At 69.0% G+C, this 42430-nt stretch carries 44 protein-coding genes; 19 read left to right on the top strand and 25 right to left on the bottom strand.

Annotated elements, in window-relative coordinates; all coding sequences use genetic code 11:
• The 4 genes from A5692_RS28675 to A5692_RS25705 all read right to left on the bottom strand — a co-directional run.
• Positions 1-146 (bottom strand): class I SAM-dependent methyltransferase (locus tag A5692_RS28675; RefSeq protein ID WP_197514570.1); only part of this gene is annotated, 146 nt, incomplete at its 3' end.
• 84 nt (positions 147-230) lie between these two features.
• A complete protein-coding gene (locus A5692_RS25715; protein WP_156766283.1) occupies positions 231-1094 on the bottom strand; it encodes a 3-hydroxybutyryl-CoA dehydrogenase in 864 nt (287 codons plus the stop codon).
• Between the two features lie 282 nt (positions 1095-1376).
• On the bottom strand, positions 1377-2663 hold the full coding sequence (gene aceA, locus A5692_RS25710) for an isocitrate lyase (RefSeq protein ID WP_068061808.1): 1287 nt from the start codon (positions 2661-2663) through the stop codon (positions 1377-1379).
• A 268-nt stretch (positions 2664-2931) separates the two neighbouring features.
• A complete protein-coding gene (locus A5692_RS25705; RefSeq protein WP_068061822.1) occupies positions 2932-3726 on the bottom strand; it encodes an acyl-[acyl-carrier-protein] thioesterase in 795 nt (264 codons plus the stop codon).
• A 164-nt stretch (positions 3727-3890) separates the two neighbouring features.
• On the opposite strand from A5692_RS25705, the gene ramB reads away from it, so the two are divergent.
• Together ramB and A5692_RS25695 are read left to right on the top strand one after the other, a co-directional pair.
• Entirely contained in the window at positions 3891-5315 is a 1425-nt protein-coding gene (ramB, locus tag A5692_RS25700; RefSeq protein ID WP_068061806.1) for an acetate metabolism transcriptional regulator RamB, read from the top strand.
• Positions 5312-5872 (top strand): carboxymuconolactone decarboxylase family protein, encoded by a 561-nt coding sequence (locus A5692_RS25695; protein ID WP_068061803.1) that lies wholly within the window; start codon positions 5312-5314, stop codon positions 5870-5872. The genes ramB and A5692_RS25695 overlap by 4 nt, the downstream gene beginning before the upstream one ends.
• A 7-nt stretch (positions 5873-5879) precedes the next feature.
• Here A5692_RS25695 and A5692_RS25690 read toward each other — a convergent pair whose 3' ends face one another.
• Genes A5692_RS25690 through A5692_RS25665 form a run of 6 tightly spaced genes read right to left on the bottom strand, consistent with a single transcriptional unit; the run spans position 5880 to position 10450 of the window.
• Entirely contained in the window at positions 5880-6152 is a 273-nt protein-coding gene (locus tag A5692_RS25690; RefSeq protein WP_068061802.1) for a hypothetical protein, read from the bottom strand.
• A 6-nt stretch (positions 6153-6158) separates the two neighbouring features.
• Positions 6159-7553, bottom strand: coding sequence for a dihydrolipoyl dehydrogenase (gene lpdA / locus A5692_RS25685; RefSeq protein WP_068061800.1), 1395 nt, complete (start codon positions 7551-7553; stop codon positions 6159-6161).
• A 33-nt stretch (positions 7554-7586) separates the two neighbouring features.
• Positions 7587-8156, bottom strand: coding sequence for a hypothetical protein (locus tag A5692_RS25680; protein WP_068061797.1), 570 nt, complete (start codon positions 8154-8156; stop codon positions 7587-7589).
• Positions 8149-8427, bottom strand: coding sequence for a putative holin (locus A5692_RS25675; protein WP_156766282.1), 279 nt, complete (start codon positions 8425-8427; stop codon positions 8149-8151). The genes A5692_RS25680 and A5692_RS25675 overlap by 8 nt, the downstream gene beginning before the upstream one ends.
• Positions 8428-8437: 10 nt before the next feature.
• The gene (locus tag A5692_RS25670) at positions 8438-8926 is read right to left on the bottom strand and encodes a DUF779 domain-containing protein (protein ID WP_068061794.1); all 489 of its coding nucleotides are present in this window, start codon (positions 8924-8926) and stop codon (positions 8438-8440) included.
• Positions 8927-10450: an aldehyde dehydrogenase family protein gene (locus A5692_RS25665; protein WP_068061791.1), complete on the bottom strand. Its 1524-nt coding sequence runs from the start codon at positions 10448-10450 to the stop codon at positions 8927-8929.
• 67 nt (positions 10451-10517) lie between these two features.
• On the opposite strand from A5692_RS25665, the gene A5692_RS25660 reads away from it, so the two are divergent.
• Entirely contained in the window at positions 10518-12632 is a 2115-nt protein-coding gene (locus tag A5692_RS25660) for a prolyl oligopeptidase family protein (RefSeq protein ID WP_068061787.1), read from the top strand.
• On the opposite strand, the gene A5692_RS25655 is transcribed toward A5692_RS25660, so the two are convergent.
• Positions 12577-13098, bottom strand: a complete 522-nt coding sequence (locus tag A5692_RS25655) for a hemerythrin domain-containing protein (RefSeq protein WP_231984460.1) — start codon at positions 13096-13098, stop codon at positions 12577-12579. The two genes, A5692_RS25660 and A5692_RS25655, sit on opposite strands and share 56 nt — an antisense overlap.
• 121 nt (positions 13099-13219) lie before the next feature.
• Between A5692_RS25655 and A5692_RS25650 the strand changes: the two genes are divergently transcribed.
• The 3 genes from A5692_RS25650 to A5692_RS25640 are packed head-to-tail and all read left to right on the top strand — an operon-like array spanning position 13220 to position 14954.
• A complete protein-coding gene (locus A5692_RS25650) occupies positions 13220-13531 on the top strand; it encodes a hypothetical protein (protein ID WP_068061782.1) in 312 nt (103 codons plus the stop codon).
• Positions 13532-13538: 7 nt separating this feature from the next.
• A complete protein-coding gene (locus A5692_RS25645) occupies positions 13539-14456 on the top strand; it encodes a crotonase/enoyl-CoA hydratase family protein (protein WP_068061779.1) in 918 nt (305 codons plus the stop codon).
• 51 nt (positions 14457-14507) lie between these two features.
• The gene (locus A5692_RS25640) at positions 14508-14954 is read left to right on the top strand and encodes a DUF5078 domain-containing protein (RefSeq protein ID WP_068061777.1); all 447 of its coding nucleotides are present in this window, start codon (positions 14508-14510) and stop codon (positions 14952-14954) included.
• 91 nt (positions 14955-15045) lie between these two features.
• Here the strand turns inward: A5692_RS25640 and A5692_RS25635 are convergent, their stop codons facing one another.
• The 3 genes from A5692_RS25635 to A5692_RS25625 all read right to left on the bottom strand — a co-directional run bounded on the left by A5692_RS25635 (position 15046) and on the right by A5692_RS25625 (position 19278).
• Positions 15046-17976: an RND family transporter gene (locus tag A5692_RS25635; protein WP_068061773.1), complete on the bottom strand. Its 2931-nt coding sequence runs from the start codon at positions 17974-17976 to the stop codon at positions 15046-15048.
• Positions 17973-18521, bottom strand: coding sequence for an MmpS family transport accessory protein (locus A5692_RS25630; RefSeq protein ID WP_068061770.1), 549 nt, complete (start codon positions 18519-18521; stop codon positions 17973-17975). The genes A5692_RS25635 and A5692_RS25630 overlap by 4 nt, the downstream gene beginning before the upstream one ends.
• Positions 18522-18591: 70 nt before the next feature.
• The gene (locus A5692_RS25625; RefSeq protein WP_102419974.1) at positions 18592-19278 is read right to left on the bottom strand and encodes a TetR family transcriptional regulator; all 687 of its coding nucleotides are present in this window, start codon (positions 19276-19278) and stop codon (positions 18592-18594) included.
• An 84-nt stretch (positions 19279-19362) separates the two neighbouring features.
• Here A5692_RS25625 and A5692_RS25620 point away from each other — a divergent pair, with 84 nt between their 5' ends.
• Entirely contained in the window at positions 19363-21084 is a 1722-nt protein-coding gene (locus tag A5692_RS25620) for a cytochrome c biogenesis protein CcdA (RefSeq protein WP_068061767.1), read from the top strand.
• On the opposite strand, the gene A5692_RS25615 is transcribed toward A5692_RS25620, so the two are convergent.
• Together A5692_RS25615 and A5692_RS25610 are read right to left on the bottom strand one after the other, a co-directional pair.
• Entirely contained in the window at positions 21081-21941 is an 861-nt protein-coding gene (locus tag A5692_RS25615) for a hypothetical protein (protein WP_068061817.1), read from the bottom strand. The genes A5692_RS25620 and A5692_RS25615 overlap by 4 nt on opposite strands.
• Before the next feature lie 18 nt (positions 21942-21959).
• A complete protein-coding gene (locus tag A5692_RS25610; protein WP_068061765.1) occupies positions 21960-22484 on the bottom strand; it encodes a mycothiol transferase in 525 nt (174 codons plus the stop codon).
• A gap of 54 nt (positions 22485-22538) precedes the next feature.
• On the opposite strand from A5692_RS25610, the gene A5692_RS25605 reads away from it, so the two are divergent.
• From A5692_RS25605 to A5692_RS25590, 4 genes are read left to right on the top strand one after another with little or no spacing between them, the layout of a single operon-like run.
• Complete coding sequence (locus A5692_RS25605; RefSeq protein WP_068061763.1) at positions 22539-24269, top strand: amidohydrolase family protein; 1731 nt, start codon at positions 22539-22541, stop codon at positions 24267-24269.
• A gap of 38 nt (positions 24270-24307) precedes the next feature.
• A complete protein-coding gene (locus tag A5692_RS25600; protein WP_082963079.1) occupies positions 24308-24913 on the top strand; it encodes a PPE family protein in 606 nt (201 codons plus the stop codon).
• A 30-nt stretch (positions 24914-24943) separates the two neighbouring features.
• Positions 24944-25342: a hypothetical protein gene (locus tag A5692_RS25595; protein WP_068061760.1), complete on the top strand. Its 399-nt coding sequence runs from the start codon at positions 24944-24946 to the stop codon at positions 25340-25342.
• A 22-nt stretch (positions 25343-25364) separates the two neighbouring features.
• Positions 25365-25925, top strand: a complete 561-nt coding sequence (locus tag A5692_RS25590; protein ID WP_068061759.1) for a carboxymuconolactone decarboxylase family protein — start codon at positions 25365-25367, stop codon at positions 25923-25925.
• Here A5692_RS25590 and A5692_RS25585 read toward each other — a convergent pair.
• From A5692_RS25585 to A5692_RS25575, 3 genes are all read right to left on the bottom strand, one after another.
• Positions 25914-26738: an SDR family oxidoreductase gene (locus A5692_RS25585; RefSeq protein WP_068061757.1), complete on the bottom strand. Its 825-nt coding sequence runs from the start codon at positions 26736-26738 to the stop codon at positions 25914-25916. The two genes, A5692_RS25590 and A5692_RS25585, sit on opposite strands and share 12 nt — an antisense overlap.
• Before the next feature lie 134 nt (positions 26739-26872).
• The gene (groL, locus tag A5692_RS25580; protein ID WP_068061756.1) at positions 26873-28498 is read right to left on the bottom strand and encodes a chaperonin GroEL; all 1626 of its coding nucleotides are present in this window, start codon (positions 28496-28498) and stop codon (positions 26873-26875) included.
• 177 nt (positions 28499-28675) lie between these two features.
• Positions 28676-29242, bottom strand: coding sequence for a TetR/AcrR family transcriptional regulator (locus tag A5692_RS25575; RefSeq protein WP_068061753.1), 567 nt, complete (start codon positions 29240-29242; stop codon positions 28676-28678).
• Positions 29243-29344: 102 nt separating this feature from the next.
• On the opposite strand from A5692_RS25575, the gene A5692_RS25570 reads away from it, so the two are divergent.
• Positions 29345-30259 (top strand): SDR family NAD(P)-dependent oxidoreductase, encoded by a 915-nt coding sequence (locus A5692_RS25570; protein ID WP_068061814.1) that lies wholly within the window; start codon positions 29345-29347, stop codon positions 30257-30259.
• A 159-nt stretch (positions 30260-30418) separates the two neighbouring features.
• Here A5692_RS25570 and A5692_RS25565 read toward each other — a convergent pair whose 3' ends face one another.
• On the bottom strand, positions 30419-31114 hold the full coding sequence (locus A5692_RS25565; protein WP_068061750.1) for a M24 family metallopeptidase: 696 nt from the start codon (positions 31112-31114) through the stop codon (positions 30419-30421).
• Positions 31115-31144: 30 nt separating this feature from the next.
• Between A5692_RS25565 and A5692_RS25560 the strand changes: the two genes are divergently transcribed.
• Positions 31145-31639, top strand: coding sequence for a cupin domain-containing protein (locus A5692_RS25560; RefSeq protein WP_068061744.1), 495 nt, complete (start codon positions 31145-31147; stop codon positions 31637-31639).
• A gap of 155 nt (positions 31640-31794) precedes the next feature.
• On the opposite strand, the gene A5692_RS25555 is transcribed toward A5692_RS25560, so the two are convergent.
• Positions 31795-33237, bottom strand: a complete 1443-nt coding sequence (locus A5692_RS25555) for an NAD(P)/FAD-dependent oxidoreductase (protein WP_068061737.1) — start codon at positions 33235-33237, stop codon at positions 31795-31797.
• Complete coding sequence (locus A5692_RS25550) at positions 33238-33711, bottom strand: VOC family protein (protein ID WP_068061727.1); 474 nt, start codon at positions 33709-33711, stop codon at positions 33238-33240.
• 73 nt (positions 33712-33784) lie between these two features.
• On the opposite strand from A5692_RS25550, the gene glp reads away from it, so the two are divergent.
• The 4 genes from glp to A5692_RS25530 all read left to right on the top strand — a co-directional run bounded on the left by glp (position 33785) and on the right by A5692_RS25530 (position 38876).
• Positions 33785-34990, top strand: a complete 1206-nt coding sequence (gene glp / locus A5692_RS25545; RefSeq protein ID WP_068061722.1) for a gephyrin-like molybdotransferase Glp — start codon at positions 33785-33787, stop codon at positions 34988-34990.
• Positions 34991-35119: 129 nt separating this feature from the next.
• The gene (locus A5692_RS25540) at positions 35120-35842 is read left to right on the top strand and encodes a phosphatidylserine decarboxylase (RefSeq protein WP_068061719.1); all 723 of its coding nucleotides are present in this window, start codon (positions 35120-35122) and stop codon (positions 35840-35842) included.
• A complete protein-coding gene (gene pssA, locus A5692_RS25535) occupies positions 35839-36702 on the top strand; it encodes a CDP-diacylglycerol--serine O-phosphatidyltransferase (protein WP_068061716.1) in 864 nt (287 codons plus the stop codon). The genes A5692_RS25540 and pssA overlap by 4 nt, the downstream gene beginning before the upstream one ends.
• Entirely contained in the window at positions 36699-38876 is a 2178-nt protein-coding gene (locus tag A5692_RS25530; protein WP_068061713.1) for an AAA family ATPase, read from the top strand. Before pssA ends, A5692_RS25530 begins: the two co-directional genes overlap by 4 nt.
• Here the strand turns inward: A5692_RS25530 and A5692_RS25525 are convergent.
• Entirely contained in the window at positions 38850-39446 is a 597-nt protein-coding gene (locus tag A5692_RS25525) for a TetR/AcrR family transcriptional regulator (protein WP_068061709.1), read from the bottom strand. The two genes, A5692_RS25530 and A5692_RS25525, sit on opposite strands and share 27 nt — an antisense overlap.
• Positions 39447-39467: 21 nt before the next feature.
• Here A5692_RS25525 and A5692_RS25520 point away from each other — a divergent pair, with 21 nt between their 5' ends.
• Positions 39468-40253: a DUF2867 domain-containing protein gene (locus A5692_RS25520; RefSeq protein WP_068061706.1), complete on the top strand. Its 786-nt coding sequence runs from the start codon at positions 39468-39470 to the stop codon at positions 40251-40253.
• On the top strand, positions 40250-41191 hold the full coding sequence (locus A5692_RS25515; protein ID WP_068061704.1) for an SDR family NAD(P)-dependent oxidoreductase: 942 nt from the start codon (positions 40250-40252) through the stop codon (positions 41189-41191). Before A5692_RS25520 ends, A5692_RS25515 begins: the two co-directional genes overlap by 4 nt.
• Here the strand turns inward: A5692_RS25515 and A5692_RS25510 are convergent.
• Both A5692_RS25510 and A5692_RS25505 read right to left on the bottom strand, forming a co-directional pair.
• Entirely contained in the window at positions 41145-41957 is an 813-nt protein-coding gene (locus tag A5692_RS25510) for an enoyl-CoA hydratase/isomerase family protein (RefSeq protein WP_068061700.1), read from the bottom strand. The two genes, A5692_RS25515 and A5692_RS25510, sit on opposite strands and share 47 nt — an antisense overlap.
• Positions 41954-42430, bottom strand: a 477-nt coding sequence (locus A5692_RS25505) for an LLM class flavin-dependent oxidoreductase (protein ID WP_156766279.1), incomplete at its 5' end; no start/stop codon positions are given. The genes A5692_RS25505 and A5692_RS25510, both read right to left, overlap by 4 nt.

Genomic DNA, 42430 nt, shown 5'->3' with positions numbered 1-42430 from the left:
ATTTGGGCATCTTCGAGGCTCATATCTTCATGCGCGAAATATGCGCACGTGTAGGCCATCGTCGGGTCTAGAAACAACGCGAAGAATTCATCCGAGACGTCGTAGATCGACTGCGATTCCTCGTAAAATGGCTCCAACGTCGTCATGCCCGCTCCATCCTTTTGGCTCACTGTTGAACGCGAGAATGATAACGGACGGGCGGGGCGTTCGCCCGCAAGGGCCTGGGGCTGTCAGTAGGTGTAGAAGCCCTGGCCGGCTTTCTTGCCCAGCCGGCCCGCCTCCACCATGCGCAGCAACAGCGGCGGCGGGCCGTATTGCGGTTCCTTGAATTCCTCGAACATCTTGTCCGCGATCAGCTTCAGGGTGTCCAGGCCCACCAGGTCGGACAGCCGCAGCGGGCCCATCGGGTGCGACAGCCCGGCGACGACGGCCTTGTCGACGTCCTCGATGGTGGCGAAACCGGCCTCCACCATCCGAATCGCCGACAGCAGGTAGGGAACCAGCAGCGCGTTGACCACAAAGCCGGACCGGTCCGAGCAGCGCACCACCTGCTTGCCGAGGACGGCGCTCGCGAATTCCTCGGTGCGCGCGGCGGCGGCCTCGTCGGTGACCAGCGTGCTGACCAACTCGACCAGCGGCAGCACCGGCACGGGGTTGAAGAAGTGCAGGCCCAGCACCCGTTGCGGGTTCTTGGTGGCCGCGGCGATCTTCATGATCGGAATGCTGGAGGTGTTGGACGCCAGGACGGCGTGGGGGTCGCTGATGGCGCGGTCGAGTTCGGCGAAGATGTCCGCCTTGACGGCCTCGTCCTCGATGATCGCCTCGATGACCAGTTGGCGGTCGGCGAGGTCCTTCAGGTCGGTGGTGAAGGTGAGCTTGCTCAGCGCGCGATCGCGCTCGCGCTCGGTGACCTTGCCCGCGCTGACGCCGCGCTCCAGGGACTTCACGATGCGGTTGCGTCCGGCCGTGATCAGGGCGTCGGTGGTCTCGAACACCGTCACGTCGACACCGGCGCGCACCGAGACCTCGGCGATGCCGGATCCCATCTGGCCTGCCCCGACAACCCCTACCCGCTCAATCGCTGCGTCGCTCACTGTCATCTCTTTCGGCGTCGTATCGTCTTGCACCGCAATAGGCCCCGCCCAGGTTTGGCTGGGCGGGGCCTACGCTACTTCATCGCCGAACAGGCGCGGAATCGCGTCAACTGGGCCGCAGGAGACCGATCCCGCGCCTGCTCAGCACCCCTCAGTGACTCGGGGCCTCAGTGACTCAAGGCCTTTCGGTTTCACTTCGTCCTCGCGGGCCAGGCCCGCTCGTCCTCAGTGACTCAAGCCTCTCGGTTTCACTTCGTCCTCGCGGGCCAGGCCCGCTCGTCCTCAGTGAAACTGACCCTCTTCGGTGGAGCCGGTCAGCGCCGTGGTCGACGAGGTGGGGTCGACCGTGGTGGCGATGCGGTCGAAGTAACCCGCACCGACCTCGCGCTGGTGCTTCGTCGCGGTGTAGCCGCGCTCCTCGGCGTCGAACTCGCGCTCCTGCAGCTCGACGTAGGCGCTCATCTGGTTGCGGGCGTAGCCGTAGGCCAGATCGAACATCGAGTAGTTCAGCGCGTGGAAGCCGGCCAGCGTGATGAACTGGAACTTGAATCCCATTGCGCCGAGCTCTTTCTGGAACTTCGCGATGGTCGCGTCGTCCAGGTGCTTCTTCCAGTTGAACGACGGCGAGCAGTTGTAGGCCAGCATCTGGTCGGGGAACTCGGCCTTGACGCCCTCGGCGAACTTGGCCGCGAGCTCCAGGTCCGGGGTGCCGGTCTCCATCCAGATCAGGTCGGAGTACGGCGCGTAGGCCTTCGCCCGGGCGATGCAGGGCTCGAGCCCGTTCTTGACCCGGTAGAAGCCCTCCTTGGTCCGCTCACCGGTGATGAACGGCTGGTCGCGCTCGTCGACGTCGGACGTGATCAGTGTCGCCGCCTCCGCGTCGGTACGGGCGATCACGACCGTCGGCACGTCGGAGACGTCGGCGGCCAGACGCGCCGAGGTCAGGGTGCGGATGTGCTGCTGAGTCGGGATCAGGACCTTGCCACCGAGGTGGCCGCACTTCTTCTCCGAAGCGAGCTGGTCTTCCCAGTGCGACCCCGCGACGCCGGCGGCGATCATCGCCTTCTGGAGTTCGTACACATTGAGAGCGCCACCGAAGCCGGCCTCGCCGTCGGCGACAATCGGGGCCAGCCAGTTTTCGACCGAGGTGTCGCCCTCGACCTTGGCGATCTGGTCGGCGCGCAGCAGCGCGTTGTTGATCCGGCGAACGACCTGCGGCACCGAGTTGGCGGGGTACAGGCTCTGGTCGGGGTAGGTGTGGCCCGACAGGTTGGCGTCACCGGCGACCTGCCAGCCCGACAGGTAGATGGCCTTGAGGCCGGCGCGGACCTGCTGGACGGCCATGTTGCCGGTCAGCGCGCCCAGCGCGTTGACGAACTCGAGTTCGTGCAACTGGTTCCAGAGCACCTCGGCGCCGCGGCGGGCCAGGGTGTTCTCCTCGACCACGCTGCCCTGCAGGGCGACGACGTCCTCGGCGCTGTAGGTGCGGGTGACACCTTTCCAACGCGGGTTGGTGTCCCAGTCCTTCTGGATCTCTTCGGCGCTCTTGGGGGTGCCAACGGCAGACATTGCGCATGCTCCTTAACGATCTTCACTGCTGAGGTTGATGAACGCTTCACCGGCGGTAGCTAGCGGCTCAACTTCGCTGGTGTGCTAACTCGAAGATGGCACAGCCTGACCATGCATTTCCACCCATTTCATTTGCCAATTTCGGCAACGACTCGACGCCAATTAGCAAATCTTGCAAAGATGAACGGCAACTGAACCGTTTCAGAATCTACTGGCCGGTAACCAGAATCCGCAGGTCAGCCGGTGAATTAACGGGACGCTTGTCCGGTTAGAGGTTGAACAGCGCAGCGACGGCTTTGGTCTCTTCGCCGACCGCGTATGTGAGCGTTGTAACAGGCCGATCGACGAGCCCGGGACCGAACTGTTCGGTCGATCCGGCGGGATGGAGGTGCGAGATGATCTCCAGTTTGTCGCCGAGCGCCACGGGCGCCTCGTGCTCGATCGTGATGCGCAGCGGCCGCGCCATCAGGGCCAGGTGAGACGCCAGGTAGTCCTCGACGACGCTCCAGTACACCGAGTTGTTCATGTGGTCGAACAGGTCGATGTCGGTGACCCGCACGGGAAATTCGTGGATCTCCACCGCGTCGTCGCGGCTGCCGGGCTTGAGGTAGCCCTTCCACCGCAGCCGGTCGACCGACGTCGTCTTGTGCAGTCCCGCCAGGAAGTCGTCGGAGATGCGCGACGGCATCTGGGTCTCCCGGTTGATGTTGATCCAGAACGCCTCGGACTCGATCAGCCCGCCCTTGCGTCCGTCGACGCGGACCCGCATCTCACACCACCGGTTGGAGGTGCCCGAACACCACCGCCGGCACCGCAGCATGTCCTGGAACTCGATCGGGCGGAGCAGGTCGACCATGGTGCGCCGGACGATCCACAGCGGGTGCGTCTCCTCGAAACCCATCTCCCGCAGCTGGTCCTGGCCGATGTCCTGGATGTGCCGCGCGGCCGCATCCAGCCGCAGCCGGCCCGTGCGGTCGATGTCGGCCACCCGCAGCGGCCACTCGCGATCGAACACGTCGGGGTGACCGTCGGGCACCGGCATGAGTTCTTTGTCCAGGCTCACGGCTCCGCTCCCCATTTCCTCCTTGTGCGCGCCCCGCGCTCAGCGCCCCGGGGCCTCCGTTGCGAATCATGCCAACGACCTGGGCCAAAAACCAATCGCGACGCGATCGCGGCTAGTGCGAACTCTGCCAACTTCCGCTTAGCAGCGCCGGTACCCTGGGTGAGGTGTCCAAGACGTTCGTGGGCTCCCGGGTCCGCCAGCTGCGCAGCGAGCGCGGGTTCTCGCAGGCCGCCCTGGCGCAGATGCTGGAGATCTCGCCGAGCTACCTCAACCAGATCGAGCACGACGTCCGCCCCCTGACGGTGGCGGTGCTGCTGCGGATCACCGAGGTGTTCGGCGTGGACGCGACCTTCTTCGCGCCCCAGGACGACACCCGGCTGGTCGCCGAGCTGCGCGAGGTCACCATGGACCGCGACCTGGACATCGACGTCGACCCGACCGAGGTGGCCGAGATGGTCAGCGCGCACCCCACCCTGGCCCGGGCGGTGGTCAACCTGCACCGGCGCTACCGGATCACCACGGCGCAACTGGCCGCGGCCACCGAGGAGCGGTACTCCGACGGCAGCGGCACCGGTTCGATCACCATGCCGCACGAAGAGGTGCGCGACTACTTCTACCAACGCCAGAACTACCTGCACGAGCTGGACACGGCCGCCGAGGACCTGACGATCCAGATGCGGCTGCACCACGGCGACCTGGCCCGCGAGCTCAATCGCCGGCTGACCGAGGTGCACGGGGTGCACATCAACAGGCGCATCGATCTCGGCGACACGGTGCTGCACCGGTATGACCGCGCAACCAAGACGCTGGAGATCAGCAACCACCTGTCGCTGGGGCAGCAGGTCTTCAAGATGGCCGCCGAATTGGCCTACCTCGAATACGGCGACCTGATCGACGCGCTGGTCGAGGAGGGCAAATTCACCAGCGAGGAGTCGCACACGCTGGCCCGGCTCGGGCTGGCCAACTACTTCGCCGCGGCCGCGGTGCTGCCCTATCGCCAATTCCACGACGTGTCGGAGAATTTCCGCTACGACGTGGAGCGGTTGTCCTCGTTCTATTCGGTGAGCTACGAGACCATCGCGCACCGGCTTTCGACGATGCAACGGCCGTCGATGCGCGGGGTGCCGTTCTCGTTCGTCCGGGTGGACCGGGCCGGCAACATGTCAAAGCGCCAGTCCGCCACCGGTTTTCACTTCTCCTCCAGCGGCGGCACCTGCCCGCTGTGGAACGTGTACGAGACGTTCGCCAACCCGGGCAAGATCCTGGTCCAGATCGCCCAGATGCCCGACGGCCGCAACTACATGTGGGTGGCCCGCACGGTGGAGCGCCGCGCCGCCCGGTATGGTCAGCCGGGTAAAACCTTCGCGATCGGGCTGGGCTGCGAGCTTCGCCACGCGCACCGGCTGGTCTACTCGGAAGGACTCGACGTCTCGGGGGATTCAGGAACAGTGGCCACACCGATCGGCGCGGGCTGCCGGGTCTGCGAACGTGACAACTGCCCGCAGCGGGCGTTCCCGGCCCTGGGGCGCGCGCTGGATCTCGACGAGCACCGCAGCACCGTCTCCCCGTACCTGGTGAAGCAACCGTGACCGGGCCGCAAGAGGGCCGCATCCCGTCGGGACGGTTCCGCGAACTGGGCCCGGTCAACTGGGTGCTGGCGAAGCTGGCCGCGCGCACGGTCCGGGCACCCGAGATGCACCTGTTCACCACGCTGGGCCAGCACCGGTTGCTGTTCCTGGCGTGGAGCATCTACAGCGGCCGCGTCCTGCGCGGCCGGCTGCCGGCGGTCGACACCGAGCTGGTGATCCTGCGGGTCGCGCATGTGCGCGCCTGCGAATACGAGCTGCAGCATCATCGCCGGATGGCCGCCAAGCAGGGCCTGAACGCGGATCTGCAGGCCGCGATCTTCGCGTGGCCCGAGCGGCTGGACCGGGTCGAAGCGCGTCTGACCGTGCGGCAGCAGGCGCTGCTGGCGGCGACGGACGAGTTCATCAAGGACCGCACCGTCACCGACGCCACCTGGCAGCAGCTCGCCGAGCACCTCGACCGGCGTCAGCTGATCGAATTCTGTTTGCTGGCAAGCCAATACGACGGGCTGGCCGCCACGATGGCGGCGCTGGACATCCCGCTGGACAACCCGCGCTAGCCCGCGGTCAGAGGTAGACGTTGGCGAACACGGCCAGCGTCAGCAACAGCGGCGGCACGGACAGCGCGAACCCGAACCCCGACCAGGCATACTTGCGGCGCCGGCGCAGCAGCGACGCCCACGTCGTGGCGCAGACGGCCAGGGCAAGCGAGAGGAGCAGCACCGTGGGCGCCCACCTGCCTACCGCCGCGTTGTCGTCGGCGATCGAAAATGCGGCCAGCCACAGGACATAGCCCGCGGCCAGCCCGCCGACGGCCCCCACAACGACGTCGCTGCGCACGCGGCCTCAGAAGTTGATCATGTGGCCGACCAGGCCGTGGAAGCACTCCTGCATCGCCTCGGACAGGGTCGGGTGGGTGTGCACGTTGCGCGCCAGTTCCGTGGCGGTCAGGTCCCACTTCTGCGCCAGCGTCAGCTCGGGCAGCAGCTCGGACACGTCGGGGCCGATCAGGTGTCCGCCCAGCAGCTCGAGGTGCTTGGCGTCGGCGACCAGCTTGACGAAGCCGGTCGTGTCGCCCAGGCCGTGGGCCTTGCCGTTGGCGGTGAACGGGAATTTGGTCACCACGACGTCGTAGCCTTCGTCGCGGGCCTGCTGTTCGGTCAGCCCGAAGCTGGCCACTTGGGGCTGGCAGAACGTCGCCCGCGGCAGCATCCGGTAGTCGCCGAGCGCCAAAGTCTCTGCGCCGGCGATGGTTTCGGCCGCCACCACGCCCATGGCCTCGGCCACGTGGGCCAGCATCAGCTTTCCGGTGACGTCGCCGATGGCGTAGATGTGCGGGACGCTGGTGATCATGTAGTCGTTGATGCCGATGGCCTTGCGGTCGGTCAGCGCGACCCCGGTCTTCTCCAGGCCGTAACCCTCCACGTTGGGCGCGAAACCGATGGCCTGCAACACTTTCGCGGCCTTGATCTCCTCCGTGTTGCCGTCCTTGCTGACGGCGACGGTGACCTCGGTGCCGCTGTCATTTATGGACTCGACCTTGGTGCCGGTGAGGATCTTGATGCCCAGCTTCTTGAACTGCTTCTCGATCTCCTTGGAGACGTCGGCGTCCTCGTTGGGCAGCGCGCGCGGCAGAAACTCCACGATGGTCACGTCAACGCCGTAGTTCTTCATGACGTAGCCGAACTCCATGCCGATCGCGCCGGCGCCGGCGATGACGATCGACTCGGGCAGCTCGCGGGACAGGATCTGCTCTTCGTAGGTGACCACGTTGGCCGACAGCGACGTTCCGGGGACCAACCGGGTGCTGCTGCCGGTGGCGATGATGGCGTTGTCGAACGTCACCGTCTCGGTACCACCGTCGTTGAGGTCGACGGACACCGTGTTGGCGTCGGTGAACCGGCCGTAGCCGTGGATCTCGGTGATCTTGTTCTTCTTCATCAGGAAGTGCACGCCCGCCACCCGGCCCTCGGCCACCTTGCGGCTGCGATCGAAGGCGGCGCCGTAGTCGAACGTCGCGTCGCCGCCGATCCCGAAAGTCTTGGCCTCCTTGGTGAAGATATGCACCAGCTCGGCGTTACGCAGCAACGCCTTGGAGGGGATGCAGCCGACGTTGAGGCACACTCCGCCCCAGTACTTCGGCTCGATGATTCCAGTGTTCAGGCCGAGCTGTGCGGCGCGGATGGCTGCGACATATCCGCCGGGACCAGCCCCGAGGACGACGACGTCAAAATGGGTCACGGCCCCTACCCTAGTGGCCGCCCGGGTCGCGCGTTAATACGGAATGAGGCCGACGAGACAGTGACCCACCCGGGCGCAGTGGTAGTACCCGTCCAGCGGCGCCGCGGCGGCCAGGGACGCGAACGGCCCCGACATCACCGCCAGCGACAGCGCGGCGACCAGCGGCCTGCCCTCGACCATCGCCAGCAACACGCCGGCGACCGCGCAGGCCACCACGTAGACCAGGATGACGAACAGCGCCGGGGTCACGTCGGCCGAGTGGTACCACCAATAGAACAGGCCGAACCCGACCACGGCCGCCACGGACCACACACCGAGGACGACCAACAGCAGCTTCCACCACTTGAGGTAGAGGTAGCGCCCGGGAACGGTGACCGGTTGCACCGGCGTGACAGCGGAGTCGGCGCCGGAATCCTCCTCGTCGGCGGCCGGCGCGGGCGTCTCGGGCTCGCCCTTCGCCTCGGAGGGCTCCTCACCGCCGTCTTCGTTCGAGTCCGAGAAGTCCGGCACCCACGACTGCGTCCCCGTGTCCTCGTCGGAATCGGAGAAGTCCGGCACCCACGATTGGGTGCCGGGGCTCGACGGGGTTTCGTCGTCAGCCACGAGCGGTCACCTGCAGGGCGACGAGCACACCGAACCAGCCGGGCGCCAGGGCCAGGACGAACGCGCCCAGCATCGTCACCCAGCGGCGTCCGGAGAACAGGATCGTCACCAGCCCCCCCGCGCTGGGAATCCCGACCACCGATGCCAGGGCGAAGGCCGGGCGGACGCCCGGATGGGCGGCCACGGCGAATCCCACCCCGGCCAGCAACCCGACCGCGGCGCCGATCAGCATGGCCGCGGCCAGTGACCGCGGACGCGGGAGGGGGATCACGATTTCGACATTACTGGGGTCGCCGGGCCGGAGGGCGTGTTCGGAATGCCACGTCCGCCACCACCTCGCCGCGCGCGGAAGGGCGTACGCCGCGTTCGTAATCGGTGCCGGTGATGACCGGCGCCCGCCGCAGCTCGGCCTGTTCGTCGTCGTTGAAGACGCGGCCGCGGGACAGGAACCGCACCCCCTCGGGCGCCTCCAGGCTGAACCCGCCGCCCCGGCCGGGAACAACGTCGATGATCAGCTGCGTGTGCTTCCAGGTCTCGTACTGCGGACCCGAGATCCAGACCGGCACCCCGTCTCCGACGTCGAGCACGCCCAGCAGCACGTCGCGATCACCGACCAGGAAGTCCTCGCGCGGGAAGCACATCGGCGACGAGCCGTCGCAGCAGCCGCCGGACTGATGGAACATCACGGGACCGTGGCGGTCCTCCAGGCGCACCAGCACTTCGGCGGCGCCGGCGGTGATCACGACTCCCGGCGGGGGCCCGGTCTCCATCTAGAAGAATCCCTGCGCCTTCTGGGAGTAAGACACCATCAGGTTCTTGGTCTGCTGGTAGTGGTCGAGCATCATCTTGTGGTTCTCCCGGCCGATGCCGGACTGCTTGTAGCCGCCGAACGCGGCGTGCGCGGGATAGGCGTGATAGCAGTTCACCCACACCCGGCCGGCCTGGATGTCACGCCCGGCCCGGTAGGCGGTGTTGCCGTCGCGGCTCCACACCCCCGCGCCCAGCCCGTAGAGGGTGTCGTTGGCGATCGAGATGGCGTCGTCGTAGTCGGCGAACGACGTCACCGCGACCACCGGGCCAAAGATCTCCTCCTGGAAGATCCGCATCTTGTTGTTGCCGGCGAAGATGGTCGGCTGCATGTAGTAGCCGCCGGACAGATCGCCGCCCAGCTCGGCGCGCTCCCCGCCGCAAAGGACCTTCGCGCCTTCGTTCTTGCCGATCTCGATGTAGGACAACACCTTTTCCAGCTGATCGTTGGATGCTTGCGAGCCCAGCATGGTCTCGGTGTCCAGCGGATCACCTTGGCGCACCGCCTTGGTCCGGATCGCGGCCAGCTCGAGGAACTCGTCGTAGATGTCGGACTGGATCAGGCTGCGCGACGGGCACGTGCACACCTCGCCCTGGTTGAGGGCGAACATGGTGAAGCCCTCGAGCGCCTTGTCCTGGAAGTCGTCCGCCTTGGCCATCACGTCGGAGAAGAAGACGTTGGGGCTCTTGCCCCCGAGTTCGAGGGTGACCGGGATCAGGTTCTGCGACGCGTACTGCATGATCAGTCGCCCGGTGGTGGTCTCCCCGGTGAACGCGATCTTGGCGATCCGGTTGCTCGACGCCAGCGGCTTGCCCGCCTCGGCGCCGAACCCGTTGACGACGTTGACGACGCCGGGGGGCAACAGGTCGCCGATCAGCGACATCAGGTAGAGCACCGAGACCGGCGTCTGCTCGGCGGGTTTGAGCACCACCGCGTTGCCCGCCGCCAGCGCGGGCGCCAGCTTCCAGGTGGCCATCAGGATGGGGAAGTTCCACGGGATGATCTGCCCGACCACGCCGAGCGGCTCGTGGAAGTGGTAGGCGACGGTGTTCTCGTCGATCTGGGACAGCGAACCCTCCTGCGCGCGGATGGCCCCGGCGAAGTAGCGGAAGTGGTCGACCGCCAGCGTGATGTCGGCGCCGAGCGCCTCGCGGATCGGTTTGCCGTTGTCCCACACCTCGGCCACCGCCAGCGCGGCCTTGTGCTCCTCGATCCGGTCGGCGATCTTGTTCAGGATTGCCGCCCGCTCGGCCGGTGGGGTCTTGCCCCAGGCCGGCGCCGCCCCGTGGGCGGCGTCGAGCGCCTTGTCGACATCGGCCTCGTCGGAGCGGGCCACCTCGCAGAACGGCTGGCCGGTGACCGGCGTCGGGTTCTCGAAGTAGCGGCCCTGCGCGGGCGGGACCCACTCGCCCCCGATGAAGTTGTCATAGCGGGATTCGTACGACATCAACGCCCCAGCAGAACCTGGACGTGCGAAAACAGTCATCTGCTCTCACCCCTCGTTCGCCTGTGTAATACACCTCACACTACCGCCGGAGGCCACAATGGCTTCCATGACGTCACAAGCCGCCGCTCCCCCCGACGACACCCAAGACCCCTACCTGTGGCTCGAGGACGTCACCGGCGACGAGGCGCTGGATTGGGTGCGTGCGCGTAACGAACCGACGTTGGCGACGTTTCGCGACGCGGACTTCGAGCGGATGCGCGCCGAGGCGCTAGAGGTCCTGGATACCGACGCCCGTATCCCGTACGTGGTCCGCCGCGGCGAGTACCTGTACAACTTCTGGCGCGACGCCGTCAACCCGCGCGGGTTGTGGCGGCGTACCACGCTGGGCAGCTATCGCAGCGATTCCCCCGAGTGGGACGTGCTGATCGACATAGACGAGCTCGGTCGAACTGACAACGAGAATTGGGTGTGGGCTGGCGCAGGCGTCATCGAACCGGAGTTCACCCGCGCGCTGGTCGCGCTGTCCAGGGGCGGCTCGGACGCTTCGATCGTGCGCGAATTCGACATGGAGAACCGTGAATTCGTCGCCGATGGATTCCAATTGCCGGAGGCCAAGTCGCAGCTCGCCTGGGCGGACGCCGACACCGTCCTGGTGGGCACGGATTTTGGCGACGACTCGCTCACCGACTCGGGTTACCCGCGGGTGATCAAGCGGTGGCGCCGGGGCACCCCGCTTGCCGACGCGGAAACCGTGTTCGAGGGCGCCCGCACCGACGTGCGGGTGTCCGCCTCGGTGGATCGCACTCCCGGTTTCGGGCGCACCCTGCTGGGGCGGGCCCTCGACTTCTGGAACGAAGAGGTCTACGAACTGCGGGGGCCGGAGCTGATCCGCATCGACGCGCCCACCGACGCCAGCTTGTCGATACACCGGCAATGGCTCTTGATCGAGCTGCGCACGGAATGGTTCTACGGCACACAGAACTACCCCGCGGGCGCCCTGCTGGCGGCCGACTACGACGAATTCCTTTCGGGCACCGCAGAATTGAGCGTGGTGTTCGAGCCCGACGAGCACACCGCGCTGAATCACTACGCGTGGACGCGGGACCGCCTGCTGTTGGTCACCCTCGCCGACGTGGCCAGCCGGGTGGAGATCGTCACGCCACCCACGCGTGACGACCCGTCCCCCGCAAGCGGGAGGTGCCCCCAGCGCCCGGCTTCGCCGCGCTTGCGATCGTCACGGGGCACCTGGCGGCGCGAGCCGGTCCCCGGCATCCCGGAGGCCACCCACACCGTCGTCGTCGGCGCCGACGACACCGGTGACGAGTTCTTCCTCGACTCGAGCGGCTTCGTCACCCCCTCGCGGCTGCTGCGCGGCGCCGGCGAGGGGCCGCTGGAACAGATCAAGTCCGCGCCGGCCTTCTTCGACGCCGGAAACATCGAGGTGGCACAGCATTTCGTGGCGTCCGACGACGGCACGCAGATCCCGTACTTCGTGGTGCGGCCCGCCGGCGCCGAAGGCCCCGGGCCGACCATGCTGTACGGCTACGGCGGGTTCGAATCCGCCAACACCCCGGCCTACAGCGGCGTGCTCGGCCGGCTGTGGCTGGCCCGCGGCGGCACCTACGTGCTGGCCAACATCCGCGGCGGCGGGGAGTACGGGCCCGGCTGGCACACCCAAGCGATGCGCGAGGGCAGGCACAAGGTGGCCGAGGACTTCTCCTCCGTGGCAACCGATCTGGTGAACCGTGGCATCGCGACCGTCGACCAGCTCGGTGCGCAGGGCGGCAGCAACGGCGGCCTGCTGATGGGCATCATGCTGACCCAGTACCCGGAGCGGTTCGGCGCGCTGGTCTGCAGCGTGCCGCTGCTGGACATGAAGCGTTACCACCTGCTGCTCGCGGGCGCCTCGTGGATGGCCGAATACGGCGACCCGGACAATCCGGAGGACTGGGCATTCATCTCCGAATACTCGCCCTACCAGAACATTACGGCTACGCGCCACTACCCGCCGGTGCTGATGACCACGTCCACCCGCGACGACCGGGTGCATCCGGGCCACGCCCGCAAGATGACGGCGGCGCTACAGGCCGCGGGACATCCGGTCTATTACTACGAGAACATCGAGGGCGGACACGCCGGCGCGGCCGACAACCAGCAGGTCGCCTTCAAGGCCGCGCTGACCTATTCGTTCCTGTGGCGGATGCTCGCTCCCTCGGACTGAGTTCCGCGGTCGCCCCCGAGCGGACGGCATCAATGGCATCCCAGTCTTCGGGGTCGAGGTTGGCCAGCGCTGCCGGGAAGACGCCATCCTGCTCGGCCAGAATGTGGTCGCGAAGCACCCGGAGCGCTTCGAGCAGCCGCGCGGGCCAGGTCGGGTCGGTTGGCGCGCCGTGCGCGCACTCGGCAAGGACCGCTTCGATGTGGCGATGCTCCGCCGTGAGAGCGGCCACGTGGTCCGGGAATTGCGCGGCCAGCGCCACGAACAAGCCCTGTTCCTCGACGCGGGTGTGCGGGGCGAGCACGCGCGTCATGCGGCGGCCCACCGCGGCCAGTCCCGCCACATCCCCGGCGGCTTGCGCGCGGCGCGCGCACCCGATCAGATTCACCAGTTCGTCGTGTTCCCGGGTCAATTCGGCGATGGCCGCGACGGCCTGGCAGCCGCAATACTCACACATGTCGCTTCCCACCCGCTTCCTACGCTTGCCTCCCGATGTCCAGGATCCCGTCGGCGACGAGGAGGGGCCAGGGCCGGCGGCCCACCAGTGAGAGGACCAACGTCCCTACTTGGCGCCCCATAAGATCGTCAACGTGTCAGCGACCCAACGCATCGAGCTCACCCTGCTGGCGACCGGATTGATCTTCATCCTGGTTTCCGCGGCGCAGGCACGCTACCGCTTCATCGGTCACCGCCGCGCGGGCCGGCGGTTCTACTGGGCGACCGCGATCATCGGCACCGTCTGTTTCGCGATCGGCACCGGCAGGATCTGGCCCAATGCCGTCTGCGTGGCGCTGATCTTCTCCGGCCTGATCGTCCTGTCGGCCTACCTGACGACGCCGTATCTCAAGATAGGCGGCCGGATCTATGCGTCATTACCGGAGAACCGTCAGCCCGACCCATAAGGACGCCATGACCGCACCCGACTTCGAGACGCTGCTGTACACGACGGCCGGCCCGGTCGCCACCATCACGCTGAACCGTCCCGAGCAGCTCAACACCATCGTGCCGCCGATGCCGGACGAGATCGAGGCCGCCGTCGGCCGGGCGGAGCGTGACCCGGCCGTCAAGGTCATCGTGCTGCGTGGCGCCGGCCGGGCCTTCTCCGGCGGTTACGACTTCGGCGGCGGCTTTGCGCACTGGGGCGATTCGATGATGACCGACGGCCGGTGGGATCCCGGCAAGGACTTCGCGATGGTCACCGCCCGCGAGACCGGCCCCACGCAGAAGTTCATGGCCATCTGGCGGGCGTCCAAGCCCGTCATCGCCCAGGTGCACGGCTGGTGCGTCGGCGGGGCGAGCGACTACGCGCTGTGCGCGGACCTGGTGATCGCCAGCGACGATGCGGTGATCGGCACCCCGTACAGCAGGATGTGGGGCGCATACCTGAGCGGGATGTGGCTCTACCGGCTCAGCTTCGCCAAGGCCAAATGGCATTCGCTGACCGGGCGCCCGCTGACCGGCGCCCAGGCCGCCGAGATCGAGCTGATCAACGAGGCGGTGCCGTTCGAGCGGCTCGAGGCCAGGGTCGCCGAGATCGCCGCCGACCTGGCCCGGATCCCGCTGTCCCAACTGCAGGCGCAGAAGCTGATCGTCAACCAGGCCTACGAGAACATGGGATTGGCGTCCACCCAGACGCTTGGCGGCATCCTCGACGGCCTGATGCGCAACACCCCCGACGCCCTCGACTTCATCAAGACCGCCGAAACCCAGGGCGTGCGGGCGGCGGTGGAGCGCCGCGACGGCCCATTCGGCGACTACAGCCAGGCCCCGCCGGAGCTGCGGCCCGACCCGACGCACGTCATCGTGCCTGATCGCGACCAATGCTGAGCTGAGCTAGGGACTGTCCGCGGTCGCCCAAAAAGTGTTACCGTAACAACTATGTCTCGGCTGAACACTGGCTTGCGCGCAGGCGCCGCCTTCCTCGCCCTCGGCATCGCTGCCGCCGTCTTCCCGAAGACCGCCATGGCCGACTCCACGGAAGACTTTCCGATCCCGCGCCGGATGATCAACACCACCTGCGACGCAGAGCAGATCATGGCGGCCACCCGCGACACCAGTCCGGTGTACTACCAGCGGTACATGATCGACTTCAACAACCACCCGAACGTCCAGCAGGCGACGATCGACAAGGTGCACTGGTTCTACTCCTTGTCGCCGGAGGACCGCCGCACCTACTCCGAGAACTTCTACAACAACGACCCGCTGTGGTACGCCTGGCCCAACCACATGAAGCTCTTCTTCAACAACAAGGGCGTCGTCGCCAAGGCCACCGACGTGTGCAGCCAGTACCCGCCCGGCGACATGTCGGTGTGGAACTGGGCCTAAGGCCTCCAAAAAATCCGCGCGCCCCCGAGGGGGACGCGCGGATTTTTTCGCGGTGTCACCGCGACGTGTTCCCACCACGTCCTGAGGCCGATCAGCGCGGCTGTACCAATCCGCCCGCCGGGCGCTCCTCGACGTTCTTGAGGAGCAAATCGCGCACAGCGGGACGCGGTCCGTACGGTCGCAGCATTGTGCTGGCCGGCCGTGGACGCACGTGCTGGGGCCACCAGAACCAGCGCCCGAGCAAGGTGGCCAGCGACGGCGTCATGAACGACCGCACGATCAGGGTGTCGAACAACAAACCCAGCGCGATCGTCGTACCCACCTGGGCCATCACCATCAGCGGGCTGAACGCGAACGTGGCCATGGTGGCGGCGAACACCAGACCGGCGGAGGTCACCACCGAGCCCGAACCGGCCATCGCGCGGATCGTCCCCGTTTTGAGCCCGGCGTGGATTTCCTCCTTGAACCGCGATATCAACAGCAGGTTGTAGTCCGAGCCGACCGCCAGCAGCAGGATGATCGCCATCGCCAGCACCATCCAGTGCAACTTCATGCCCAGGATGTACTGCCATAGGAGCACGGAGAGTCCGAACGAGGCGCCTAGTGACAGCAACACCGTACCGACGATCACAAAGGCCGCCACGACGCTTCGGGTGATCACCAGCATGATGATGAAAATCAGTGTGGCTGCGGCAATTCCGGCGATCAACAAGTCGATGTTAGAGCCGTCGTGCATGTCCTTGTACGTCGCGGCGGTACCGCCGAGGTAGACCTTGGCGCCCTCCCATGGCGTGCCCTTGATCGCCTCGTGCACGGCCTGCTTGATCGGTGCGATGTGGCTGATGCCTTCGGGACTCGCCGGGTCGCCTTCATGGGAGATGATCAACCGGACGGCGTGCCCATCCGGCGAGATGAACTGTTTGAGACCCCGCGCGAAATCCGGGCTCTTGAACGCCTCCGGCGGAAGGTAGAACGTGTCGTCATTTTTTGCTTTATCGAAGGCATCGCCTTGGGCGGTGGCGTTGTCGGACTGCGCTTTCGCCTGTTCGTTAAGACCCATCGTGGTCGCGTAGTTCGACATGACCGTGTCGAGGTTGCGCTGCTGACTCTCGATCTGCGGCGGTATCAGCGCCACCAGCTTCGGCTGGATCTGGTCCAACTTGTCCAGATTCGCGCTGAGGTCCACGATGTTCTGAGCCACCTGGTCGATGCCGTCGAGCGCGTTGAAGACCGACCGTAGCGCCCAGCAGATCGGGATGTCGTAGCAGTGCCTCTCCCAGTAGAAGAAGCTGCGAATCGGCCGGAAGAAGTCGTCGAAGTTGGCGATGTCGTCGCGCAGCGCCTCGGTGATCCTCACGGTTTCTTTGGTGAGCCTGGTGGTTTCGTGCGTCGTGTTACTGAGGTCCTGGGTGACCTGCATCTGCTCATGCAGGGTGGCCATGGTCTTCTTCAGCTCGTCGGCCTGCTTGAGCAGGTTGTTCGCCTGCTCTTCCTGATAGTGCTGGGTCTGGATCCGCCCTGCGGCTTGAGCACTCATCTGAAAACCGAGGGTGCTGTGGTCGAGCGGCGTGCCCAGCGGCCGGGTGATGGTCTGGACCCGGCCGATACCGGGGATGTGGAAGACCGCCTTGGCAACCTTGTCCAGGACCAGGAAATCGGCCGGGTTGCGCAGGTCGTGATCGGTCTCGATCATCAACAGCTCGGGATTGAGCCGAGCCTGGTCGAAGTGCCGGTCCGCGGCGGCATAGCCGACATTGGCCGGGGTGTCTGCCGGCAGGAAGTGGCGGTTGTCGTAGTCCGTCTTGTAACCGGGCAGGGCGAGCAGACCTACCAATGCGACCCCGATGGTCACCGCGAGAACCGGTGCGGGCCAACGGACGACCGCGGTGCCGATGCGACGCCAGCCCTGGGTCTGCAGCTTGCGCTTCGGATCCAGGAGCTTGAAGAACGACGCCACCGTCAGCATCGCCGGAGCCAACGTCAACGCTGCTAACACCGCGACCAGCATGCCGACCGCGCACGGCACCCCTAGCGACTGGAAGTACGGCAGCCGGCAGAAGCTCAGGCAATACATCGCGCCCGCGATGGTCAGGCCCGATCCCAGCACGACATGCGCGGTGCTGTGGAACATGGTGTAGAACGCTTGTTCGCGGGTCTCGCCCAGACCGCGCGCCTCGTGATAGCGACCGACCACGAAGATCGCGTAATCCGTCCCGGCGGCGATCGCCATGAGGACCAGCATGTTGTTGGCGAACGTCGACAGCCCCATGACGCCGTAGTTACCGAGCGTCGCGACGACACCGCGGGCCGCTGCCAGCTCGATGAACACCATGGCCAGCATGATCAGCATGGTGGTAAACGAGCGGTAGACGAACAGCAGCATCACCACGATCACCAAAAAAGTGATAAGGGTGACGACCATGACGCCCTTCTCGCCCGCGTGGGACTGATCAGCGAACAGCGGACCCGCTCCGGTGACGTATGCCTTGATTCCGGGCGGCGCGGGCACCGAGTCCACGATCTTGCGCACGGCCAGGGCAGACTCGTTCGCCAGCCCGCCGCCCATGTTGCCGGCGAGGTAGACCTGGACGTACGCGGCCTTTTGGTCGTGGCTCTGGGAACCCGCCGCCGTCAGCGGATCACTCCAGAAATCCTGGACGTGCTGAACGTGTTTCTTGTCTTCCTCGACACGCCTGACGATTTCGTCGTAGTAGCGGTGCGCTTCGGCCCCGAGTGGTTTGTCGCCCTCCAGCAAGATCATGGCCGAGTTGTCGGAGTTGAACTCTTTGAACGTCGAGCCGACCCGCATCGTCGACTGAAAGGATGTCGCGTCAGTCGGACTCATCGACACCGAGTGGGTTTTGGCGACGACCTCCAGCTGCGGGGACACGGTGTTGGTGATGAACACGATGGCCAACCACACCAGGACGATCGGCAGGGCAAGCCGATGGATCATCCGCGGCAGGAACGGCGGGATCAGCGGCTGATCGACGCGGGGCGGGGCCTCGCCTGGCTCGCTCATGCGGACTTGTCCAGGCAGTAGACGAAGGGGTTCACGGTTTCGTTGGAATCCGAGCGATTCGGAGCCTTGATGACGTCACCGTGCCCGTCGTGGTTGTTCACGACGAATCGGCAGGCGATCCAACTGCCGTCTCCTTGCGCCACCAGGTTTGCCGGGATGCCGGGCTTCGTTGAACTCAAGACGATGCTCCAGGGCAAGGGCACATTGAGGGCCTGCTGCGGATGGGAGTTCTCGTCGAGGTAGTTGATGGTTGCCGTGCTGCCCGGTGAGCCCCAGACCTCGAGTGTGATCGTCTTGGCGTTGAACTCGTCGAGCACCTCGCCCGAAGTGCCACCACCGAACGAACCTTTGTGAACGCCGAAGACGCCGTGCAGTCGGTATACGACGAATCCCGACACCGCGACGACGGCCGCGATCGTGAGCACCAACCAGAAACGTCCCAACAGCCCCTGCTTCTTGGCGCGCCGCGGAGCGACATCTTTCCCCTCCCTGCCGGCGGAGCCCTGCTTCTGCAGCGGCTCGGTCCTTGGCTCAGTCGTCGTCATGGGCAGTCCAAGTCCTTCCCGTCTTCGCCCGGTTGGAGTTCGCCAAGCCATGGCTCCCCGGCCTCCTTGTTCATGGCTTCTCCGCGATGAGGCCGACGCACGTCGCGGTCAGCAGGCGGGTCAGGGCCGAGGCGAAGTCCAGATTCCATTCGGGCGGCACCACTTCCGGCTCCTCGGCGTAGGCGTCGGTGAGGCGCTCCGGCGGGTTGGCCACCTGCCATAGCGTGGCCGCCAGCGAGTACGCCGCCAGCAGGATGTCCAGCGACCCCGAGCGGCCGAGTTCCGGCAGCGCGTTCTCGATGGAATCGGCGAGCGAGAGCGTGGCGGCCGTGCTGATCCGCTTGACCTCGACCACCCTCTCGGCGTCCACCTCGTGCTCGAGGTGCAGGTGCAGGTTGGCCAGCAGGTCGCAGAACAGCGGGTCGTCGGCCAGGGCATCGGCCAGCGTCTCGGCGATTCGCGACGGCGACTTCGGGCCCGGCTTGGCCAACTTCTCGGACACGGTGGTCGACCAGCGCACCCACCCCTCTGCCGACAGGTGCAGCAGAACTTCCTTGTGCGAGCTGAAGTAGCGGCGGACCGCGGAGTAGTGGATGCCGGCCCGGCTGGCGACGGCGGTCAGGGTGACCGAGGCGACGCCGGTCTCGAGCGCCAGCGAGCGCGCGGCTTCCACGAGTGCCTCCGCACGTTGGCGCTTCTTCTCCTCGGTGCGGGCGCGCTGGAAGGTGAGTTGCGCCACCGCCAGAGCGTAACGCACATTGTGTGATTTGTATAACGCACGGGGCGTGATTTGCGCCGGGTCACTTTGAACCTTCGCGGGCGGGGCAAGGTGTATGTAGGTATGCACACCATCGCGCTCATCGGCTTCCTCGGCGGCCTCATCACCGGCATCTCGCCGTGCATCCTGCCGGTGCTGCCGGTCCTTCTGCTATCGGGCGCGGGCAGTGCCCGGGGACTCAGTGCCGCGGCGCGGCCCTATCTGGTGATCGCCGGCCTGGTGTGCAGCTTCTCGCTGGCCACGCTGGTCGGTTCCGGGCTGTTGACGGCGCTGCACCTGCCGCAGGACGCGATCCGGTGGGCGGCCCTGGTGGTGTTGGTGCTGATCGGCCTCGGGTTGATCTTCCCGCCGCTGCAGCACCTGATCGAGCGGCCGTTCGGGTACTTGCCGCAGCGGCAAATCGGCGCCAACGCAGACGGTTTCGGGCTCGGATTGACTCTGGGCGCGCTGTATGTGCCGTGCGCGGGCCCGGTGCTCGCGGCGATCGTGGTCGCCGGCGGCACGCAGTCGATCGGGGCCGGCGCGTTGGTGTTGACCGGGACGTTCGCGCTGGGCAATGCGCTGCCGTTGCTGGCGTTCGCGCTGGCCGGGCGGCGGGTCGCCGAACGCGTCGCCGCCTTCCGCCGCCGCCAGCGCGCGATTCAGGTCGCCGGCGGAATCATGATGGTGGTGCTGGCCGTGGCGCTGGTCTTCAACCTGCCCGCGATGCTGCAGCGCGCCATCCCGGACTACACGACGGCGATGCAGAACGAGATCGGCGGCAACCAACTCCAGCGCACGCTCAAACCCGCCACGGCGACGCCGCCCGGGGCCAGCGGCTTGCGGCTGAGCCCGGCCGGGGTCAGCGTCAACGGCGCGCTGACCGACTGTATGGACGGCGCCACCCAGTTGCAGCAGTGCGGCCCGGCGCCCGCAGTCAGCGGGGTCGCGGGGTGGCTCAACACCCCGGACGGCAACCCGCTCGACGAGGCGGCGGTGCGCGGCAAAGTGGTGCTGATCGACTTCTGGGCGTATTCGTGCATCAACTGCCAGCGGGCCATCCCGCACGTGGTCGATTGGTACAACCGGTATCACGACGCGGGGTTCGTCGTCATCGGGGTGCACACCCCCGAATACGCGTTCGAGCGGGTGCCCGCCAACGTCGCCAGCGGCGCCGCAGCGCTGCAGATCACCTACCCCGTCGCGCTGGACAACGACTACACCACCTGGAACAACTACCAAAACCTTTACTGGCCGGCCGAATACCTCATCGACGCGAACGGAACGGTCCGGCACACCAAGTTCGGTGAAGGCGACTACGACGGCACCGAGAAGCTGATCCGCGAGCTGATCGCCGACGCCCGTCCGGACGCCCGGCTGCCCGCGCCGACGCAGTCGCCGGACACCACGCCGCGCACCAGGCTCACGCCCGAGACCTACCTCGGGACCGACCGGGCCCGAAACTACGGTGGCGCAGGCGATTACAAGTCGGGCGCATTCGGCTACCCGCCGCAGTTGGCCGACGACAGGTTCGCGCTGGCCGGCCGGTGGAAGCTCGACGACCAGGGCGCCACCGCCGACAGCGACGACGCGACCATCCGGCTGAACTACACCGCCAAGGACGTCTACGTCGTGGTCGGCGGCACGGGCACCCTCACGGTGACCCGGGACGGGAAGACGACGACGACGCCGATCGGCGGGCCGCCCACCCTGCACCGGATCGTGGCCGATGAGGAGGCGCGCAGCGACCAGCTCGACATGCGGGTCAGCCCTGGCCTGCAAGTCTTTTCGTTCACCTTCGGCTAGCCGGCGGGCTTCTTGCGCAGACTGCCCAGCAGGGCGACGAGCACGCCGGCGATCGCCAGGGCCACGCCCGTGAGCAGCGCCAGGTTGAGCCACTGGTGCAGGCTCGCCTCCGCGTGGTCGACCATGACCTCGGCGATGCGGCGGATGTCGCCGGTGGTGTGGTTGAGCGCGGCGTCGACGCGGCGGCCGGCGATCTCGATCCCCGCCCACCCGCCGGCGCCCACCAGCAGCGCGGAAACCCCCAGGCTCGTGAGCGCCTTGCCGCGGCGGCGCGCGGCGGCCAGTGTCAGCACGGCACAGATCACGCTCAGGGCCGCCGCGCCGACGCTGACCCATGGGCCCCAGGTGGCAAGTGGGCTGAGCTGCCCCGGCCGCAGCAACCGCGGCGTCGACGCCGTCAACGGAACACTCAGCGTCGCAGGCACTTTCACGTTGTGGCTGCTCAGTATCCGCTGCAGCGAGGCATCCCCGAGCATCGGCGCCACGTCGATCGCCCACGCTCCGCCGGCCCCGTCGGCGCTGAACAACCAGCGGTGCGCCGCCCGGTTCGCCCCGGCGAACAGCGCCGGAAACGCCGGACCGGCCGTGAACGCGGCGGCGGCCTGGTGCAACTGCGCGGCGTCGACCGGCTGGCGTCCCCCGGTGCGGTCCGCGATGAGCGCCATGGCGCGGTTGGTCAGCTCGTCCGCGGCCGCGGACTGCAGCGCGGGATCACCCGCGGCCCGCTGGGCCAGCGCTGCGTAGCCGCCCTCGCTGACGACGTTGCACTGCAGCCACGCCGCCGGGATCGCCACGGCCAGCGCGACGGTCGTGGCCAGCCAGAGCACCGCCCGCAAGACCGCGGCCACCAATCGCACGTTGCGAAAACCCAAGCCCTAGGGGGCGATTCCGCGCACGAACGCGGCCTGCCCCAGGTGTTGGGCGCAGTCGTCGATGATGCTCACCAACCGGGCGCTGGCCGTCACCGGCGGGTCCCAGTTGGTGTCGACCACCCGCTGAAGTTCGGCGGCGGTCACGCCGGCGACGTACTCGAGGGTCAGCTTGTGCACCGCGTGGTAGTAACCGGACAGCAGGTCAGCGGGCGCCTTGACCTTGCCGACCTGCTCCGGGCCGTGCCCGTAGCCGGTGTCGTTGCGCGGCAGGTCCAGCCCGAACCGGTCCACCCAGCCGTCGCGCAACCACACCTGCTCGACGCCGGCCACGTCGGCCAGCTGGATGTCCTGCACCCGCGCGCTGTGCCAGAGCAACCAGGCGATGCTGTTGGCGTCCGGGGTGACTCGATAGTTGGCGACCTCGTCGGTCAACCCGTCGGCGATGCCGTCGACGTGTTCGATCAACCGGGTGAAGGCATCGCGGAGCAGTTCTTGGGCGGCGGAGTCGGGGCTGGAGGTGTTGGCCATACCAGCGACATTAGATCCTGGCACCACCCGCGGGCGCGGTCGTAGATTATTTGCATGACCTACGACCTCATCATCCGCAACGGCACCATCGTGGACGGGCTGGGCGGTGAGCCGTTCGTCGGCGACGTCGCGGCGCGAGACGGCGTCATCGCCGCGGTGGGCGCCGTCAACGGGGAAGGCGCACAACGGGAGATCGACGCCACCGGGCTGCTGGTCACCCCCGGCTTCGTCGACCTGCACACCCACTACGACGGGCAGTCCATCTGGTCCGAACGCCTGACGCCGTCGTCGGCGCACGGGGTGACCACCGTGGTCATGGGCAACTGCGGGGTGGGTTTCGCCCCGTGCCGCCAGGAGGACCACGAGGTGCTCGTCGACGTGATGGCCGGCGTCGAGGACATCCCCGGCGTCGTCATGACCGACGGCCTGCCCTGGACCTGGGAGACGTTCCCCGAATACCTGGACGCGCTGGACGCCGGCCGGCGTGACATCGACGTCGCCGCGTACCTGCCGCACTCCCCGCTGCGGGTCTACGTGATGGGCGAGCGCGGCGCCAACCGCGAGCCGGCGACCGCCGAGGACCTCGCCAAGATGCGGGCGCTGGCCAAGGAGGCGGTCGAGGTCGGGGCGCTGGGCTTCGCGTCGTCCCGGTTGACCATCCACAAGACGGAAAGCGGTTCGCCCATCCCGAGTTACGACGCCGCGCGCGAGGAGATCGAGGAGATCGCCCGCGGTGTCGTCGACGGGGGTGGCGGCCTGTTGCAGTTCGTGCCGGACATCCCGGCCGGCGGCTACGAACCGGTGCTGCAGATGGTGTTCGACGTGGCCGAGGACGTCGGCCTGCCACTCACGTTCACGCTCGTCGTCGCCAACGCGGGCGACCCGACCTGGCCGGACGCGATCACCATGATCGAGAAGGCCAACGCGGCGGGCGGTGACATCACCGCGCAGCTGCTGCCGCGCCCGATCGGGTTGATCATCGGGCTGCAGCTGTCCGCCAACCCGTTCGTGCTCTACCCGAGCTACCGGGAGATCGCGCACCTGCCGCTGGCCGAGCGGGTCGCCGAGATGCGCAAGCCGGAGGTGCGCGCCCGCATCCTGGCCGACAAGCCCGGCGTCGGCCATCCGATCCTGTACGTCGCGCAGATGTGGGACTGGATCTTCCCGCTGGGCGACAACCCGGACTACGAGCCGGACCCGTCGACCAGCGTCGGGGCGCGGGCCCGGGCCCGCGGCGTCGACCCCATGGAGGAGGCCTACGACCGGCTGCTCGACGACGACGGCCGCGCCATGCTGCTGGTGGCCACCAGCAACCTGCAGGGCAATTCACTGGACACCGTCGGGGAGCTGCTGCACCGCGACGACGTGGTGCTGGGGCTCGGCGACGGCGGCGCACACTACGGGATGATCTGCGACGCCAGCTACTCGACATACTTTCTGGCGCACTGGGCCCGCGACCGCAAGCGCGGGCGGTTCACCGTGCCGGAGGCCGTCCGCGAACTCACCTCGGCGCCGGCCCGCATCGCCGGGCTGGGCGACCGGGGCCGCATCGCAGTCGGGTACAAGGCCGACCTCAACGTCATCGATCACGCCGCGTTGCGGCTGCACAAACCGGTCATCACCTACGACCTGCCGGCCGGCGGGCGGCGCCTGGACCAGACCGCCGACGGGTACGTCGCCACCGTCGTCGCCGGCGAAGTGATTGCGGAGAACGGCGTGCCGACCGACGCCCGTCCGGGCAAGTTGGTCCGCGGGCGGCAGCCCAGGCCGGCAGCCGCGCAATAACGCCACCAACACGGCCAGATCCCGGGTAAGTTGAGCCGGTGACGAGCCCGCATTTTGCGTGGTTGCCGCCAGAAGTGAACTCGGCACGAATCCATTCGGGTCCCGGAGCCGGGCCGCTGCTTGCTGCCGCGGAAGCCTGGGACGGCCTTGCCGAGGACCTGGCATCGTCAGCTTCGTCGTTTTCTTCGGTCACGTCAAATCTCGCCAGCGGGTCCTGGCAGGGTCCGTCGTCCGCGGCGATGATGGCCCTCGCCACGCACTACGTGAGCTGGCTCAGCGCGGCGGCAGCGCAGGCGCAGGCGGTATCCAGCCAGGCCTCCGCCGTCGCGGCCGCGTTCGAGGGCGCTCTGGCGGCGACGGTGCAACCTGCGGTGGTCGCCGCCAATCGCGCACTCGCCCACGCGTTGTCGGCCACCAACTGGCTGGGCCAGAACACCCCCGCGATCGCCGACATCGAGGCCGCCTACGACCAGATGTGGGCGTCGGACGTGGCGGCGATGTACGGCTACCACGCCGACGCGTCGGCGGCGGTGGAGAAGTTGGCGCCCTGGCAGCAGGTTCTGCAGAACCTCGGTTTCCACTTCAGCAGCAGCGGCCAGCTCACGTTCGGCCTCCCGGCGGCGCGGGTTCCGCGCACGCTGTAGCGGGCCGGCCCGCGCCTATCCTGGAGCACCATGCGCACGAAGAAGAGCGTGGACATCGAGCGGCTCGGGGCCGCTCTCCCCGACTACCCGTACGCCTACCTGGTCACCGTGGACGACGACTACCGCGTGCACACCGTGACGGTCGAGCCGCGGCTGCGCGACGCGACCCTCGACGTCGGCCTCATCGGCGGCCGCACCCGGCAGAATCTGGCCCGGCGCCGCGACGTCACCCTGCTGTGGCCGCCGGCCGAGCCCGGCGGCTATTCGCTGATCGTCGACGGCACCGCCGAGGTGACCCCCGCCGGAGACGCGGTGCGCCTCGAGGTGCTGCCCACCCGCGCGCTGCTGCACCGCGACGCCGACCCCGACTCGCCCGAGGCCGCCAAGGGCTGCCTGCACGACTGCGTGGTGTTCTCCCTGCCGGCCTAGGGCGCGCCGTACAGTCTCATCCGTGAGCCGCGTCGCACCGCTCGCCCCGCCGTGGAGCGAGGAAGATGCCGCCGGAATCAACAGCTGGGGCCACCCGGACCGCAGCTACGAGCCGCTGCTGCTGGTGCGCTGCCTGCAGCGTCACCCGGCGCTGGCCACCCGGCTGCGCAAGCTCGGTGAATCGCTCTATGTCGCAGCGCTTTTGCCCGCCCGGACGCGGACGATCGCGATCCTGCGCATCTGCGCGCTGGTCGGTTGCGAGTACGAATGGGGCGGGCAGGCGGCCTTCTGGGGTCCGATCGCGGGCGTCAGCGACGACGAGTGCGACGCGCTGGTGACCGGCGGCGCCGATGATCCGCGGTGGAGCCCGGCCGAGCGAATGCTGATCGGCGCGGTGGATGAACTCGAGCGCACCGGATCGTGGTCGGAGGCGACCTGGACGGCACTGGGGCGCTTCCTCGACGACGAGCAGCGGATCGAATTGCTCACCGCCGTCGGCTGGTATCGCACCATCTGCACGCTGTGCAACGCGCTCGCGCTCGACGTGGAGGGTTGGATGCGGCGCTGGCCCTCAGCGCGCTGACCGGTCCCTCTTGAGGCCCGGGTGCTGGTTCTTCAACAGCGGCAGCAGCACCCGTCGCGGCATGAACTGGAAAAACCGGGTGGAGAGCCGGCTCGGCAGCCCGGCGATTACCGTGCCGCGGTCATGCTCGAGCGCGTCGACCCCCGTGCGCGCGACCTCGCGCGACGGCATCCACATGAACTTCGGGAAGGCGTCGGCGAATGTGCGCTCGTCCATGCCCGCGTTCTTGAGGAACTCGGTGCGCACCGGCCCCGGGCACAGCAGCGCCACGGTGACACCGGTGCCGGCGAGCTCGCCCCGCACCCCCTCGGTGTAGGTCTTCACGAACGCCTTGGTGGCGGCGTAGCCGGCTTGCCCCGGGAAGGGGTGGTATCCCGCGGTGGATCCGACGTTGAGGATCGCGCCGCGGCCGCGCGGCACCATCCGCTGCACGGCGCGGGTGGTCAGGTCGATCACCGCCTCGACGTTGACCCGCACCTGGGCGATCTCGTCGTCGACGCGGGTCTTCGTCACCGAGCCGATGGTGCCGATGCCGGCGTTGTTGACCAGGATGTCGGTGGTCAGCCCGCGGCGGTCGACCTCGTCGAGGAGGCCGGCGCGGGCGGTCGCGTCCGCGACGTCGCAGGCGATCACTTCGACGCGCACGCTTTGCCCCAGTTCTTCGGCCAGCTCGCGCAGCCGGTCTTCGCGGCGGGCGACGAGCGTGACGCCGTGGCCCCGGTCGGCCAACTCGCGCGCGATGTCCGCACCGATGCCCGACGACGCGCCGGTGACCACGGCGGTGCTGGTGGGTGAGGGGGGTGGAAGCGCCATGCGCCGAACCCTACAGTCGCCCGACCGGCGGCCGCATGCCCGGCCAGCGGGGCGTTCGGGTGGGCGCACGAAAAAGCCCGGCCCCCAAGGGGAACCGGGCTTTTTCGTTCGTTGCGGCTTTTGCGCTCTCGGACTTAGAAGTCCATGCCGCCCATGCCACCGGTCGGGTCGCCCGCGGGAGCGGCGGCCTTCTCCGGCTTGTCGGCGACGACGGCCTCGGTCGTCAGGAACAGCCCGGCAATGGACGCCGCGTTCTGCAGCGCCGAGCGGGTGACCTTGACCGGGTCGGCAACGCCGGCCTTGAGCAGGTCCTCGTACTCACCGGTGGCGGCGTTCAGGCCGGTGCCGGCGGGCGAGTTGCGGACCTTCTCGGCCACAACGCCGGGCTCCAGCCCGGAGTTGAAGGCGATCTGCTTCAGCGGAGCCTCGAGCGCGACGCGCACGATGTTGGCGCCGGTCGCCTCGTCACCGGTGAGCTTCAGCTCGTCCAGCGACGGCGACGCGTGCAGCAGGGCCACGCCACCACCGGCGACGATGCCCTCCTCGACGGCCGCCTTGGCGTTGCGCACGGCGTCCTCGATGCGGTGCTTGCGCTCCTTGAGCTCCACCTCGGTGGCGGCGCCGGCCTTGATCACCGCAACACCGCCGGCCAGCTTGGCCAGGCGCTCCTGCAGCTTCTCGCGGTCGTAGTCGGAGTCGCTGTTCTCGATCTCCTGGCGGATCTGGGCCACGCGCCCGGCGATGGCGTCGGTGTCACCGGCACCCTCGACGATGGTGGTCTCGTCCTTGGTGACGACGACCTTGCGGGCCTTACCCAGCAGCGCGACGTCGGCGCTCTCCAGCGACAGGCCGACCTCCTCGCTGATGACCTGGCCACCGGTGAGGATCGCCATGTCCTGCAGCATCGCCTTGCGGCGGTCACCGAAGCCGGGGGCCTTGACGGCCACCGACTTGAAGGTGCCGCGGATCTTGTTGACGACCAAGGTGCTCAGAGCCTCGCCCTCGACGTCCTCGGCGATGATCAGCAGCGGCTTGCCGGCCTGGATGACCTTCTCCAGCAGCGGGAGCAGGTCCTTGACCGTCGACACCTTGGAGCTGACCAGCAGGATGTAGGGGTCCTCGAGGACCGCTTCCTGACGCTCGGCGTCGGTGACGAAGTAGCCCGAGATGTAGCCCTTGTCGAACCGCATGCCCTCGGTGAGCTCGAGCTGCAGGCCGAAGGTGTTGGACTCCTCAACGGTGATGACGCCCTCGTTGCCGACCTTGTCCATCGCCTCGGCGATCAGGTCGCCGATCGACTGGTCGCCCGCGGAAATCGCGGCGGTGGCCGCGATCTGGTCCTTGGTCTCGACCTCCTTGGCCGACTTCAGCAGGGTCTCGGTGACCTTCTCGACGGCCTTCTCGATGCCGCGCTTCAGGCCCAGCGGGTTGGCGCCCGCCGCGACGTTGCGCAGGCCCTCGCGCACCAGCGCCTGGGCCAGCACCGTGGCCGTCGTCGTGCCGTCACCGGCGACGTCGTCGGTCTTCTTGGCGACTTCCTTGACCAGCTCGGCGCCGATCTTCTCGTACGGGTCCTCCAGCTCGATCTCCTTGGCGATGGACACACCATCGTTGGTGATCGTGGGGGCGCCCCACTTCTTCTCCAGGACGACGTTGCGGCCCTTGGGACCCAACGTCACCTTTACCGCGTCGGCGAGGGCGTTGAGCCCCCGCTCGAGGCCACGACGGGCCTCTTCGTCATAAGCAATGATCTTGGACATTGCGAAGTGAATCCTCCGGTTGGGGGTTACACGTCTTTGGCCGGACGCAGTGCCCGCGACGGACGACCGCAGCTGTGTTCGGCTTCGGTCTCACCGTCCCGACCTAGCACTCACTGGTCGCGAGTGCCAAAGTCATTCTTAGCACTCGCCTATGTCGAGTGCAAGAACAGCCGGGTCCTATCGCTGCACGCGTAAACCGTCGATGACGACACCGGTCGCCCGCTCGGCCAATACCGGGTCGTAGGTCTGCATCGCCTGGCAGCCGACGAGGATCGCCTTCACGTCTTGCATGTCGACGTCCCGCCGCGCGGTGCCCGCTTCCTGCGCGGCGCGCAGCAGCTCGCCGAGCATGGCCTTGAAGGCGTCCTCCGCCTCGGGCGCGGCGCAGGCGATGTCGATTCCGTACCCCGCCAGCGCGTCGACCAGGCCGCGGTCCGCGGCCCCCCACTGCAGCACCAGCGAGCGCAGGAACGCGAACAGCGCCTCCCCCGGCCCCTCGGACTCCAACAGGGCGCGCCCGTCGTCGACCATGCTCCGCATGCGGTCCTCGATGACCGCGGTGAACAGCGCCTCCTTCGTGGGGAAGTGCCGATAGACGGTGCCGGCGCCGACTCCCGCGCGCCGGGCGATCTCGTCGATCGGCACGGACAGGCCCTCGGCCGCGAAGGTCTCGTAGGCCACATCCAGCACGCGGGCGCGGTTGCGCGCCGCGTCGGCGCGCAACGGTCGTGCGGGCTGCGCCATCTGTTCACCACCTAGGCGTTGAAAGCGGGGCGCACGTTCCATATAGTTGGAGATCAACCGGAGCGCCCGCCCCGTTTAGTCTATAAGTTGAAGGAGCTTCCGATGGCCAAATGGACCACAGCGGACATCCCCGACCAGGCCGGCCGCGTCGCCGTCATCACCGGGGCTAACACCGGCCTCGGCTACGAGACCGCCGCCGCGCTGGCCGACCACGGCGCCCGCGTCGTGCTGGCGGTGCGCAACATGGACAAGGGCAAGGACGCCGCCGCCCGGATCGCCGCCCAGAGCCCCGGCGCCGACGTGGCGCTGCAGGAGCTCGACCTGACGTCGCTGGACTCCGTCCGCGCGGCGGCCCAACAGCTCAAGTCCGACTACGACCACATCGACCTGCTGATCAACAACGCCGGCGTCATGTACACGCCGAAGGAAACCACCAAAGACGGCTTCGAGATGCAGTTCGGCACCAACCACCTGGGCCACTTCGCGCTCACCGGCCTGCTGCTGGAGCGGCTGCTGCCGGTCGCCGGTTCGCGGGTCGTGACGGTGAGCAGCATGGGCCACCGCATCCTCGCCGACATCCATTTCGACGACCTGCAGTGGGAGCGCTCCTACAACCGGGTGGCAGCCTACGGGCAGGCCAAGCTGGCCAACCTGCTGTTCACCTACGAGCTGCAGCGCCGGCTCGCCCCCCACGGCACGACGATCGCCGCCGCCGCGCACCCCGGCGGGTCGAACACCGAACTGGGCCGCTACACGCCCACTGCGTTCCGGCCGCTCGTGAACGTGTTCTTCTCGGTGATCGCTCAGGACGCGGCGATGGGCGCCCTTCCGACGCTGCGGGCCGCGACCGACCCGGGTGTGCTCGGCGGCCAGTATTACGGCCCGGACGGGTTCGGCGAGGTGCGCGGTTACCCCAAGCTGGTGGGGTCGAGCGAGAAGTCCCACGACGCCGCGCTGCAGCGGCGGCTGTGGGAGGTCTCCGAGCAGCTCACCGGGGTGGTGTATCCCACCGACTGAGCCAATGGTGCCGACCCGCTGCGCCCGGCGCTTGCGATCGGCACTAGGGCAGATGGTGCCGACCCGCTGCGCCCGGCGCATGCGCCGCGCTTGCGATCGGCACTAAGGGCAGGTGCCGACCCGCTGCGCCCGGCGCATGCGCCGCGCTTGCGATCGGCACTAAGGCAGGTCGAGCAGCTGCTCGTAGAAACCGCCGAAGCCGCGGGCCCGGTCGGCCAGGTGGATCTCCAGGATCCAGTGGCAGATGCGGCCGGCCGGGTCCGTGCGCCGCATCGGCTTGTCCGACCCCGGGGCGATGTACCACTCGACGCCGGGGCCTGCGATCTTGCGGTGCGGGAACTCCCCGACCAGATGGCCGGCGATCGAGCTGGCGAACTCGAAACCCTCGGAGTGCGCGACGCCGACGACGAAGTCGTACAGCTCGGCGCCGGTGACGTCGGGGCGCCGGTCGAAGTACTCGCGGCCGGCCTGCCACACCCGGGGCAGCGCATCGCGGAGGGCCGCCTTGTCCGGGTCATCGCCGAGCACGAAGGTGCGGCCGAAGTCCGCCTCCCACTCGGCAAAGATCGGCCCCAGGTCGAGGAAGACGACGTCGTCGTCGGCGACCACCCGGTCCGGCGGGCGCTCGTTGAAGGGCTGCAGCGTGTTCTCGCCGGCCCGGACGATGCGCCGATGCCAGTGCCCGGTGACCCCGAACATGCGCGCGGCCAGGTGGTTGATCTCGTCGGACAGCTGGCGCTCGGAGACGCCGGGGCGGATCATGGCGCGGCGCTCGATCTCGTCGAACAGCCGCTCGGCCCCGGCCTGGGCGTCCAGCAGCCGTGCCACCCGCGTCTGTTCGTCCGCCCCCTGCACACCGGCGATGCTAACTGGCAGGCTGGGCAGATGTCCCTCGTCGTGCCGCCCTATCCCCCGCCCCGCTACACCGCCGACCAGCCCGAGGTCAGCGCCTGGCTCAAGCGGGCCGACTCGCCGCCCGACTATGAAACCGGGGGCGTCAAGTACCACTACCTGGCCAACCAGCGAGACACCGACGGCGACTACGGGCTCTACCGGGTCGACATCCCCGCGGGCGGCGGCGGGCCGGGGCCGCACTTTCACCGGGCGATGTCCGAGGCGTTCTTCGTGTTGTCCGGGACGATGAAGCTCTACGACGGCACCCAGTGGGCCGACGGCCGGCAGGGCGACTTCCTCTATGTGCCGCCCGGCGGCGTCCACGGCTTCCGCAACGGGGCCGACGAGCCGGCGTCGATCCTGATGCTGTTCGCCCCTGGCGCCCCGCGGGAGGCCTACTTCGAAGGCTTCGCGGCGCTGGCCGACATGACCGACGACGAACGCCGGGAGTGGTTCGTCCGCCACGACAACTACTGGGTGCAATAGCTAGGGTGTCGCTGTGCAGGCAACGAAGCTGTCGAAACGGGCAGCGGCCAGGGCTCAGCAAAAACTCGATATGGCGATGAGCGCACCGGTGCGGGCCGCGGCGCGGGTCAAGCGGTCGCGATCGCCGATGCAGATCACCTCGCGGATCGGGGGCGTCACCCGCCCCAGCGGTAGTCGGCGTCGACCAGCTCGCGAGTGCGCTCGAAGAAGGTGCGCCCGCTGTAAGGCAGTTGGGTGACCACCTTCCCGCTGGGATGCCGGAAGTAGTTGTTGCACGCCAGCCATACCTTGCCCGTCATGGCGGCCTGGATCTCGTCGTTGTAGCGGCGCTGCGCGTCGGGAGCCACCTCGACGGTGCGCGCGCCGCGACGGTTCATGACGTCGAGGATGCGGCGGACGAACGTCGTCTGAGCCTCGTGGATGTAGATGATCGAGTTGACGCCGTTGGTGTTGGGGCCGTACAGCGTGAAGAAGTTCGGGTAGCCGGCCACCAGCGTGCCCAGGTAGGCCTCGGCGCCGTCGCTCCACACGTCGGCGAGACGGCGGCCGCCGGTTCCGTACACGTCGATGCTGGCCAGGTAGTCGGCGGCGGTGAACCCGGTGCCGTAGATGATGGTGTCGACGCGGTGCTCGACACCGTCGGCGGTGCGCACTCCGCGCTCGGTCAGCTCGGTGATCGGGGTCGTCTCCAGGGAGACGTTGGGCAGCGCGAACGCGGGGTACCAGTCGCGTGACATCAACGGCCGCTTGCAGCCGGCGGGGTAGTCCGGCGTCAGCTTGGCCCGTAGCTCCGGGTCGGCGACCTTGCGCATGAGGTAGCTGCGCGCCAGCTCGGTCGCCTCCCGCGTCTGGGCGTCGTCGACGTCGAAGCTGGCCGACTCGTACGCGGCGAAGGCCTCGTCGCGCAGCTTGCGCGCCGCGGCCGGGTCGCGTTCGAACAGCTCGTGCTGCTCGGGGGTGAACGGGAAGTCGAACCGGGGCGCGATCCAGATCGGCGTCCGCTGAAACACGGTCAGGTGCGCGGTGTTCGGGGCGATCGCGGGCACGTACTGGATCGCGCTGGCGCCGGTGCCGATGGACGCCACCCGCTCCCCGACCGTCGACTTGCTGTGGTCCCAGCGCGCCGAGTGGAAGCGGCGGCCCCGGAACCGCTGCGTCGCCGGGATGTCCGGGATGTGCGGCATGTCGAGCATTCCCACGGCGCTGACCACCACGTCGAACTCGTGCTCGGCCCCGTCGCCGTCGGTCAGTGTCCAGCGGCGCCGGGTGTCCGACCAGCGCGCGGTGGTGATCGCGGTGTGCGCCCGCAGGTGCGCGCCCAGCCCGTGCCGGGTGGCCACGTTCTCGAGGTAGGCCAGGATCTCGGGCTGGTTGGCGTAGGTCTTGCTCCACCGCGGGTTGGGCGCGAAGGAATACGAATACAGGTGCGACGGGACGTCGCAGGCCGCGCCCGGGAAGGTGTTGTGCCGCCAGGTCCCGCCGAAGCCGTCGGCCCGGTCGAAGAGGGTGAACCGGTAGCCGCCCTCGGCCAGCTGGATGCCCATGGCGATGCCGCCGGCGCCCGCGCCGATGATCGCGACGGTCGGCAGCTCACCCATTCAGGCCCATTGCGCGTAGTACGGCCGCCGCGGGCGGCTCTTCTCCACCAGGATGAACACCACTCCCCAGGGGTCGGCGAACCATGTGGTGCGAACCCCGGCGACCTCCGCGATTCCGTTGACCAGGAAGCGCACGCCCCTGCGCTCCAGCTCCGCCCGGGTGGCGTCGAGGTCCGCACAGATCAGCCCGACGTGGGACAGCCCGTGATCGGTGAGCGCCCGGCCGCCGGCGCGCCCGTCTTCGCCGAGGTATTCGATGACCTCGAGCACCCGATCGCCGTCGTCGTCGAATCCCACAATGGCCGCCTTCATGCTGGGATCCGCCACCAGCTCGCCCATGTCGTCGCGAATGGCGTTACCGGTCATGACATACGGCGGCGAGAGCACACGCAGGCCCAACACGTCGCGGTAGAACGCCACGGCGGCTTCGCAATCCGGAACGCACACCCCGGTGTGGGCCACTCCGGTAATCACGTTCTCGACTCTACGTCGGACCGACGGCCTCACCGGGTCGGCTTGGGAAATCCGACCGGCCGATAATGGCCGGGTGCGGTCGGTAACTGAGCATCAACGTGTCGTAGCCGAACTCATCCGGGCCCGGCCGGCGGTCACCGCCGCGCTGGCCGACGCGCAGGGGCTGGTCCTGGCCGAGGACGTGGTCGCGCGGCTGGCGCTGCCGGTCTTCGACAACTCCGCGATGGACGGGTACGCGGTGCGGGCCGAGGAGACGTCCGGCGCCACACCCGAGCACCCGGTGGTCCTCCAGGTCGCCGAGGACATTCCCGCCGGGCGCACCGACGAGTTGACGCTGAAGCCGAACACCGCGCACCGCATCATGACCGGCGCGCCGCTGCCCGCCGGTGCGACGGCCGTCGTGCCGGTCGAGGACACCGACGGCGGCGTGGAGGTCGTCTCGATCCGCGCGCCGCGCCCGGCCGGCGCGCACATCCGCCGGGCGGGCGAGGACGTCGCCCCCGGCACTACCGTGCTGCGACGGGACCAGGTGGTGACACCGGCCGTGCTGGGCCTGGCCGCGGCGCTGGGCATGGCCGAGCTGCCGGTGCTTCCGCGCCAGCGGGTGCTGGTGATGTCCACCGGGTCGGAGCTGGTGGCGCCGGGCAGCCCGCTGCGGCCCGGTCAGATCTATGAGTCCAACTCGATCATGCTGGCCGGGGCGGTCCGCGACGCCGGCGCCGAGGTGGTCGCCGTGGCGACCGCGGAAGACGATGTGGCGCAATTCAGCTCGGTCCTCGATCGCTACGCGGTCGACTGCGACCTGATCATCACCAGCGGCGGGGTGAGCGCGGGCGCCTACGAGGTGGTCAAGGACGCCTTCGGGCGCGCCGGCGACCAGGGCGTCGAGTTCGTCAAGGTGGCGATGCAGCCGGGCATGCCGCAGGGCATCGGCCGGGTGGCCGGCGCGACCATCGTCACGCTGCCGGGCAACCCGGTCAGCGCCCTGGTGTCCTTCGAGGTGTTCATCCGGCCCGCGCTGCGCAACGCCATGGGCCTGCCGGACCCCGACCGCCCACACCGGATCGCCGTGCTCACCGAGTCGTTGACCTCGCCGCGCGGCAAGCGGCAATTCCGTCGCGCGGTGCTCGACCGCGACTCCGGCACCGTCACCAGTTACGGGCCGCCGGCGTCGCATCACCTCCGCTGGCTGGCGTCGGCGAATGCGCTGCTGGACATCCCCGAGGATGTCGTGGAGGTGTCCGAGGGGACCGAGCTTCAGGTCTGGGATCTCACCTAACCCCCGGGGGGTGGCCGTCCTGGCCCGGCGCAGCCGCGGCGCCGTCTCGTCATTGGCATGCATGTCGTGGGCGGGCGTTCCCCCTGCGGGCCGGAACCAACCGGCCTCCGCCTTTCGTAAGATGGCCGCGTGGCAAGACGCCCCCGCCCTATCGGCCCCACCGCCGAGGATCCAACGTTCAGCCCGCAGCACGCTTTGGGGTTGGTGCGCTCGGCGATTCCGCCGGTTCACCCGGCCGGCCGCCCGTTCATCGCCGGCGGGCTGGCGGTGGCGCTGGCCGGCCGCAGGCACCGGTGGGTGCGGCGGGCCGGCCTGCTGGCGGCGGCCGCCTGCGCGGGCTTCTTCCGCCACCCGCCGCGGGTGCCGCCGGCCCGGCCGGGCGCGATCGTCGCGCCCGCCGACGGGGTGGTCTGCGTCATCGACTCCGCCGCCCCGCCCGCCGAACTCGGCATGGGCGACGCGCCGCTGCCGCGGGTCAGCATCTTCCTTTCGCTGCTCGATGCCCACGTGCAGCGCGCGCCGGTGAGCGGCGAGGTGATCGCCGTGGAGCACCGGCCCGGCCGGTTCGGGTCAGCGGATCTGGCCGCGGCGAGCACCGAGAACGAGCGCACCAGCCTGCGGATCCGGACGCCCAGCGGCGCGGAGGTGGTGGCGGTGCAGGTCGCCGGCCTGCTGGCCCGGCGCATCATCTGCGACGCGCGCGTCGGGGACAAGCTGACCATCGGAGACACCTACGGCCTGATCCGGTTCGGCTCCCGGCTCGACACCTACCTGCCGGCGGGCGCCGAGCCGCTGGTCCGAGTGGGCCAGCGCGCGATCGCCGGCGAAACGATGCTGGCCGAACTGCCATGATCAGCAAGCCGCGCGGCAGGCGGTCGGTGAACCTGCAGATCCTGCCCAGCGCGATGACCGTGCTGTCCATCTGCGCGGGCCTCACCGCGATCCGGTTCGCCCTCGAGCATCAGCCCAAGGCCGCGATGGCCTTGATCGCCGCGGCCGCCATCCTGGACGGGCTGGACGGGCGGGTGGCCCGCCTCCTGGACGCCCAGTCGCGCATGGGCGAGGAGATCGACTCGCTGGCCGACGCGGTGAACTTCGGGGTGACACCGTCGATCGTCATCTATGTGACGATGCTGACGAAGTCACCGGCCGGTTGGGTGGCGATCCTGCTCTACGCGGTGTGCGTGGTGCTGCGGCTGGCCCGGTACAACGCGCTGCAGGCCGACGGCAGCCAGCCCGCCTACACCCACGAGTTCTTCGTCGGCATGCCGGCGCCGGCGGGCGCGGTGTCGATGATTGGGCTGATCGGGCTCAAGTTGCAGTTCGGCGAGGGCTGGTGGACCTCGACGACGTTCCTGTGCATCTGGATCACCGGGACGTCGATGCTGATGATCAGCAAGATCCCGATGCGCAAGATGCACGCCGCGGCGGTGCCACCCAGCTGGGCGGCCCCGCTGCTGGCGCTGCTGGCGATCTGCGCGGCCGCGGCGGTGCTGGCGCCCTACGTCCTCATCTGGGTCATCATCGTCGCCTACCTCTGCCACGTGCCGTTCGCGGTCCGCAACCAGCGCTGGCTGGCCGCCCACCCCGAGGCGTGGTCCGACGAGCCCAAGCAGCGCCGAGCCGCCCGCCGCGCGATCCGCCGGGCACAACCGAACCGCCGGTCGATGGCGCGGCTCGGGCTGCACAAGCCGGGTGGGCGCCTGCGATGAGCCGGCCGGCCGACGATGCGGCCCGTCAGCTCACGCTCACCGCGCGGTTGAACACCTCCGCCGTGGATTCGCGCCGCGGGGTCGTCCGTCTGCACCCGAGCGCGGTCGCCGCACTCGGCATTAGGGAGTGGGACGCGGTGGCGCTGACGGGCTCGCGCACCACGGCCGCGGTGGCGGGCCTGGCCGGCCCGGACACCCCGGTGGGCACCGTGCTGCTCGATGACGTGACGCTGTCGAACGCGGGGCTGCGCGAGGGCACTGCGGTGATCGTCAGCGCGGTCACCGTCTACGGCGCCCGGTCGGTGACGCTGTCCGGCTCGTCGCTGGCCAGCCAGTCCATCTCGCCGGTCACTCTGCGGCAGGCCCTGCTCGGCAAGGTGCTGACCGTCGGCGATGCCGTGTCGCTGCTGCCCCGCGACCTGGGCCCGCCGTTCTCGACGTCGGCCGCCGCCCGCGCGCTGGCCGCCTCAGTCGGCATCAGCTGGACGTCGGAGCTGCTGACCGTCACGGGCGTCGACCCGGCGGGACCGGTCAGCGTGCAGCCCAACTCGCTGGTGACCTGGGGCGCGGGTGTGCCGTCCGCGGCCGGGCCGTCGCAGGAGTTCGTCGACGTCGCGAGCCCGGAGACCGTCGTCGAGGAACTCAAGGGATCGCAGCCGCAGGCCGCCAAGCTCGCCGAATGGCTCAAGCTCGCGCTCGACGAGCCGCACCTGCTCAAGACGCTGGGCGCCGGCGCCAACCTCGGCGTGCTGGTGTCGGGCCCGGCCGGCGTCGGCAAGGTGACGCTGGTGCGCGCGGTCTGCGACGGCCGCCGGCTGGTGAAGCTGGACGGGCCGGAGGTCGGCGCGCTGAACGCCGAAGACCGGCTCAAGACCGTGAGCTCGGCGGCGCGAACCGTCCGCGACGGCGGCGGCGTGCTGCTGATCACCGATGTGGACGCCCTGCTGCCCGCCGCCCCCGAGCCGGTGGCGGCGTTGATCCTGGGCGAGCTGCGCACCGCGGTGGCGACCGAGGGTGTCGCGCTGATCGCCACCTCCGCCCGGCCCGACCAGCTCGACGCCCGGCTGCGCGCCCCCGACCTGTGCGACCGGGAGCTGAGCCTGCCCCTGCCCGACGCCGGCACCCGCAAGGCGCTGCTGGAGTCGCTGCTGAAGTCGGTTCCCGCCGGTGAGCTGGATCTGGTTGAGATCGCCTCCCGCACACCGGGCTTCGTGGTCGCCGACCTGGCGGCGCTGGTGCGGGAGGCGGCGCTGCGGGCGGCGTCGCGCGCCAGCTCCGACGGCCGCCCGCCCGAGCTGAACCAGGAGGACCTGCTCGGGGCGCTGACCGTCATCCGCCCGCTGTCCCGTTCGGCCAGTGAGGAAGTGGCCGTCGGCAACGTCACCCTCAACGACGTCGGCGACATGGCCGAGGCCAGGCAGGCGCTCACCGAGGCCGTGTTGTGGCCCCTGCAGCATCCCGACACCTTCGCCCGGTTGGGCGTCGAACCGCCCCGCGGGGTGCTGCTGTACGGGCCGCCCGGCTGCGGCAAGACCTTCGTCGTGCGCGCCCTGGCCAGCACCGGGCAGCTGTCCGTGCACGCCGTCAAGGGTTCCGAGCTGATGGACAAGTGGGTGGGCAGCTCGGAAAAGGCCGTGCGCGAACTGTTTCGGCGCGCCCGCGACTCGGCCCCGGCGCTGGTGTTCCTCGACGAGATCGACGCGCTGGCGCCCCGGCGCGGGCAGAGCTTCGACTCGGGCGTCACCGATCGGGTGGTGGCCGCGCTGCTGACCGAGCTCGACGGCGTCAACCCGCTGCGCGACGTCGTCGTGCTGGGCGCCACCAACCGGCCGGACCTGATCGATCCCGCGCTGCTGCGCCCGGGCCGGCTGGAGCGGCGGGTATTCGTCGAACCGCCCGACGCCGCCGCCCGACGTGAAATCCTGCGCACCGCGGGCAAATCGGTCCCGCTGAGCGACGACGTCGACCTCGACGAGGTGGCCGCCGGGCTCGACGGCTACAGCGCCGCGGACTGCGTGGCGCTGCTGCGGGAGGCGGCGCTGACGGCGATGCGGCGCTCCATCGACGCCACCGACGTGACGGCCGCCGACATCGTGGCGGCGCGCCAAATCGTGCGCCCCTCATTGGATCCCGGGCAGGTCCAGGCGCTACGCGCCTTCGCCAAAGCTCCGTAGCACGGCCCGCACCGACGCCGCGACGTCACGTTCCAGCCATTTGGGCATCGGGTCGTCGTGGGCGTGGCGCCGGACCACCGCGTACGGCAGGTCCGCGACCGCCCGCGCGACGGCATCGACCGACCGGGGCCTGCTGTTGCCGTACAGCCCGCGGGCCAGGGCCGCGATTCGCTCGGTCAGCGGGGCGTTCATCGCAGCCAGCGTCTCGCGGAACTCCGCGTCGGGTTCCTCATCGAGCAGGTCACCGGGCCGGATCGTCAACAACAGCCGGGCGTCGTCGGGCAGCTCACGCGCGAAGCTGACGGCAGCCACGGCCATCGCCGTGGCGGTTTCCATCGGCGTCTGGCCGTCGGCGGCCAGCGCCCGCGCCTGGAACCGGCCCAGCGCGCGCAGCCACGCCGCCGTCAGGATGCCGTCGCGGTTGCCGAACCGGTGATAGAGCGTGCCCGCCGGGGCGCCACTGGCCTGAGCGATGGCCGCGACGCTGGCCGCGCGCGGTCCGCCGTCGAGCACCAGGGCCCGGGCGGCGTCGAGGATCACATCGGTTTCGTGCTTCCGCGGAGGTGCCACGATCTAGTACATTCCTTCTATATGGAACGATTACCCTATATCGATGAGCATGCCATAACCGTCGACGCGAATCGTGGCGACACGTGGTCGGCGCTGTTAGGGGTGCTGTGCCGGGACCCCGGCGATCCATCGACCGTGCCGCCCGGTTTCGTGCTGGACGAGGCGCGAGCGCCGGAGCGGTTCGCGCTCAAGGGCAGGCACCCGTTCGCGGTGTACCGCTGGGTGTTCGAGCTGGAGGACGTGGCGCCGCGGCGCACGCGGGTGCGCGCGGCGACCTGGGCGGCCTTCCCGGGCGTGCACGGGAAGGCGTACCGAGCGCTCGTCATCGGCACGGGCGGTCACCGCATCGTCACGCGGTGGACGCTGAAACGCATCGCCCGCGCCGCCGCGCACGCCGATTATGCCGACGTCTTCGAAGTGCCCCTCCCGCAGGGCGACTCACGCACCGCCGAGGAGACGTTCCGCGACGCCCTGCGCGATGCACCGGGCGGGCGCGTGGTCTTGTGGATCCACCGCCACGTGCTGAGGTTCGACCTCGGGCCGGTCTCGTCGCCCGATCACATCATCGGCTGGACGATCGCGCGCTCGGATCGCGACGAGCTCGCGCTGACCGTCCACGGGCCCCTGATGCGCGGCGAGTTGACGCTGCGGCGCCACGACGATCGGCGCGCCGGCCTCACCACCCGCGTGCACTATCGCCACAGGTTCACGGCCCGCGCGGTCTGGGCCGTCGTCGGCCCGCTGCATCGGGCCGTGGCGCCGCGGCTGATGGCGCGGGCGGCGGTGTGGCAACGTATTCCGGCATGACCGAGCATCCGACCGCGCTGGACGTCGTCGACGGAATCGACCTGTCCGGCAAGGTCTGCGTGATCACCGGCGCGTCGTCCGGGCTGGGGCGCGAGTCGGCCCGGGCGTTGGCCGCCGCGGGCGCGCACGTCGTCCTGGCCGCCCGCAATCCGGCGGCGTTGGCGGAGGCGTCCCGGTGGATCGCCGCGGAAGTGCCGGGCGCGCGGGCCTCGACAGTCGAACTCGACCTGACCGCGTTGGCCGGCGTGCGGGCGGCGGCGGGCGCGATCCGCGACATCGCCCCGGCCATCGACGTCCTGATGAACAACGCCGGGGTGATGTTCACGCCGTTCGCCAGGACGAGCGATGGCTTCGAGATGCAGATGGGTACCAACCATTTCGGGCATTTCGAGCTGACCCGGCTCCTGGTTCCGCAGCTCGCCGCCGCCGGACGGGCTCGCGGTCAGGCCCGGATCGTCAACCTGTCGTCCGCGGGCCACGTGCTGGGCGACGTGGACTTCGACGATCCGCACTGGGAGCGTCGCGGGTACGACAAGTTCGCCGCCTACGGCGCGTCGAAGACGGCGAACATCCTGCACACCGTTGCGGCCGATCGCTGCCTGCGCGACAAGGGAATTCGCGCGTATGCCGTGCATCCCGGCACCGTGGCCACGTCGCTTGCGCGGCACATGTCCCGCGAGGACTTCGCGCGGCTGCGCAAACCGACGGGCGAGCGGCTGGACGTCACCACGCCCGACCGCGGCGCGGCCACCCAGGTGTGGGCGGCCGTCAGCCCGGAGCTGGCCGGCCGCGGTGGGCTGTATCTCGAAGACTGTGGGGTCAGCGACAACGCGGCGCCCTACGCCCGCGACGAGCGGCGCGCGGAGCGGTGGTGGGAGCTCTCCGAGGAGTTCACGGCTCGGGCAGCGGGGTCCACTCGCGGGACAGCCGCGACGTAAAAGTCGGGGGCCTTCGTTCGAGAAACGCGGCCATCCCCTCGCGCGCGTCGGCGCCGCCCATCACGCGATGGTGCAGCCGGGTTTCCAGCGCGGCGACCTGCCGCGGGCTGTAGTGGTTGATCGCGGTGTCCCATAGCAGGCGCTTGCACAGCGCCGCCGACATCGGCGCGACGTTGACCGCGATGTCGCGGGCCAGCTCGACCGCGTGGTCGAGCACCTGGTCGGCCGGCAGCGCGCGGTTGGCGATGCCGAGCGCCACCGCCTCGGCCCCGCCGAAGGTCCGCCCGGTCAGCAGGATGTCCGCGGCCACCCCCAGCGTCGTCAGGTGCGCCAACGTCCAGTGCGACATGCAGTCGGGCAGCACGCCGCGGCGCACCTGCACCACACCGTATTTGGCGTCCTCGGCGACGATGCGCAGGTCCGCCTGCAAGGCGATGGTCAGCCCGATGCCGATCGCGTGTCCGTTGACGGCCGCGATCACCGGCTTGCGCAGCTCGAACGCGGCGGGGGTGATCGGTGACGCCGAGAACCCGTCGGCCGGGGTTCCGAACGGCTCGGCGTCGCCGGAGAAGTCAGCCCCGGCGCAGAAGGCGTCGCCCGCCCCGGTCACGACGATGGCCCGGACGTCGTCGTCGCCGTCGCAGTCGTAGTACGCCCGGCTCAGCAGCGCGCCCATGTCGGCGGTGTAGGCGTTGAGCCGCTGGGGCCGATTGAGCGTGAGCACCGCCACGCCCGCGTCGACGTCGACCGTCACGTCGGGGCTCATCGCAGGACCGGTGTCCGGTGCAGGGCACCGATCAGGTCGGCGATGTCCGCGGCGCGCGGCGTGTAGCCCGGGAAGTAGCAGCACACCTCCGTGGCGTGCTCGGAGAACCGGGCGGCGATCTGCTGCGCGCATTCCTCGGGGTTGCCCACGATCCCGATCCGCGCCACCACGTCGTCGCCGATCAGGCGGCGCATGTCGGCGAACCGGCCCTGCTTGGACAGGGCGTTCAGCTCGGGGTGGATGTCGGCCCATCCCTCGGCCTCCAGCACGGGCAGGTAGGCCGGGGTGGAGCCGTAGAACGAAATCAGCGCCGCCACACCGTCGATCGCGGCCGTGAGGTCGGCCTCGTCGCGGCCGACGGCGACCATCGCCTGGGCGATGATCTGGAATCCGTTCCAGGTCCGGCCCGCGCGGCGCAGCCCATCGGCGACCGCCGGGATGGTGCGCTCGGCGAAGTGGCGCGCGCTGTTGAA

Origin of the sequence: Mycobacterium sp. E342 (genome assembly GCF_001667665.1) — a bacterium.
GTDB lineage: Bacteria > Actinomycetota > Actinomycetes > Mycobacteriales > Mycobacteriaceae > Mycobacterium.
This window is presented reverse-complemented; position numbering and strand designations above follow the sequence as displayed.

Bases quoted from the DNA above. Each gene is read 5' to 3' on its own strand.
- aceA (WP_068061808.1), bottom strand. From the start codon at position 2,663: ATGTCTGCCGTTGGCACCCCCAAGAGCGCCGAAGAGATCCAGAAGGAC.
- A5692_RS25670 (WP_068061794.1), bottom strand. From the start codon at position 8,926: ATGGAGACCGGGCCCCCGCCGGGAGTCGTGATCACCGCCGGCGCCGCC.
- A5692_RS25665 (WP_068061791.1), bottom strand. From the start codon at position 10,450: ATGACTGTTTTCGCACGTCCAGGTTCTGCTGGGGCGTTGATGTCGTAC.
- A5692_RS25660 (WP_068061787.1), top strand. From the start codon at position 10,518: ATGACGTCACAAGCCGCCGCTCCCCCCGACGACACCCAAGACCCCTAC.
- A5692_RS25645 (WP_068061779.1), top strand. From the start codon at position 13,539: ATGACCGCACCCGACTTCGAGACGCTGCTGTACACGACGGCCGGCCCG.
- A5692_RS25640 (WP_068061777.1), top strand. From the start codon at position 14,508: ATGTCTCGGCTGAACACTGGCTTGCGCGCAGGCGCCGCCTTCCTCGCC.
- A5692_RS25635 (WP_068061773.1), bottom strand. From the start codon at position 17,976: ATGAGCGAGCCAGGCGAGGCCCCGCCCCGCGTCGATCAGCCGCTGATC.
- A5692_RS25630 (WP_068061770.1), bottom strand. From the start codon at position 18,521: ATGACGACGACTGAGCCAAGGACCGAGCCGCTGCAGAAGCAGGGCTCC.
- A5692_RS25620 (WP_068061767.1), top strand. From the start codon at position 19,363: ATGCACACCATCGCGCTCATCGGCTTCCTCGGCGGCCTCATCACCGGC.
- A5692_RS25610 (WP_068061765.1), bottom strand. From the start codon at position 22,484: ATGGCCAACACCTCCAGCCCCGACTCCGCCGCCCAAGAACTGCTCCGC.
- A5692_RS25605 (WP_068061763.1), top strand. From the start codon at position 22,539: ATGACCTACGACCTCATCATCCGCAACGGCACCATCGTGGACGGGCTG.
- A5692_RS25595 (WP_068061760.1), top strand. From the start codon at position 24,944: ATGCGCACGAAGAAGAGCGTGGACATCGAGCGGCTCGGGGCCGCTCTC.
- A5692_RS25585 (WP_068061757.1), bottom strand. From the start codon at position 26,738: ATGGCGCTTCCACCCCCCTCACCCACCAGCACCGCCGTGGTCACCGGC.
- groL (WP_068061756.1), bottom strand. From the start codon at position 28,498: ATGTCCAAGATCATTGCTTATGACGAAGAGGCCCGTCGTGGCCTCGAG.
- A5692_RS25575 (WP_068061753.1), bottom strand. From the start codon at position 29,242: ATGGCGCAGCCCGCACGACCGTTGCGCGCCGACGCGGCGCGCAACCGC.
- A5692_RS25570 (WP_068061814.1), top strand. From the start codon at position 29,345: ATGGCCAAATGGACCACAGCGGACATCCCCGACCAGGCCGGCCGCGTC.
- A5692_RS25560 (WP_068061744.1), top strand. From the start codon at position 31,145: ATGTCCCTCGTCGTGCCGCCCTATCCCCCGCCCCGCTACACCGCCGAC.
- A5692_RS25555 (WP_068061737.1), bottom strand. From the start codon at position 33,237: ATGGGTGAGCTGCCGACCGTCGCGATCATCGGCGCGGGCGCCGGCGGC.
- pssA (WP_068061716.1), top strand. From the start codon at position 35,839: ATGATCAGCAAGCCGCGCGGCAGGCGGTCGGTGAACCTGCAGATCCTG.
- A5692_RS25530 (WP_068061713.1), top strand. From the start codon at position 36,699: ATGAGCCGGCCGGCCGACGATGCGGCCCGTCAGCTCACGCTCACCGCG.
- A5692_RS25520 (WP_068061706.1), top strand. From the start codon at position 39,468: ATGGAACGATTACCCTATATCGATGAGCATGCCATAACCGTCGACGCG.
- A5692_RS25515 (WP_068061704.1), top strand. From the start codon at position 40,250: ATGACCGAGCATCCGACCGCGCTGGACGTCGTCGACGGAATCGACCTG.
- A5692_RS25510 (WP_068061700.1), bottom strand. From the start codon at position 41,957: ATGAGCCCCGACGTGACGGTCGACGTCGACGCGGGCGTGGCGGTGCTC.